Genomic DNA, 56,473 nt, shown 5'->3' with positions numbered 1-56,473 from the left:
TTTCGGCGCGGCCGACACGCCCTCCTCGCTGAAGATGCGCAAGGCGCTGAAGCTGATCCGCGAGCGGGCACCGCATCTCGAATGCGACGGCGAGATGGAGGCCGACACCGCCCTCGTCCCGCTGATCCGCGAGCGCGTCCTGCCCTCCTCGACGCTGAAGGAGATGGCGAACGTCCTGATCTTCCCGAATCTCGACGCAGCCAACATCTCCTACCAGTTCGCCAAGGTGATGGCCGATGCGCTGCCCGTCGGCCCGATCCTGATCGGCACGGCCAAGCCGGCGCATATCCTCACCGGCTCGGTGACGGCACGCGGCGTGGTCAACATGACCGCCGTCGCGGTGGTCGAGGCGCAGGAAAGCGCCGCGGCTGCGGCCACGCTGTGAACCTGTAGCCAACTCCTGACAGCCGGGTGGCGAAAACCGCGGCCACGCCGTCGTTTTCCCGCTTGGCAGACTCAACGTCACGCGGTCTAATTCCCTTAGTCGGGCATCGCTCGCAGCGACGCCCGACTGAGGGAGGTTGCCATGCTCGACGTCACGCGCCGCCATGCCCCTTTGGCCTTCGCCGCCATCCTGGCCGGGACCCGCGCTGCCGCCGCCCAGGGCCGCATCGTCTTCCACCGCGGCAATGACGGCGACCCCGAGACGCTCGATCCGCACAAGACCTCGACCATCGCGGAAGCGCATCTGCTGCGCGACCTGCGCGAGGGGCTCGTCATCCACGACATGAAGGGCGAGGTCGTGCCCGGCGTCGCCGAAAGCTGGACTATGAGCCCGGACGGCAAAAGCTGGCGCTTCAAGCTTCGCAGCAATGCCAAATGGTCCAATGGCGACCCGGTCAAGGCCTCGGATTTCGTCCATTCCTTCCGGCGCATCGTCAATCCGGAAACCGGCGCCAAATACGCCAACCTGCTCTTCCCGATCCGCAATGCCCAGGCGATTCACAAGGCCGCCAACGGTTCCTCGCTTGAAACGCTCGGTGTCAGCGCTCCCGACGAGGGCACGCTGGAGATCGCGCTGGAGCAGCCGACGCCTTATCTGCTGGAATTGCTGACCCATCAAAGCGCCCTGCCCGTGCACCCGGCCAGCGTGGCCAGGGCCGCGCAGGAGCCCGGCCGGCCGGAAAACTGGATCACCAACGGCCCCTATATGCTCAAGGAGCTGGCGCCGAATTCGCATATCCGGCTCGACCGCAACCCGCATTTCCATGCGGCGACCGATGTGAAGATCGATACCGTGATCTTCTACCCGGCCTCGGACCTAGCGGCGGCCGCGCGGCGCTTCCAGGCCGGCGAATTGCACCTGACGACTGACATCCCGGCCGACCAGTTCAAGTCTCTCAAGGACAAGCTCGGCGATCAGGTCCGGATCGGCCCCTATCTCGCGACCTATTTCCTGATCATCAACAGCGCCAAGGCCCCCTTCGACGACGAGCGCGTCAGGCGGGCGCTCTCGCTGCAGATCGACCGCGAATTCATCGCCGACCGGGTCTGGGGCGGCACGATGCTGCCGGCCTATGGCGTGATTCCCCCGCATATCGGCAATTACGGCGAGCGAGCCGAGCTCGATTTCCGCCACGCTTCGGTGCTGGAGCGCGAGGACGAGGCCAAGCGCCTGCTCGCCTCGGCCGGCTTCGGCAGCGTACCGCTTCAGGTCGAGTTCCGCTTCAACACCACCGACAACAACCGCCACACGGCGGAAGCGATCGCCGAGCAGTGGCGCGCCATCGGCGTCGAGACCCGCTTCGTTGAGACCGATTTCCGCACGCATTTCGCCTATCTGCGCGATGGCGGCGATTTCGACGTCGCCCGCTATGGCTGGGTCGGCGATTATTCCGATCCGCAGAACTTCCTGTTCCTGTTCGAGAGCGACAATGCCGGCTTCAACATCGGCAAGTACAGGAACCCGCAATTCGACGCGCTGATGAAGCTGGCGACCGAAGAGCTCGACCTCGCCCGGCGCGCCGCGATCCTGCGCGAGGCCGACAGCATCGTGATCCGCGAGGAGCCCTGGATTCCGGTGCTGCATTACTCGACCAAGAACCTGGTCTCGCCGAAGCTCACCGGCTTCGAGCAGAACCTGCGCGGCGCGATCCCGACGCGTTTCCTGAGCCTGAAGGCCTGAAAGGCCATTGATTTCGAAGCCCTCATCCTGAGGAGGCCCGCAGGGCCGTCTCGAAGGATGCTTCAGGAGGCTCCCGAACCATCTGGAACATCCTTCGAGACGCGCCTTCGGCGCTCCTCAGGATGAGGGCTCTGGAAATTGACTATGCCCTGCACCAGACGCCGGGCCGTTTCCCCGCCGTGAGGCTCGCAACCGGCGCGAAGCTTCGCTAGGAAGGTCCGGCGTTCCCTTCCAATCAGCGAGTCCGCATCGATGAGCCGCATCGTCTACGTCAATGGCGCCTATCTTCCCGAGGAAGAGGCCAAGATCTCCGTTTTCGACCGCGGCTTCATCTTCGGCGACGGCATCTACGAGGTTTCGGCGGTGATCGGCGGCAAGCTCGTCGATTGCGAGGCACATCTGGCCCGGCTCGAGCGCTCCTGCGGCGAAATCCGTCTTGCCCTGCCCTGGTCGAAGGCCGAGCTCGTCGCTGTTCATGAAGAGCTGATCAAGCGCAATAACCTCGACGAGGGCGGCATCTACCTGCAGGTCTCGCGCGGCGCTGCCGATCGCGACTTCCCCTTCCCGAAGGATGTCCAGCCGACGCTGGTAATGTTCACCCAGGCCCGCAATTTCGTGAACGCGCCGGGCGCCAAGACCGGCATCAAGGTCGTCTCGACGCCGGACCTGCGCTGGGCGCGCCGCGACATCAAGAGCGTCAACCTGCTCGCCCCGGTGCTCGCCAAGCAGTTCGCGCTGGAAAGCGGCGCGCAGGAGGCCTGGCTCACCGAGGACGGCGTGGTGACCGAGGGCGCCTCCTCCACCGCCTGGATCGTCAAGGGCAAGACGCTGATCTCGCGCCCGCTCTCCAACAAGGTGCTGCCGGGCATCACCCGCAAGGCGGTGCTGGCCTATCTGGCCGAATCCGGCTTCACCTTCGAGGAGCGCGAATTCACGCTGGAAGAGGCGCTCGACGCCGAGGAGGCCTTCATCACCTCCGCGACCAGCCTCGTCATGCCGGTGACCACGATCGACGGCCACACGATCCATAACGGCGCGCCCGGCCCGACTGCGCTGCGCCTGCGCGAGATCTATATCGACTACGCCCGCAAGGGCGGCGTTCTGGGCTGAACCGCCCCCCTCATTCCGGGGCAAGCCCGCAGCGCTTGAGCCCGGAACCCAGAACCGATGCGGCTGCTTGGAAGGGCGCGTCGGTGTCGAGATAGACCACCGAACGCCTCGGCTCTGGATTCCGGGCTCGCAGCTTCGCTGCGCCCCGGAATGACGGCAGAGCTTATGCCGCGCCGGCGGCCAACTCACCCATCACATAGGTCGCAGTGACATTGCGCTCGTCGCCCAGCGTGACGAGCACGAACAGCTCCTCCGCCAGATCGCGCACCGTTTCCATGCGATGCGCCATCGCCCGCGTCGCGCCCGTATCGAGCACGACGACATCCGCCTCGCGGCCGGGCTCGAAGCTGCCGATCCAGTGATCGAGGCCCAGCGCCACGGCGTTGCCGCGCGTTATCGCATGCAGCGCCGCGAAGGCCGAGAGCGACTGCCCTTGAAGCTGCAGCACCTTGTAGGCCTCGGCCATGGTCCTGAGCATCGAATAGGACGTGCCGCCGCCGATATCGGTGGCGACCGCGACCTTCACGCCGCGTTGGCGCGCATGGGCCCAGTCGAACAGGCCTGACCCCAGGAACAGGTTGGAGGTCGGGCAGAACACGGCGACCGCCCCGGTCTCGGCGAAGGCCTGCCATTCATTGTGGGTCATGTGGATGCAATGGCCCATCAGGCTCTTCGGTCCGAGCAGACCGTAGCCGCGATAGATATCGGCGTAATCGGCTGCGGCCGGGAAAAGCTCGCGAGCGAAGGCGATCTCCGCGCGGTTCTCGTCGATATGGGTCTGGACATGGCAATCAGGGTGCTCGGCCGCCAGCTTCCCCGCCGCCGCCAGTTGCTCCGGCGTCGAGGTGATCGCGAAGCGCGGCGTGATCGCATAGAGCTGCCGGCCCTTGCCGTGCCAGCGCGCGATCAGCGCCTTCGAATCGCGATAGCTGCTTTCGGCCGTATCGGTCAGCGCTTCCGGCGCGTTGCGGTCCATCATCACCTTGCCGGCGATCATGCGGGTGTTGCGGCGCTGCGACTCAGCGAAGAAGGCCTCAGCCGATTGCGGATGCACCGAGCAATAGACCGCCGCCGTGGTCGTGCCGTTGGCGAGCAATTCGTCGAGGAAGAAGCGCGAAAGCTTCTCGGCATGGCCCTGCTCGCTAAGCTTCTGCTCCTCGACGAAGGTGTATTTGTTCAGCCACTCCATGAGCTGGGCGCCATAGGAGGCGACGACCTGCGTCTGCGGCATGTGGATATGGGCGTCGATGAAGCCGGGCATGATCAGATGCGGGCGGTGGTCGACGATTTCGGCCTCGGCCGGCAGCGCCCGCAGCAAATCCTGCGCCTCGCCCGCCGCCATGATCAGCCCGCTCTCGATGACGAGCAAACCATCCTCGACATAACGATGCGCCGCATCGCCTGCGGCCTGTGGATCATCCACGAACCAGAACAGGCGGCCACGCAGGGCGCGCAGGACGGTGGATGCAGTCACGTCGGGCAGCTCCGGCACAATTCCACATCACATCTGCACCAAATCGAAGCTTCCGGCCAAGCGCGGATCGTGCCTAATCTGCGGGCATGATTTGGCTTTGCGAAGGAAGCGGGCAAATGCGTGAGAGCTTGCGCTTCCTGCTCGGCGACAGGCTGGTCGAGATCGACCGCTGCGACCCGACCCTGACGGTGCTCGACTGGCTGCGCCTGGACCAGCGCATGACCGGCACCAAGGAAGGCTGCGCCGAGGGCGATTGCGGCGCCTGCACCGTCGTGGTCGGCCGGCTGGATCGCGGGACGGTGCGCTACGAGGCGATCAATGCCTGCATCCGCTTCCTGCCGACACTGGACGGCTGCCAGATCCTCACTGTCGAGCATCTGAAGGGCGCGGATGGCAGCTTGCATCCGGTGCAGCAGGTGATGGTGGAATGCCACGGCTCGCAATGCGGCTTCTGTACGCCGGGCTTCGTGATGTCGCTCATGGCGCTCAGGCTCAACGAGGCGGAGCCAAGCGTCGGCCGCATCGAGGATGCGCTCGCCGGCAACCTCTGCCGCTGCACCGGCTACGAGCCGATCATCGCCGCCGGACGGCGCATGGACGAGATTGCGCCGCGCGAGGCGGATCGCTTTCTGGGGGAGCGCGAGGCTATCGCAGCGCGCCTTGCAGAGCTGAATGATCCCGAGACGCTGGTCCTGCGAGGCGAAGCCGGGAGTTTCTACGCGCCCGCTACCATCGAAGCGCTGGCAGACCTGTTCGCTGCCCATCCGCAAGCGACGCTGGTCGCCGGCGCGACCGATGTCGGGCTCTGGGTCACCAAGGCGATGAAGCGGCTCGATCCGGTGATCTATCTCGGGCGGATCGAGACATTGCGGACGATCAGCGACGGGGGCGATCATCTGCGCTTCGGCGCGATGGCCAGCCATATCGACGTCAGAACGGCGCTGGCCGCCCTCTCGCCACAGCTCGACGAATTGATGCGCCGGTTCGGCGGCGAACAGGTGCGCAATGCCGGCACGATCGGCGGCAACATCGCCAATGGCTCGCCGATCGGCGACCTGCCGCCCGCGCTGATCGCGCTCGATGCGACGCTGGTGCTCGCACGGCGCCCGGAGGCCGGAATCGAACGGCGCATCATCCCGCTCGAGAGCTTCTTCATCGAGTATCGCAAGCAGGATCGGCACCCCGGCGAATTCGTCGAGGCTGTGCTCATACCGAAGTTGGCCGATGGCGTCCTGTTCCACGCGTCCAAGGTCTCGAAGCGTTTCGACGAGGATATCTCCGCCGTCTGCGGCGCCTTCCGGCTGACGCTCGGCAGCGATGGCCGCATCACCGACGCCCGCCTCGCCTATGGCGGCATGGCCGGCATTCCGAAGCGGGCCGCGGCGGCCGAAGCCGCGCTGATCGGACGACCGTGGGATGACTCCGCCGTCGCCGCCGCCATCGCCGCCCTCCCGCAGGATTTCACCCCGCTCGACGACATGCGCGCCTCGGCGCAATATCGGCTCAAGATCGCAGGCAACCTGCTGCGGCGTTTCCTGATCGAGACGACGCAAGCTGAAACACAGACGCGGGTCGCCGGCCTGCTGGCGGAGGCCGCCCATGGCTGACGCGCGCCGCAAGCTCGATATCGGACTGGAGAGCGGGCCGGTCGGCAGCTCCCGCATCCATGATTCCGCGCCCAAGCATGTCGCGGGCGAGGCACTCTATATCGACGACATCGCCGCGCCCGAAGGCCTGCTGCATGCCTATCTCGGCACGAGCAGCATCGCCCATGGCCGGCTGCTCTCGCTCGATCTCGATGCCGTCCGCGCCGCACCGGGCGTCGTCGCCGTGCTGACGGCGGCGGATATCCCCGGCGCCAACGACATCTCCTCGACGCATCTGCATGACGAGCCGGTCTTCGCAACCGATGCCATTCTATTCCACGGCCAGCCGCTATTCGCAGTGGTCGCCGAAACGCGCGAACAGGCCCGCCATGCCGCGACGCTGGCAAAGGCTGAGTATGCCGAGGAAGCGCCGCTCATCGATATCGCCGCCGCCCGCGAAGCCGGTGGCAAGCTCGTGACCGCACCGCTCAAGCTCGAACGCGGCGATCTCGCGGCGGCACTCGCATCGAGCCCGCGCCGGCTGAAAGGCACGATGACGATCGGCGGGCAGGAGCATTTCTATCTCGAAAGCCAGATCGCACTCGCCATCCCCGGCGAGGACGAGGACATGGCCGTGCTGGTCTCGACCCAGCATCCGAGCGAGGTCCAGCACATGGTCGCGGCCGTGCTCGGCGTCGGCTCGCATGCGGTCACCGTCGAAGTGCGGCGCATGGGCGGCGGTTTCGGCGGCAAGGAGACGCAGGCCAATCTCTTCGCCTGCATCGCCGCGATCTGCGCCCGCAAGCTGAGGCGCCCGGTCAAGCTCAGGCCCGACCGCGACGACGACATGGCGATCACCGGCAAGCGCCATGATTTCGTCTGCGACTACGAGATCGGCTTCGACGATGACGGCCGCATCCATGCGCTCGACGCCGTCTATGCGGCGCGCTGCGGCTGGAACGCCGATCTGTCGGGACCAGTGACCGACCGCGCCCTGTTCCACATGGATAATTGCTATTTCTACCCGGCGGTGCGCGCCCGCTCCGAGCCGCTCTTCACCAATACCTGCTCGAACACCGCCTTCCGCGGCTTCGGCGGGCCGCAGGGCATGGTGGGTGCGGAGCGCTTCATCGAGGAAGTCGCCTACGCCACCGGGCTCGACCCGCTGGAGGTGCGCCGCCGCAATCTCTATGGCGGCGAAGCTTCCGGTGAAGGTCTTCGCAGCGACGTCACGCCCTATCACCAGACGGTCGAGGAAAATATCGCCGCCGATGTGATTGCCGAGTTGGAACGGCGGTCAGACTATCAGGCGCGTAGGGCCGCGATCCGGGAGGCGAATGCGAAAAGCCCCATCGTCAAGCGCGGCATCGCATTGACGCCGGTAAAGTTCGGCATTTCCTTCACCGCGACCTGGTTCAACCAGGCTGGAGCGCTGGTGCATGTCTATACCGACGGCACGGTCGCGCTGAATCATGGTGGCACCGAGATGGGGCAAGGGCTCTACGTCAAGGTGGCGCAGGTGGTGGCCCAAGCCTTCGGCATCGGGCTCGACCAAATCAAGATCACCGCGACGACGACCGGCAAGGTGCCGAACACCTCCGCCACCGCCGCCTCCTCCGGCTCCGACCTCAACGGTATGGCGGCGCTCGATGCCTGCGAGACGATCAAGAAGCGGCTGACGGAATTCGCCGGGAAACATTGGCAGGAACGGCCGGAGGACATCGCCTTCCTGCCGGGCCGCGTGAAGGTCGGCCCCCGCGAGATCGCCTTCAAGGACCTGATCGCGGCCGCCTATATGGCCCGCGTCCAGCTCTCCGCAACAGGCTTTTACGCGACGCCGAAAATCCACTGGGACCGCAAGGCCGGCCGCGGCCACCCGTTCTACTATTTCGCCTATGGCGCAGCGGCGGCCGAGGTCGCGATCGACACGCTGACCGGCGAATACAAGGTCGAGCGCGTCGATATCCTGCATGATTGCGGGCAGTCGCTGAACCCAGCGATCGACAAGGGCCAGATCGAAGGCGGCTTCGTGCAGGGCATGGGCTGGCTGACCACCGAGGAACTGGTCTGGGATAAGAAGGGCCGGCTCTGGACCCATGCGCCCTCGACCTACAAGATCCCCGTCGCCTCGGACCGGCCGCGTATCTTCAACGTGCACCTGCTGGAGAACGCGCCCAATCGCGAGCCGACGATCCATCGTTCCAAGGCCGTCGGCGAGCCGCCGCTGATGCTGGCGATCTCGGTGCTTCACGCGCTGTCGGACGCGGTGGCAAGCGTCGGCGAATATCGCATCTGCCCCCGCCTCGATGCACCCGCGACGCCGGAGCGGGTTCTGGACGCAGTCGAGCGGGTCAGATCGGAGGCGGGGCGATGACCCTCGCGGCCTTCCTCACCTCCCATCAGCGCGACGGCATCATCCTCGTCAGGATCGAGGCGGCGGAAGGCTCGACCCCGCGCGAAGCCGGCGCCTGCATGGCGGTCAGCCCAAACGCCATCGCGGGAACGATCGGCGGCGGGCAGCTCGAATTCCATTGCATCGATATCGCCCGCCACATGCTGAGCGAGGTCGCCGAGGATCAGTTGCTCGACATCCCGCTCGGCCCGCAGATGGGGCAGTGCTGCGGCGGGCGCGTGCGCGTATCGCTGCGCCACGCCGGCGCGGCCGAGATTGCCCTGTTCAGCGCCCGCAAGAAGGCAGAAGCCGCGGCGCGGCCGCCGGTGCTGATCTTCGGCGCAGGCCATACCGGCCGGGCTCTCGCGCAGGCGCTGGCGCCCCTGCCGTTCACCGTCTCGCTGATCGACGACCGCGACGATGTCATGAGCGGGCTGCCGGCGGCGGTCACCTGCATCCGCATGGCCGATCCGGTCGATGCGATCGCGAGCGCGCCTGCGAATGCCGCTTTCGTCGTGCTCACGCACAGCCATGCGCTCGACTACCGGCTCGCGGAGGCGGCGCTGGCGCGCGGCGATGCCGCTTATGTCGGCATGATCGGCTCGGCCACGAAGCGCGCCCGTTTCGAGTCGAGCTTCCTGCGCAGCGGCGGGCGGCGCGAGGCGCTGACCCGGTTGACCTGTCCGATTGGCGGTTCGGATGTGGACGACAAGCGGCCGGAGGTGATCGCGGCCTTGACGGCAGCCGAGCTGGTGCGTTGCTTGCTTGGCCGCCGGGAGCCGGCGAAAGGGAGACGGTCGCGACATGAATCAGCCGCGTGAGCAGGATGTGCCGCCGCGGCTGGCGCTCGCCCATATCTCGAAGAGCTTTCCCGGCGTCAAAGCCAACGAGGACATAAGCCTGAGCGTCGCGCCGGGCGAAATCCACGCCCTGCTCGGCGAGAACGGCGCCGGCAAGTCGACGCTGGTCAAGATCATCTACGGCGTACAGCAGGCCGACGAAGGCACGATCTCCTGGAACGGCTCGCCCGTTTCGATCCCCTCGCCCAAGGCCGCGCGCAAGCTCGGCATCGGCATGGTCTTCCAGCACTTCTCGCTGTTCGACGCGATGACGGTGATCGAGAACATCGCGCTCGGCCTCGACGAAGCTGTCGACCGCGACGAGCTGAAGAGCCAAGTCGCCGCGATCCTGCAATCCTATTCGCTGCCGCTCGATCCGGAGCGCGAGGTGCATACGCTCTCGGTCGGCGAGTGCCAGCGCATCGAGATTGTGCGCTGCCTGCTGCAGAAGCCGAAGCTGCTGATCATGGACGAGCCGACCTCGGTTCTGACGCCGCAGGAGGTCGAGCGCCTGTTCGCGACGCTCAGGCAGATCGCGACTGAGGGCTGCTCGATCCTCTACATCTCGCACAAGCTGCACGAGATCAAAGCGCTCTGCGACAGCGCCACGATCCTGCGCGGCGGGCGCGTCGTCGCGACCTGCGACCCCAAGGTCGAGACGACCAAGCGCATGGCCGAGCTGATGATCGGCGCGGAGCTGCGCAAGATCGAGCACAGCAAGGCGGCGACCTCGGGCGCCGTCCGGCTGGAGATCAAGGGTCTTTCGCTCCCCGGTGAGCCGCCCTTCGGGACCGACCTCGAGAATGTTTCCTTCGAAGCGCGGGCCGGCGAAATTCTCGGCATTGCCGGCGTTGCCGGCAACGGGCAGGCCGAACTCCTGACCGCGCTCTCGGGCGAACAGCTCCCAGCCCATGCCGAAGCGATAAAACTCGACGGGAAAGCTGTCGGCCTGGAAGGCGCAGGCGCGCGCCGGGGGCTCGGCCTCGCCTGCGTGCCCGAAGAGCGCAACGGCCATGCCGCGGTGCCGGATTTCTCGCTCGCCGATAACGGCATCCTGACGGCGCGCCATCGCCTGCCGCTGGCGCCGCACGGCTTCATCAATCGCGGCAGCGTCAAGCGCTTCGCCGATGGCGTCATCAAGCTCTTCGACGTGCGCACCACGGGAAATGGTGCCCTCGCCCGCTCGCTTTCGGGCGGCAACCTGCAGAAATTCATCATGGGCCGCGAGATCGGCCAGCAGCCGGCCGTGCTCGTCGTCTCGCAACCGACCTGGGGCGTCGATGCCGGTGCCGCCGCCGCGATCCGGCAGGAACTCGTCGACCTCGCGGCCAAGGGCTCGGCCGTGGTGGTGATCTCGCAGGACCTCGACGAATTGCTGGAGCTGGCGGACCGGCTCTGCGTCATCAACGAGGGGCGTTTGTCGGCGCCGCGCCCGGTCGCGAGCCTCGGCATCGACGAGATCGGCCTGATGATGGGCGGCGTCCATGGCGCGGAGGCGGCCCATGCTTGAATGGCGCCGCCGCCGCGAGCCGAGCACGTTGATGCTGCTCGCAAGCCCGTTGATCGCGATCGGGCTCACCATGCTGATCGGCATGATCGTCTTCACCGCCATGGGCTATGACGGCTTCCATGCGGTCGAGAGCATCTTCCTGACGCCGTTCCTGGAGCCGCAGCGCTGGGGCGATATCGGGGTCAAGGGCGCGCCGTTGGTGATGATCGCGCTCGGGCTCGCCATCGGCTTCCGCGCCAATGTCTGGAATATCGGCGCCGAGGGGCAATACGTCATGGGCGCCATCGCCGGCACCGGCGTCGCCCTGCTCACCTATGACATGACAGGGTGGTGGATCCTGCCCGCCATGGTGCTGGCCGGCATTCTCGGCGGCATGGCCTGGGCGGCGATCCCGGCCTTCCTGCGCGTCAAACTGCAGGTCAGCGAAATCCTGACCAGCCTGATGCTGACCTATGTCGCCGTGCAGTTCCTGTACTTCCTGGTGCGCGGCCCGTGGAAGGACCCCGGCGGCTTCAATTTTCCTCAGACGCGGATGTTCACGGCGGACCAGACGCTACCGACCGTGCTGGAGGGGACACTCGTCCATCTCGGCATCCCCGCCGCGCTCGTGCTTGCGATCATCGCGTGGCTGCTGATGGAAAAGACCACCGCGGGCTATGCGATCAAGGTCGTCGGCCTCGCGCCGGCCGCGGCGCGCCATGGCGGCTTTAGCGCGGCACGCACGACCTGGGCGACGATGCTGATCAGCGGCGCGCTTGCCGGCCTTGCCGGGTTGTTCGAGGCGGCCGGGCCGTTCGGCCAGCTCACGCCGCAATTCCCGGTGGGCTATGGCTTCACCGCGATCATCGTCGCCTTTCTCGGACGGCTGAACCCGCTCGGCATCGTCTTCGGCGGCATCGTGCTGGCAGGAACCTATGTCGGCGGCGAGATCGCGCAATCGACGGTCCGGCTGCCGCAGGCCGCAACCGGCCTGTTCCAGGCCATGCTGCTGTTCATGCTGCTGGCTACCGACGTGCTGGTGCGCTGGCGGATCGTATTCAAGCGGAGAGCCGCATGACCTCTGCCATGCTCGTCTCCATCCTGATGACGCTGATCGCGGCTTCGACGCCGCTGCTGCTGGCCTCGCTCGGCGAACTCGTCGCCGAGAAGGCCGGCGTGCTCAATCTCGGCGTCGAAGGCATGATGCTCTGCGGCGCGGTTGCGGGTTTCGCGGTCGCCTTCTCGACCGGCAGCACCGGCATCGGCCTCGTCGCGGCGGCGTTCGCCGGCGTCGCTGCCTCGATGGTCTTCGCCGTGCTTGCGCTCTCGCTGACAGCCAATCAGGTCGCGACGGGGCTCGCACTGACGATCTTCGGCATCGGCGCGTCGTCGCTGATCGGCGCCGGCTTCGTCGGACGCACCATCTCGCGGCTCCAGCCAATCTTTCCCGCGGGGCTGTCGGAGCATCCGATCCTGCGCGTGATCTTCGGCTACGACATCCTCGTCTATCTCTCGCTCGCGCTCGTCGCGGGCGTGAGCTGGTTCCTGCGCCGGACGCGGCCTGGACTGATCCTGCGAGCCGTCGGCGAGAACGACGCCTCGGCCCATGCCATCGGCTATCCGGTGGTCGCCATCCGCTATGCGGCGGTCGCCTTCGGCGGCGCGCTGGCCGGGCTCGGCGGCGCCTATTTCTCGCTGGCGCTGACGCCGATGTGGGCCGACCGGCTGACCGCCGGGCGCGGCTGGATCGCGCTCGCGCTCGTCGTGTTCTCGGCCTGGAAGCCGGGGCGCCTGCTGCTCGGGGCCTATCTCTTCGGTGCCGTGATGACGCTCGAATTGCAGCTCAAGGCGGCCGGCGTCACCTGGCTCGCGCCGGAGGTTCTGGCAATGGCCCCCTACCTTGCGACGATTGCAGTTCTGACCATGATGTCGCTAGGACGGAAGACCGGCCGGCTCGACGCGCCCGCCTGCCTCGGCAAACCTTTCTCGGCGTCCTGACGCCGCAACCCACAATGGGGAGTTCTCGGACATGACCAGCATAATCACCCGCCGCAAGCTGACCTTCGGCGCGGCCGCCGCCTCCACCTTGCCGATCCTCGGCCGGGGCGCCTCGGCCCAGGCCCCGCTCGGCGTCGGCTTCGTCTATGTCGGCCCGATCGGCGACCACGGCTACACCTGGACGCATAACCAGGGCCGGCTCGCGCTGGAGAAGGAATACGGCGCCAAGATCAAGACGAGCTTCATCGAGAACGTCGCAGAGGGCCCGGACGCGGCGCGCGCCATCCGCCAGCTCGCCCAGGCCGGCAACCAGCTGATCTTCACGACCTCCTTCGGCTTCATGAACCCGACCATCCAGGTCGCCAAGCAGTTCCCGAAGATCCATTTCGAGCACGCCACCGGCTATATGCGGGCCGAGAACGTCGCGACCTACGATGCGCGCTTCTACGAGGGCCGCGCCGTGATCGGCACCATCGCCGGCCATATGTCGAAAACCGGCCAGGCGGGCTATGTCGCCTCCTTCCCGATCCCCGAAGTCGTGATGGGCATCAACGCCTTCCACCTCGCCGCCCGCAAGGTGAACCCGAACTTCAAGACCAAGGTCGTCTGGTGCTCGACCTGGTACGACCCCGCGAAGGAGGCCGACGCGGCCAAGGCGCTGATCGACCAGGGCGCCGACATGATCACCCAGCACACCGATTCCGCCGCCCCGCTCCAGGCGGCCGAGCAGCGCGGCGTCTTCGCCTTCGGCCAGGCCTCGGACATGAAGTCCTTCGCGCCGAAGGCCCATCTCTCGGCCATCGTCGACGACTGGTCGGGCTACTACATCAAGCGCGTCAAGGATGTGATGGACGGCAACTGGAAGAGCGGCGCCGTCTGGCACGGGCTCAAGGACGGCATGGTCAAGATCGCGCCCTATAACGACGCCGTCACCCCGGCCGCCCGCGCTGCTGCCGACGAGGTGACCAAGGGCATCATCGCCGGCACGCTCCACCCCTTCACCGGCGAACTCAAGGACCAGAAGGGCGAAGTCCGCCTGAAGGCCGGCGAGAAGGCCAGCGACGAGATGCTCTCGAAGATGGACTGGTACGTCGACGGCATCCAGGCCTGATCCTCATACCTTCGCTGCTGCGGCTGCACGACGCCGCCGCAGCAGCGATTCGCCGGCCCAGGGACCTGACGATTGGTCAATTCGGCCGCAAAAGCCTGTCATGGCTCTAAATTGGGCTCGTTCCCGCCTGAATCCGATGGAACGAAGCCGTTTCCTGTGCGTATCTACCGCCGCGGGCATCGTCTTTCCGCGTTAGCCGTGGCAACTGCGTGAGTTGCGCGCCGCGAATGGCACCCATGTGCCGCGGCCGCTCATGCCGGAAACGAGCATGATCGGCCGTCATCCAGCACGCGACGCCTGAACAACCTTCTCAAGGAGGATTTCATGACCAAGAACGAACTGATCGCCGCCATCGCCGAAGAGACCGGCAAGACCAAGGCCGACGTCTCCGCCATCCTGACGTCTCTCGGCGCGACCGTCGCCAAGACCCTGAAGAGCGGCGACGACGTCACCCTCGGCGGCATCGGCAAGCTCTCTGCTGCCAAGCGCGAAGCCCGCGAGGCCCGCAACCCCTCGACCGGCGCGACCATCAAGGTTCCTGCCAAGACCGTCGTTAAGTTCAAGGTCACCAAGGACCTCGCCGACGCGGTGGCGTAAGGCCATCATCGGGATCGAGCGGCGTTCGCGCATGAAACGCGGACGCTGCTTGACCCGGCGCCCCATGCCCTCACATTAGCGGCATGTTCCTTCGCCTCTTCACCGATCTGCGCGCCGCCAAGGTCCCGGTGACCTTGCGCGAATATCTGACGCTGCTCGAAGGGGTCGAGGCCGATCTCGCCGAACATCGGGTCGACGAGTTCTACTATCTCGCCCGCGCCACGCTGGTGAAGGACGAGCGCCATCTCGACAAGTTCGATCGCGTCTTCGCCCAGGTGTTCAAGGGCATGGAGACGCTGCAACAGGCGATCGAGGAAGCCGGCATTCCCGAGGAATGGCTGCGCAAGCTCGCCGAGAAATTCCTGACCGATGAAGAGAAAGCCCAGATCGACGCGATGGGCTGGGAAAAGCTCTGGGAGACGCTGAAGCAGCGGCTCGAAGAGCAGAAGGGCCGCCATCAGGGCGGCAACAAGTGGATCGGCACGGCCGGCACCTCGCCTTACGGCGCCTACGGTTACAATCCCGAAGGTATCCGCATCGGCCAGGACAAGAACCGCAATTTCCGGGCGGTGAAGGTCTGGGACAAGCGCGAGTTCAAGGATTTCGACGACACGCGCGAGCTCGGCGTGCGCAACATGCGGATCGCGCTCCGGCGCCTGCGCCGCTTCGCCCGCACCGGCGCGGCCGAGGAACTCGATCTCGACAACACCATTTCCGAGACCGCCCGGCACGGCTATCTGGACGTCAAGCTTCGCCCCGAGCGCCGCAATGCCGTGAAGGTGCTGCTCTTCCTCGATGTCGGCGGCTCGATGGACTGGCATATCGAGCTGGCCGAGGAGCTGTTCTCGGCGGCGCGGGCCGAGTTCAAGCATTTCGAGCATTTCTACTTCCACAACTGCCCCTATGAGCGGGTCTGGAAGGAGAACCGCCGCCGCCACGACCAGCAGATCGCGACCTGGGACGTGCTCAGGACTTATCCGTCCGACTACCGTCTCGTCTTTGTCGGCGATGCCTCGATGAGCCCCTACGAGATCGCCATGCCCGGCGGCTCGGTCGAGCATTGGAACGAGGAAGCCGGCGAAGTCTGGATGGAGCGCCTGGCGACGAAATTCCCGAAATCGGTCTGGCTCAACCCGGTGCAGCAAAACTTGTGGAACTACACCCAGTCGATCCGCCAGATCGGCGGGCTGATGGGCGGGCGCATGTTCCCGCTGACGCTCGACGGGCTCGATGGCGCGATGAAGGTTCTGGCGCGGTGACGAATACCATCATGACCGAAGACGACGATGGCCCTGCCCCGAGCTGGCGCCAGCGGCCGAAGCCCGTCGGGTTCGAGATCGCCTACAAGCTCGACGGCGAGACGCTGGAGGTCGACCGGACGCGCCGGGTCGACAGCATCCGCCTCAGCGCGGTCGAGCAGGTGCGCTTCGTCTACGCGCCCGGCAACATCTCGTCGAAGGGCTACAAGACGCAGCTCAGGCTCAGCGACGGCCGGACCGTGACCTTCGGCAACCTGTCCTGGCGCTCACTCACCGATCTCGACCGCGACGATCCGCGCTATCACCGCTTCGTCACGGCGCTCTCGGCCGCGATCGCGCGGGCCAATCCGCGCGCGCGCTTCGTCGCCGGGCGGCCGAAGCCGATCTGGCTCGGCGTCGCCGTGGTCGGCGCGCTCTCGCTCCTGATGCTCGCGGCCTTCACGCTGCGCGCCTTCCAGCAGGGCGCGACCAATGCCGGGCTGCTCGGCGTCCTGCTGATCGCAGCCTCGTTCTGGCAGGTCTGGCCATTGGTCAAGCTCAACCGGCCGCGCGAACTCGCGACCGGCGAGGTGCCTGAAAGCCTCGTCCCGGGCGGGACGGGCTGAGGCTCAGCGGACGACCAGCACCGAGCATTTCGCCCGGCGCACGATGGCCGATGCGTTCGATCCGATGACATAGGCGAGCATGCCCGGCTCATGCGAGCCGATGACGATGAGGTCGATCCCGCCGGCATCGGCCTCGGCCAGGACCTCGCCATGGACCGAGCCGATCAGGACCTTGGCAGAAACCCGCTCGGCCGGCAGGTCGACCTTGGCCGCGATCTCGGCGAGCTTGGCCTCGGCATCCTCCTGCTGCTCGGAATCGAAATCGGCCGGCACGAATTCCATATAGGTGACCGGGATCAGCGAGCGGACATAGACCAGCCGCACCCTTCCGCCCGAAATCTTGGCGAAGGATACGGCTGCCGCGATCGCCGGCTGGGCGAGCTCGGCTTCGGCGAGATCTACGGGGACCATGATCGATCTGTACATCGCATCCTCCTAGGCTGGTTGTGCAACCATCATGGAGTGTGCCAGCACCCGCGCCATGATCCAGCGCAAAATGCAGGATGCGGCGCAGCGCCGCGCGGCGGAGCCTGAAGCTAGCCGGTTTCTGGTAGAAGCACGCCGTCATCCCGGACAAGCTGCGCAGCAGCGCCGATCCGGGATGACGAAGCGGTTCCGGGGGAAGTCAGTATGGCTTCAGCCCTGACGCGCAGGCGTGCGGACGATCAGTCCGTCGAGATCGTCGCGGATGCGGATCTGGCAGGACAGGCGCGAATTCGGGCGGACGTCGAAGGCGAAGTCGAGCATATCCTCCTCCATATGCTCGGCAGGGCCGACAGCGGCAGTCCAGGCGTCGTCGACATAGACATGGCAGGTGGCGCAGGCACAGGCCCCACCGCATTCCGCCTCGATGCCGGGGATCGCGTTGCGGATGGCCGTCTCCATCACGGTCGACCCGGCTTCGGCCTCGACGGTGCGGCTCTCGCCCTGAGCGTCGATGAAGGTGATGTTCGGCATGAGGAACTCCGGCGGCGCGATGACGGCCCCCCGCTTAGAGCATTTCAAAGCGGCACGGAACGGGATTTCGCGCCGCAGCCGCGTGCTCAGGCAGCGCAGTCGAAGAGGGCGATCACCGCCCTCGCCTCGGCTGCCGCCAGGGCGAGCGCATCGAGCGCGGTCTCACTCACCGCCTGCTCCGGTCCGGAAAGGCTCTCCTCGATGCGGTCGGCGGCCTCCGCGACGCGCCAGGCGCCGATGGCACGCGCCGCGCCCTTCAGGGTGTGGGCGGCATCCATCCGCGCCTGCCGGTCGGCGCTCCCGTGAATGGCGCGCAGATGGACGACGCATTGCTGGGCAAAGAGCGTCAGCAGTTCGCGCTCCAGCTCGTGGTCCCCGGCGGTCTGGCGGGAGAGATAGGCGAAATCGATGGCCTTCTCGGTCATGTCGGGAACTCTCGGCATCGGTCATCAAATGGCCGCATCGGCCGGTCTCATGCCGTTCAGGAAGCGCCCGGATGGTGAACGAGGCGTTAACGACGTTTGTGAATCGCGTGGTCAAATGGGTTTCCAAGGGTCCGGGGGTCCACTACCCTTCCAATTGGTAAATGATGGGCGCAGTGTTTCCGTTCACCCGGCCAGAGGCGGCATGGGGCGACGGATGTCACCGTACGCGCCCATCGTCAGTAGCGTGGCGAGGCGGCAACGATGAATCGACCCAAGAAGCTCCAGGACCCCACTGAAGCTGCGATGTCGGCGATCGAAGAGGCGCTTCGCCTTGACCAGCCCAAGGACGGTGTTGATACGCCGGTCGAGACCGAGCCCCGGCTGCCCACGACCAGCGAGAACGACCTGAAGCTCGAAATGCCGCGCGTCGAGCCGGCTCCGGCGTCGCCTCCGCCGGCCTCGGTTGCTCCGGCGCAGCCACCCGCACCCCCGCGCGCCGCGATCGCGCCCGATACCAGCCGCGTCGCCAATGACGACCGCCGGGATTCGAGCTCCCTCGTCCAGGCCTTCGCCGTGCGCCCGTCCAGCAGGCCCTACTGGTTCGCAGCGCTGGCCTCGCTCGCCTGGCTCGGCGGCGCCGCCTTCGTCCTGCTCGGCCGCTACGGCTCGTTCAGCAACGGCCTGCCCGAGCCCGTCGCCAGCTTCGGCATCGGCGAATGGACCCTGCTCGCGCTCTCGATCGGCGCGCCGGTCGTGTTCTTCTTCGTCCTGGCGGCGCTCTATCGCCGCACCCAGGAAATGCGCCTGATCTCGCGCGCCATGACCGAGGTCGCGCTGCGTCTCGCCGAGCCCGAGGTTGCCGGCGCCGATTCCGTGCTGTCGCTGAGCCAGACAATCCGCCGCGAAGTCGCCGCAATGGGCGACGGCATCGAGCGCGCCGTGGCGCGTGCCGGCGAGCTGGAGACCATCGTGCGCGGCGAGATCTCGACGCTCGAGCGCGCCTATGCCGATAACGAGATCCGCCTGCGCTCGCTGATCGACGAGTTGGTCACGCAGCGCGAGGCCGTGGTCGGCAATGCCGAGCGCGTCAAGCTCGCCATCAGCGGTGCTCATGACGGGCTCGCTAAGGACCTCGACAGCGCCAGCCGCGCCATCGCCGAGGCCGTCTCGCAGGCCGGCGATCGCGTCACCGGCTCGCTCGGCGCCAAGGGCGACCAGATCACGCAGGCGCTCGGCCGCGCCGGCGAGAAGATGATCGAGGAGATCAGCGGCCGCAGCCACGACCTCGTCGAGCGCCTGCAGATCACCTCCGGCGAAGTTTCCGAGCGCCTGGCCGGCGCCAGCGGCAACCTGTCGGACATGCTCGACGGCCGCGCCAAGGAGATCGCGAGTTCGCTGGAGCGCACCGGCGCGGTCCTCACCGAGGGCCTGACCACCGGCGCCCAGGACGTCACCCGCGCCATCAGCGAGACCGGCAACCAGGTCGCCGAGACGCTGACCGGCCGCGTCGAGACCGTCAACGAACTGCTCAAGAACACCGGCGAGACCCTCGCACGCGACATCTCGGCGCGCGGCACGGAAGCGGCCGAACGCTTCGAAGCCAGCAGCCGCAACATGGTCGCGCTGATCGAGAGCCAGAGCGAGGCCCTGCAGGCCCGTCTGGCGGAATCCGGCGAAGCGCTGCGCAGCGCCCTCTCCGACGAAGGCGAGAGCGTCACGACGCGCCTCGCCGAGGTCGGTCGCGGCGTCAACAGCCTGCTCAACCGCCAGAACGAAGCCATCGCCAGCCGCCTCACCGAAGTCGGCGAGAGCGTTCACGGCCTGATCGGCACGCATGGCGATACGCTGGTCAGCCGCCTCAACGAGACCGCCCGCACCGTCGACGACGTGCTGCGCGAGCGCAGCGAGGCGATCATCCTGCGCGTCAACGACGCCAGCCAGTCCCTCAGCGAGTCGGTCGCACAGCACGGCGACACCCTCACTGGCCGCATCACGGATGTCGCGGGCCAGGTGAACGGGCTCTTCACCGAGCACGGCAGCCAACTCGTCGACCGCCTCAACGAAACCGGCCAGACCGTCCACACCCTGCTCGACCAGCAGGCCGAGAAGCTGGTCAGCCGCGTCTCAAGCGCCGGCAACGAGCTCGCAGATCTGGTCGGCCAGCAGAGCGACGGCGTCGTCAACCGCGTCTCGCAGGCCGGCAGCGAACTCGCGCGCGTGCTGTCGGAGCACAGCGAAGCCGCAGTCGCCAGCGTTTCCGATGCCGGGCGCAACCTCGCCAGCCTGATGGGCGAACAGGGCGACGCCACGGTCGCGCGCGTTTCGAACGCCGGCGCCGATGTCGCAAAGCTCCTGTCGGAGCGCAGCGAGGCGCTGGTCGCCAGCGTCTCGGGCGCCGTCAACACCGTCGAGACCCGCCTGCGCGACGAAAGCGAACTGCTCGTCAGCCGCCTGACCCAGGCCGGCCAGGAGGTCGGCGTCATCGTCGGCAACGAGAGCGAACGCCTGATCACCGGCCTCTCCGAGACCGGGATGCGCGTCAGCGCCCTGCTCGAGGAGCAGGCCGGCGCGATGACCGTGAAGGTTTCGCAGGCCGGGCTCGAGATCAAGGACCTGCTCGGCAACGAGAGCCAGGCGCTGGCGAGCCGCGTCGCCGATGTCGGCCGCTCGGTGCACGGCATCCTGGCGGAGCGCTCGAACGCGCTGATCACCCGCCTCGCCGAGACCGGCGCCAATATCGACCAGCAGCTCGACGAGCGCGGCGCGACGCTTGCCGCCCACGTCACCGGCAGCATCGAGGCGGCGAAGAACGCTCTCGAACAGCAGCAGACCGGCTTCCTCGCCAGCGTCAGCGACACGGCCGAGAAGGTCGGCGCCCTGCTCGGCGAACAGCGCGAGACCATGGTGCGCGACCTCGTCAGCACCGGCCGCGAGGTCCATACCCTGCTCGGCGAGCAGAGCGAGGATCTGGCGCGCCGCATGACCGAGGCAACCCGGACCCTCACCGAGACGATCAATGTCGACGGCCGCCATGTCGCCGACCGCGTCTCCGAAGCGACGCAAGGCCTGCGCGACACCTTCACCGTCCATGCCGAGGAGGCGCGCACCATGCTCGCCGGCACCGGCCGCGAGATCGTGCTGGCGCTGACCCAGCAGGGCGGGCGCGTGAACGAGGCGCTCTCGGCCAATGCCGAGTCGATGCTGCGCTCGGTCGAAGGCCGCGCACAGGCGCTGAACGAGGCGCTGGCGCTGCGCCACGACGCGCTGACCAAGCTCTTCGACGAGCGCGGGCACGAGATCGAGGCCGCGCTCGGCGGACGTCTCGCGGCGTTCTCGACGCTGTTCGATACCCAGGGCCGCGATGTCGAGAACGCGCTCGCCGCGCGTCTCGGCGCATTCGAGGACTTGATCGTCAACCAGGGCGGCGTCCTGACCGCCAAGATCTCCGGCGACGCGCAGCAGCTCACGGCCGCGCTCCACTCCGGTATCGCGCAGGTCGAGAAGCTGATCTCCGAGGATAGCGTCATGCTGGCCGACAAGGCCGGCTCCCGCGCGCTGGAGGCGGCCGAGCTCCTCGCCAGCCGCACCCGCGAGGCGGCGGACGCGATGGAAAGCCAGATCAAGCTGTTCGAGGATCGCTCGGGCGCCAAGAGCGCCGAGATCGCCGGCACGCTCGACAGCCTGATCGCGCGCATCGACGGCAGCCTCGGCTCGCGCGCCACCGCCCTCAACGAGGCGCTGGTCGAGCGCACGGTGGATATCGCCCGCGTGCTCGCCGAAGGTGGGCGCGAGGTCACCAAGGCGCTCGCGGCCAAGGCCGACGAGATCGGCGAGGTCGTCACCTCCAAGAGCGAATCGCTCACCCGGACGCTCAGCGACAAGGCCGACACGATCAACGCGACGCTGGGCGGCCGCGCCCTCCAGATCGCCGACACGCTCGACCAGAGCGTGGCGCGCTTCGAGGAGCGCGTCGTCGGCCGGCTCGACACCGTCTCGCACACGCTGGACACGCGCGGCGACGAGATCGCCGCCACGCTGCAAGGCCGTTCCGAAGCCATCGCCTCGGTGCTCGCCGAGCGGGCGCAGGAGCTGCGCGCCCTGTTCGACAATGAGGGCGGCGGCATGATCTCGGCGCTCGCCGGCCAGAGCGAAGCCATCGCGGCGGCGCTCACCGAGCGGGCCGAGCAGTTGCGCACCCTGTTCGACGATCGCGGGCTCGGCATCGTCGCCGCGCTCGGCCGTCGCGGCGACGCCATCTCGGGCGCGCTCGACCAGCGCGCCGAGCAGCTGCGCGCGATCTTCGAGGGCCAGGGCGCCGGCATCGTCACGGCGCTGGAACGCCAGGGCACGGCGATCACCAATTCGCTGGACGAGCGGACCGACGCCATGCGCGCCGCCTTCGACGCCAAGGGCCACGGCCTCGTCGAATTGCTCGGCCGCCAGGGCGAGACGATCACCCAGTCGCTCGATGAGCGCGTGGAGACTTTGCGCGGCGTCTTCGAGGCCAAGGGCAGCGGCCTCGTCGCGGCTCTCGGCGAGCAGGGCGCGACCTTCACCCAGGCGGTCGACGAGCGTGTCGAGGCCCTGCGTGCCGTGTTCGACGCCAAGGGCAACGGTGCCGTCGAGGCCCTGAACGAACGCGGCGAAGCGCTCGCCAACGAGTTCGCCTCGGTCGGCGAGACCGTGGTGCGGGCGCTCGAAAGCCGCGGCAACGCCATCGTCGCCGGCCTGCGCGACCGCGGCGCGGCCATCGCCAACGCGGTCGAGGCCTCGTCCAATGCGCTCCGCGAGACGCTCGAATCCGGCTCGCGCCAGTCGATCGACGCGCTGGTCGGCACCAACGAGCAGCTCCGCGAAGAGCTCGGCGGCATGCTGGGACGCCTCGGCGAAGCCAACAAGCTGATGCAGCAGATCGTCAACGGCGCGAACAAGAACCTCGCCGCCGTCGAGAACAGCCTGTCGACCCGCGTCGGCGAATTGCAGACCGTGATCGGCACCGTGATGGCAGAGGCCGGCTCGGCCTCGCAGCAGGTCACGGCGCAGATCGCCGAGCTGAAGAGCTTCTCGGAAGGCACGCTGCGCGAGACCGCGGCACTGATCGGCCAGCTCGACGATCGCGGCACCTCGCTCAATGAGGCGACCCAGGCCAGCAGCGCGGCGCTCAGCGCCGTCGCCGGTCGGCTGGAGCAGATCGAGAATCGCGTCGGCAAGGCTTTGATCGAGCGTCGCGAGGCGCTGGAGCAATTGCACGGCCTCATCACCAATCGCACCGACGACGTCGAAGCGATCACCCGCTCCTTCGCCTCGCTGATCGACGACTCGCTCAGCACGGCCGAGTCGCGGGCCCGCCAGATCGGCACCGTCCTGTCCGACTCGGCGGAATCGACGACCAATGCGATCGCCCAGCAGTTCGAGGCGATCCGCTCGGCCACCGGCCAGGAGCGCGAGCGCACGGCGGAAGCCCTGCGCGCGGCCTATGCCCAGGTGTCCACGGAGATCGGCGGCGAGATCACCAAGGTGACCGAGCGCTTCCAGAAGGCGGCGCAGGACATGCGCGGCATCACCGGCGACATCCAGCGCGAGCTGGAAGCGACTCGCGCCGAGCTGAAGCGCGGCGTGCTCGAACTGCCGGCGGAAGCGCAGGAATCGACCTCGGCCATGCGCCGGGTCGTGGCAGAGCAGATCAAGGCGCTGAACGACCTCACCGAGATCGTGACGCGGGCGGGCCGCCGCGGTGACGTCTCGCTGCCGATCGATCATGCCGCCAGCAGGCGCCCGGTCGCGGCTGCGGCTGTGGCCGCCGCCGTCGCCGCCCCCGCCCCGGTAGCCCCAGTGCGCCCCGCCCAGGCCTTTACGCCTGCGCCGCAGCCCACGCCTGCCGCGGAAGAGCCGCTGCTGCGGCCGTCCATCGACGCTGCGGCAAGCGAGCCCGAGCAGCCTGCCGCGCCGCGCCCGGCCGTCCGGATCGAAACCGCGACCACGCCGACCCGCCCGGCTTCCGTGCAGGAAGCGCCGCGCCGCCAGCCGGAGCCTGCTCCGCAGCCGGCCAAGGCCGGCTGGCTCTCTGACCTGCTGACCCGCGCCTCGCGCGAGGACAAGCAGCCGGAGCCGAGCAAGCCGACGACGCATTCGATCGAGAAGCTCGATTCGCTCTCCGTCGACATCGCGCGGATGATCGACCATGACGCCGCCGTCGAATTGTGGGACCGCTACAAGCGCGGCGAGCGCAACGTCTTCACCCGCCGGCTCTACACGCTGCAGGGCCAGCAGACCTTCGACGAGATGCGCCGCAAGTACCGCCGCGACGCCGAGTTCAAGGATACGGTCGACCGCTATATCGACGAGTTCGAGCGCCTGCTCGGCGAAGCCGCCAAGGACGACCGCGACTCGATGGTGGCCAAGACCTACCTGACCTCGGAGACCGGCAAGGTCTACACGATGCTGGCCCATGCCAGCGGGCGCTTCGAGTAAGCTCTGCACTCAATCGAAACGAGAAAGGCCGCCCAAGAGGGCGGCCTTTTGCTTTTCAGGCGGCCGTGGAGGGGTCTTACGCCCCGCTTAAGCCGCCGCCCGGAAGCGCGCCTCGCCCCGATTCACGAAACAGGTCTTGTCGAACAGGGAGAGGTCGAGCGGATTGGGCAAGCGCACATCCGCGATCTCGGGGAACGGCCTGCTCGCCCCTTCATAGGAACGGTCGACCTGCGAGAGGAAGACGAGGATCAGCCCCCTCTCCCGCGCGAACGCCTTCAACATGCTCACCTGAAGCGCCAGTTCCGGCGTGTCGCGGCGCTGGTCGAGCAGTTGCAGATAATCGATGACCGCGACGGTGCCGCGCGGGGCGTCCGCCAGCCGTGCCACGATGTAGTCGGCGCTGATCGCATCGGAGCAGTCGCAGTCGAACAGGCCGGCGAACGCGGCCGGCTCGATATTGATCGCATGCAGCCGGGAGAGCACGTCAGCCGGCGTGTATTCGAGCGTGAGGAAGACGCCCTGGCGCCCGGCCCGCATGGCTTCGGCCAGCAGGGCGAGGCTCGCCAGCGTCTTGCCCTGCCCCGGCCGCCCGGCCATCAACACGAGATCACCCGGTTCCAGCAGCGGCCAGAGCGCACGCACCGATGCCATTCCCGGCTGCTTCGCGACGAGCAGGCTCCAGCTGCGATAGCCCTCCTCAGTCGCGATGCGGTCGAGGGCGGTGTGGAGCGGGATGCGCTCCGCCCGGCTCAAGAGCCGCGCTTTACGCTTCAGTCGATGGATCGGGGCCGACAAAGTCATGACGTGAACCTCCTATCGCGGGCAGCTGGCGCAATCCCTCCTCATGCGTGATGCCCGGACAGTCGGTCGGTTCGTCGGAAATGCCCTGCACGATCATGCTTCCCCGGCTGGAGGGGGGAGGCTCGGGCCGAGCCGGAATCAGATTTTAGCGCAGCTGCAGGCGGAAGGGAATCGTCCGCTTTCGATAGACGCGTTCAGCGCGCCCAGCGCACGATATCGACCAGCACCTGCGACAGCGCCCGGTCGAGCGCCTGGGCCGCACCCGGTCCGTCGACTGCGCCGGCCGGCACGCGGGCCGCGAACAAGCGCGCCCTCTGGATCTGGCCGGTCCGGTCGCCGACGATCCGCGCGGTGATCTCGACCACGGCCGTCCCCGCCGCGGCATCGATGTTGAAGCTGCGGATATTGGTGTTGAGCTGAACGTCAGGAGAGATGCGCTGGCCGGGCCCCGAGACCGAGCCGACCCGGCCGGCGTTCTCGAAGGTCTGAATCAGGCGGGCCTGCACCAGCGCCGGAACCCGGTCCGCCCATTGCGCGCCGCCGACGAAGGAGAGCGCGCCGCTCGAATCCCGGACGATGACGCGGTCGGAATCGAGCGCCTGGACCGCCGTCGGCTCGGCCACGACCATGATGGCACGCGAGCCGCCAACCTTGCCGAACCCGCCCGGTGCCGAGAGATCGAAAGTGGTCGGCGTCGCCCCGCCGCCGCAGCCGGCGAGCAGCGCGGCTACAGCCAGAACCGGAAGGAAGCGGCGAGCCCGGCGGGCCGGAGGAAGCAGAACCTCGGTCGTCATGGGGCTAGCGGGATCCGTTGTACTGGGGAAGCGGCGGCTTGCCGCCGAAAATGAACTGCTGCGGGTTGCGTTCGAAATTCCGCAAGGTGCGGTTAAGTTCCGTCAGGGTCCTCTTGCCGTCCGAGGCGAGCGACTCGACATCGCGCAACCCCGGTCCGGTGAAGCGGCTGATCCCGGCGGTGATCTCGGCCGTGCGCTTGTCGAGATTGTCGGCGAGCGTGCGGATCGACTTGGCAGCGTCGGCGACCTCCTGGAAAGCGCTGCGGCCATCGGGGCCCGAGCCGGATTCGAGGAAGCCCTTTGCTGCCGTCAGCACGCCCTCGATCTGGTCGGCCGCCTTGTCGAGCTTGGCTGAGATCGAGGCTGCGTCCTTGACCACCTTGGCAACTTCCGTGCTGGAGCCGCCAAGCGCGCCGGTGAACTTGTCGACATTGTCGACGATGCTGGCGATCCGGTTGCGATCGACCGAGCGCACCACGGCCGTCAACTCCTCGCTGAGCGATTGCAGCTTCTGCGAGAGCGGCTGGATTGTCTCGGCAATGCTGCCGAAGCTGGCCATCAGCTTGTCGACGCCGTCGGCGTTGTTGCCGAGCGCCTGCGAGAACTTCTCGACATTCCGGACGGTGTTGTTGATCGGCGTGGCGTTCTGCTTGATCAGCCCGTCGAGCGACGTAAGCATGCCATCGGCCTTCTGCGCGACGTTGCGCACGGTCTCGATGATATCCTGCAATTCAGAACGCTCGGCGATGATCGTCGGCATCGGCTCGCCGGGCTTGGCTCTGAGCATCGGGGCGGCGGGGTCACCGCCGATGAGCTGCAGCGCGACCACGCCGGCCAGCCCCTGCGCCTCGATGCGTGCCCGCGTGTCGTCGCGCACAGGCGTGGTGTTGGCGACCTGGATCACGGCGTAGATGCGGCGCGGATCGTCCGGCTGGAGCTCGATACTGGTGACCTCGCCGACGCGCAGGCCGTTGAACAGGACGCTCGATCCCCGCCCAAGCCCGGTCACCGTGCCGGTGAAGATGACGCGGATGCTTTCCTTGCTCCCGGACCCACCGCTGTTGAACCAGTAGACAAAGCCGAAGGCCGCCGCGAGGACTGCGAGCGTGAAAAGACCGACGAGTGCGTAATTGGCGCGCGATTCCATCGTCTAGCTGCTTTGTCCCTGCTCTCCCGCCGGCAGCCTGGCCATGGCGCGCTCCCCGCCGAAATAGGCCTTCAACCATGGATGGTCGGACGCCAGCATCGTCGCCAGCGGGCCGACCGCGATCACCTTCTTGTCCGCCAGAGCGGCGATTCGGTCACAGGCATGATACAGGCTGTCGAGATCGTGGGTTACCATGAAGACGGTCAGACCCAGAGTCTGCTTCAGGGTGATGATCAGATCGTCGAATTCGGCGGCGCCGATCGGGTCCAGGCCCGATGTCGGCTCGTCCAGGAAGACGATCTCGGGATCGAGCGCGAGCGCCCGCGCCAGGGCCGCACGCTTGATCATGCCGCCAGAGAGCTCGGACGGCGCCTTGTCGGCGGCATCGCGCGGCAGGCCGACGAGATCGAGCTTCACCATCGCCAGTTCGTCGAGCAGGTCGGGCGAGAGTTGGAGATACTCGCGCATCGGCACCTGGATGTTCTGCTTGACGGTCAGCGCCGAGAACAGCGCGCCCTGCTGGAACATCACGCCGAAGCGCCGCTCGAGCACGCGGCGCTGCTGCTGGTTGAGGTCATCGACATCCTCGCCGAAGACCTCGATCGTCCCGCGCCGTTTGCGGACGAGGCCTAGGATCGTGCGGGTCAGCACCGACTTGCCCTGGCCGGAGCCGCCGACGAAGCCGAGGATCTCGCCGCGCAGCACGTCGAGATCGAGCCCGTCCATGATCACCTTGTCGCCGAAGGCGACCTTCAGGTCGCGGACGCGGATGACGGCTTCGGGCTCGCCGGGCGCTTGCGTGTGGTGAGGGGGGGACGTGTCCTGCCGCGTCATCGTCAGAACTCGATCGAGGCGAAGAACATGGCGAAGAGCCCGTCGACGACGATGACCATGAAGATCGCCTTCACCACCGATGCCGTGACCTGCCGGCCGAGCGATTCCGCCGAGCCCTTGACCGCGAGCCCCTCGATCGAGGCGATCAGGCCGATGACGAAGGCCATGAACGGCGCCTTGATCAGGCCCACCGCGAAATGCTTCCAGGTGATGACCGATTGCAGCCGGGCGAGGAAGGTGTCGACGCCGATGCCGCCATAGAGCCAGGAGACGAGCCCGGCGCCGACAAGGCCTGCCATGGCCGAGATGAAGGTCAGGATCGGCAGCGAGATGATCAGCGCAAGGATGCGCGGCACGATCAGTACCTCGATCGGATCGAGGCCCATGACGCGCAGCGCATCGATCTCCTCGCGCATCTTCATCGAGCCGATCTCGGCAGTGAAGGCCGAGCCCGAGCGGCCGGCGATCATGATCGAGGTCAGCAGCACCGCGAGCTCGCGCAGGATCAGGATGCCGGTCAGGTTCACCACGAAGGCGGAGGCGCCGAACTGCTGCAACTGGAAGATGCCCTGCTGCGCGACGATGCAGCCGACCAGGAATGAGATCAGCATGATGATCGGCGCGCCGTTGAAGGCGATCAGCTCGATCTGGTTGACCAGCGACGGCCCCCGGAATCTGCGCGGGCCGAGCACGACACTGATCGAGCCGACCACGACCTCGCCGAGGAACATGGCGCCGCCGACCATGTCGCGGCCGAAGCGCACGACGCCCTCGCCGATATCGACGAGGATGTCGACTGCACCGACATGCCGGTGCGGCTTCGGGGAATCGTCGTCATGGACCCGGACCTCGGCAAGAAGAATGCCGTGCTCGGGCCTGCTGCTGACAAGCTCGACCGCCGCGCCGTCCCTCTCCTGCCGTGCCTTCAGGCGGTTGAGAACATAGGCGCCAAGAGTATCGAGCCGCGTCACCTCCGACAGGTCGATGCGTGCTTCGGGTGTCTCGTTCAGGCGTTCGGCGATCTCGCCGATCAGTTCTTCGATACGCGGGGCGCAGTCGGCGCTCCACGAGCCCGCCAGCGCCACCGCGAGCGTGCCCGCATCATCGCGGAATGTCGCCTGCGGTTCGGCGGTATCGAGACTCGCCATATCGCCGTGAGGTCCTCATCCCCTGGCCGGAACGGCCTTAAGCCTTGCGTACGACCGCGCATTGCCGGTCGCACCAGCTTCCACCCCCGGCCCTGTATTGCCGTCGCGCGCGAGCTTGGCAAGCTTGGGGCAATCCCTTGCTCTCCACCGCGTCGCCAACCCCGCGAAAGGCCCGAGAACGACGGCCTCCCGGGCCATCTGTTCCAATTCGGGGCGAAGACAGCAATTCCTTAAGAAATCGCGAGGCAGGCTCGAAACGTAACGTAACGACCGCCCTGCTGATTCGGCCGGTCCTTCGAAGGCAGATTCGTCATGGGCGACGCACGCTCGCTGACACCATTGAGCCAGGCCGATTACGAGGCGATCGAAGCCGCGGTCATGGAGACGGCACGCGGCCGCTGGTTCATGGTCGAGTATGCCAAGCGCAACCGCCAGGCGGACACGCTGCAACTGCTCGGCGCCATCCAGCGGATCGAGCGGGTCGTCGGGCTTGGCGTGCAGGAGACCAGCCGTGAAACCAACCTGATCGAGGCCGCCGCGCTGATCAGCGACCTGCGCACCGATCTCGAACGCATCAGCGGCAAGGCCGAAGCCCGCTCGTCCGGGCTTGCCGCCCAGATCGAGAAGGCCGCCGGCTCCGTGCTCGCGGCGACCGAGAGTATCCAGGAGGCCGCCTGGGGCCTGCGCGAGACCGGCGCGGATACCGAAGCCTGCGATACGCTCGACCGCCGCGCCGCCGAAATCTCGACGGCGATCGGCGTTGTCGACAGCGTGGTCCAGCGCATCGACAAGATCGCCGACACCATCGCGATGCTGGATTCGAGCCTGCGGGCCTTCGGCGAGGTTTCGCGCGAGAGCAGCGTGAGCTTCGCTGCCATGGCGGCGGACAGCGAGGCGATGGTCGTGCCGGCTCCCTCGGCAGCGCCGCGCCTCTACGACGATCTCGACATCGCGACCGACGGTCACGAACCGGTCCCGCTGGAGCGACAGGACCCCGCGGTTTCCGAAGCGCGCTTCGCCACCGTCCATTTGCTCGACGACGACATCATGTTCAGCGAGTCCGACAGCGCACACCCCGCACCTGCCCGCCAGGCCGTCAGTTCCTCGGAACTGGCGCTGCGCGAGATCGACGCGCTGCCTGCCGAGCGCAAGCTCGCCTATTTCGTCTAGGCTCCCCGCCCCGACCGCTCAGTTCTCGCGGCGGATGGCGCTTTCGTGCCAGCGGTGCAGCAGCAGGTACGAGATCAGGCTCGTCGCCAGGAAGATCGCTATCCCCGACAGCGAGATCATTACCAGCGCCGCGAAGACGCGCGGGATCTTGAGCTGGTAGCCCGCTTCCAGAATGCGATAGGCCAGCCCCGAGGCGCTGCCGCCGGTGCCCGCGACGAATTCGGCCACCACCGCGCCGATCAGGGCGAGCCCGCCCGAAATCTTCAAGCCCGCCAGGAAATAGGGCAAGGCCGCCGGCAGCTTGAGATAGCGCATCGTCTGCCAGCGCGAGGCGCCGTAGAGCTCGAACAGGTTGACGAGGTTATGGTCGGCCGAGTTCAGCCCGAGGATCGTGTTCGACAGGATCGGGAAGAAGGCGACGATCCAGGCGCAGATCAGCAGCGACAGGTCGATATCGTTGGCCCAGATGATGATCAGCGGCGCGATGGCGACGATCGGCGTGACCTGCAGGATGACCGCATAGGGCAGCAGCGCCATCTCCAGCCATTTCGACTGGCTGAACAGCACGGCAAGCGTGACGCCGACGACGACAGCAGCCGCCAGCGCCATGAAGGTGATTTTCAGCGTCACCCAGAGCGAGCCCGAGAGCGTGCCCCAGTCCGCAACCAGCGTCTGCGCGACGAGGATCGGCCCCGGCAGTACGTAATGCGGGATCTCGTTCCAGCGGACAGCAAATTCCCAGAGTGCCAGCACGGCCACTCCGATCACCAGCGGCGCAAGGATGCGCGGCCAGATGCTGGCCGGCAGGCCGAGGATGCGGGCCTCCGCCATCGCGACGGGCAGCGCCTGCGCATCGGTGCCATCGGAGCGAAGCGTTTCGACGGGCGCGCTCATCGGCCGATCGCCTCCTTCAGCGTGGTGGAGGCGACGCGGCAGAGATGGGCGTATTCGCCGGAGGTCCGGAACAGCTCGTCGCGGGGATAGGCGGCATCGACCGAGAGATCGGCCATGACACGGCCGGGCCGGGCCGCCATCACCACGATGCGCTGCGAGAGATAGACCGACTCGAAGACCGAATGGGTGACGAAGACCGCGGTGAAGCGCTCGCGCTCCCACAGCGCCAGGAGGTCGTCGTTGAGGCGGTGCCGGGTGATCTCGTCGAGCGCCGCGAAGGGCTCGTCCATCAGCAGGATCTTCGGCCGCATCACCAGCGCGCGGGCGATCGAGACGCGCATCTTCATGCCGCCGGAAAGCTCGCGCGGATAGGATGTCTCGAAGCCCTTGAGGCCGACCAGCGCCAGCATCTCGGCGGCACGCGCCTCTGCCTCGGCCCGCGCCACGCCCTTGAGCTTCAGCGGCAGCATGACGTTGGCGAGCGCATTGGCCCAGGGCATCAGCGTCGGGTCCTGGAAGACGAAGCCGAGATCGCGCGCGCCATGGCCGGCGCTGCCCTGCGCGGCGCCGGTCTCGCCCGGCCAGGTGATCGTGCCGGAGCTCGGCGCGCCGAGCCCAGCGATCATCCGCAGCAAGGTCGATTTCCCGCAGCCGGAGGGGCCGAGCAGGCTGATGAACTGCCCTGCCCCCAGTTCGAGATCGACGTCGCGCACGGCGAGCGTGCCGTTGGCGAAGCGCTTCGAGACCTGCCGGATCGCCACCAGCGGGGTGCCGGCGCTTTGGTTGCCCGGGGGTGTGCTTAGAGAGGCCGTGTCCAAAGCCTGATGATCCGATCTCGATACCAATACCACCGCGTCATCCCGGGCGACCGAAGGGAGACCCGGGATCCATGCCGGAGCGGTTCAGGCATGGATCCCGGATCGGCGCCGCTGACGCGGCTTGTCCGGGATGACCTGCTGTTTCGCAGGAGCCTGAATCAGCCCTTGCCGATGCCCTTGTTGACGAAGTCGAGGCTGTAGGCCTTCTTCACGTCGACGCCGGCCGGAACGACGCCCGCCTCGCTCATCGTCTTGTAGAAGCTCGCCCAGCGCGCGTCGGTCATCGCGCCGATGCCGAGCGTCTTGGCGTCGCCGGAGACGACGATGCCGCGCTCGTTCATCACCTTGAGCGCGTAGTCGATCTTCTCCTGATCCATGTCGGGATTGTCCTTCAGGATCTGGGCATTGGCGGCAGCATTCCCGGGGCCGCCCTTCATGTATTCTGCCCAGCCTTCCAGCGTCGCGTCGGTGAAGCGCTGCACGACGTCCTTCTTCTCCTGCGCCATCTTCCGGGAGAGCGTGATCGTGGTGTTGTAGTTCTCGAAGCCGGCATCGGCGAGGAGATGCACCACCGGGTCGACGCCGGCCTTGCGAATGACGAAGGGCTCGGAAGACAGGAAACCCTGCTGCGTCAGCTTCTTGTCGGCCAGGAACGGCGCCATGTTGAAGGTATAGGGGCGGATCTGCTCGTCCTGGTAGCCGAACTTGAGCTTCAGGAAGGGCCAGAAGCCGACGCGGGCCTGCGCCGCGATCAGGATCGGCTTGCCCTTGAGATCGGCGAGCGTGTCGTTGCCCTGGCCGGGATGCGAGATCAGGACCTGCGGATCCTTCTGGAAGATCGAGGCGATGCAGAGGAAGGGCAGGTTCTCATGCGCAAAGCTGAGCGCCTCCAGCGAGTTGCCCATGATCATGTCGACGCGGCCGCCGAGCAGGAGCTGCGTCGGGTTCTGCTGCGGGCCGCCGGGGCGGATCTCCACGTCGAGGCCGTATTTCTTGTAGATGCCGTTGGTCGCGGCGAGATAGAAGCCGCCATGCTCGGTCTGGGCGCGCCAGTTCGTCTGGTAGCTGACCTTGTCGAGCGTCTGCGCGTTGACGCGCACGCCCGGCACCGGGATCAGCAAGGAGGCTGTGGAGCCGCCGATCAGCCCGAGCGCGGCACGCCGGTTCACGCGATATTTCATCGTCGTCATCTCGCTCTCTCCCCTCATCCTGCAGCCGGGCAGCCACTGGCCCGTCTCCTTATCCCATGCGATAGGACGGCGGGACAATGCAACGCCGCATCGCCGGGTTTCTGCACAGAAACAAGGCGATGACATCGGCTCCTGACAGGCCTGATCATGACCGCACGTTTCTGGGGCGACCTGAAGAGCTCCGACTTCGCCGGGCTTTCGCCCGATCGCACCGTGGCGGTGCTGCCGCTGGCGGCGATCGAACAGCACGGCCCGCATCTGCCGGTCTCTGTCGACACCACCGTGATGAACGGGATGCTGGCCGAGGCGATGCCGCTGGTACCGTCCGATCTCGACGTGCTCGTCCTGCCGACGCAGGCCGTCTGCAAGTCGAACGAGCACCTGCATTCGCCGGGCACCGTCACGATCGGCTGGGAGAGCGCCATCCGCTCCTGGCTGGAGATCGGCGAGAGCGTGAAACGGGCCGGCCTGCGCAAGCTCGTGCTGGTCACCTCGCATGGCGGCAATGTCGACCCGATGAAGATCGTCGCGCGGGAGCTGCGCGTCGGCCATGGCATGCTCGCCGTCTGCACGGCGTGGTCGTCCTTCGGCCTGCCTGAGGGGCTTTATGGCGAGCTGGATGTTCGTCACGGCATTCATGCCGGCGATGCCGAGACCTCGCTGATGCTGCATTTCCGGCCCGATCTCGTCGACATGAGCAAGGCCGCGCTGTTCAAGCCGCACACGGTGACGATGGCCGAGGAAGGCTACACCCATCTGCGTCCGACCGGTCCGCATGCCTTCGCCTGGATGGCGCAGGACGTGAACCGTGCCGGTGCGGCCGGCGATGCCACTCTCGCCACGGCGGCGAAGGGCAAGGCGACGGCCGCATTGCAGGTGAAGGGCTTCGTCGCCCTCATGGCCGATGTCGCGCGGATGCCGCTCGATACGCTCTACAAGGCGGGTTGAGCCTCACTCGGGATCGAGGAGGCGCGGCCCCGGCCCCTCCTCGGCCAAGCGGTCGAGCGGATTGTGCAGCGGGCAATCCCGCACCGAGAGACAGCCGCAGCCGATGCAGCCGTTGAGGTGATCGCGCAATCGCGTCAGCCGGTCGATGCGACGCTCCAGCTCCTGCTTCCAGCCGGATGACAGCCGCGCCCAGTCCGCGACGGTCGGCGTGCGCTCCTGCGGCAAAGCCTTGAAGGCTTCGCGGATGGTCTTCAGCGGGATGCCGGCGCGCTGCGCCACCTTGATGATCGCGACCCGGCGCAGCACCTCGCGGGCATAGCGGCGCTGGTTGCCGGCCGTGCGATGGCTGCGGATCAGCCCTTCCGCCTCGTAGAAGTGCAGCGCGGAGACGGCGAGCCCGCTGCGGCGGGCGACATCGCCGACGCTCAGTTCAATCGGCAAATGCGTCTGACGGGCCACCGGAAACACTCTTGACCTTAACCTTGCTTGAGGTTCTATAAGCCCCGCTCCCGTGATGCAAACCGGAGCGTTTCCATGCACCAGAAGGTCGATACGCGGATCAGGCTGGCCCTGATCTATGGCAGCAGCCGCGAGGGCCGCTTCTGCGACAAGGTTGCCGGCTGGGCGATTTCGCAGATCGCCGGTGACGGCCCCTTCGATCTCGCGGTCGTCGACCCCGGCGAGATCGACCTGCCGCCGCGCCATGTCAGCGGCAAGCACCCAGCGCTCGAAGAACTCAGGAGCATCATCGGCTGGGCCGACGGCTTCGTCGTGGTGACGCCCGAGTACAATCGCGGCTATCCGGCGATCCTGAAATTCCTGATCGACGCGGTCGGGCCCGAATGGCGCGGCAAGCCGGTCGGTTTCGTTTCCTATGGCGGCATCTCGGGCGGCCTGCGCGCCGTCGAGCAGTTGCGCCTCGTCTTCGGGGAGCTGCATGCGGCGCCGATCCGCGACGGCGTCGCCTTCGCCGATGTCTGGAGCCGCTTCGATGCGGAGGGCGCCCTGCTCAACGCCGACCGCGCCGAACAGGCGATGGCGACGATGCTGGCGCAGCTCCATTGGTGGGCAAGCGCCCTGCGCAAGGCGCGCGCGGAGGTGCCCTACGGCCAGTTTGCGGCGGCGTGATACGTCACGCGAACGTGGAAAGAGCTTCACAAATCCGAACTGGTCTCCTCGTGGCGGGATGCGGAACAATGCCCGACCCTGATGAGGAGCCGACGGATATGAAGCTCAAACTTCTCCGCAACGCGACGCTGAAGCTCACCTATGGCGGCAGGACATTCCTGATCGACCCGGATTTCGGCCCGCGCCATAGCCGCCGCTCCTTTACCGGGCGTTCGGAGAACCCGATGGTCGATCTACCGGAGCCGATCGAGGACATCGTCGCCGGCGTCGATACCGTGATCGTCTCGCATCTCCACGCCGATCATTTCGACGAGGTCGCCAAGGAGCGCCTGCCGAAGGATCTGCCGATCATCTGCCGGCCGGGCGACGAGGCCGCGATCGCGCAGGCCGGCTTCTCCTCGATCACCCCGATCGACTGTTATGTCAGGCTGGGACCGATCATCCTGAAGCGGCATCCGGCCCAGCACGGCACCGGCGCCGTCGTCGAGAAGATGGGGCCGGTGATGGGCCTGAGCTTCGAGGCGCCGGGCGAGCCGACGCTCTACTGGTGCGGCGACAGCGTGCTCTATCCGCCGCTGCGCGATGCCGCGACGGCGACGGGACCCGACGTCATCGTCACGCATTCCTGCGGGGCGAAATGGACGACACGCTGATCGTGATGGATGACGAGCAGACGCTCGATCTCGCCGAGGCCTTCCCGCTGGCGACAGTGATCGCGACGCATATGGAAGCGCTCGACCACGCCACGGTCAGCCGGACCACTTTGCGCAAGGCGGCGAAGGAACGCGGCGTCGACACGCGGCGCCTGCGCATCCCCGCCGATGGCGAGACGATCGAGCTCGGCGTGCCGGCGCTGGTGTGAGCCGTTTCAGCCAGGCGTCATGCTCGGCCTTGAGCCGAGCATCTCTGGAAAGAGAGGCGCCTCATCCTGCATGAAATTCTCGGGTCGAAGCTGCGCTTCGCCCGAGAATGACGGTGCGGGCCGCTACTCCCCCGCCTTCAGCTGCTTGGCGTAGATGTCCTTGTACTGCTCGCGCAGCAGGTTCTTCTGGACCTTGCCCATGGTGTTGCGCGGCAGCTCGGGCACGACGAAGACCTGCTTGGGCTGCTTGAACTTGGCGAGGCGCTGCTCCAGCACTCTCGCGATGCTCTTCGCGGTGACATCGGCGCCGGGCTTGCAGACCACGACCGCGGTGACGCCCTCGCCGAAATCGGGATGCGGCACGCCGATGACGGCGCTCTCGATCACGCCCGGCATCTCGTCGATCTCGGTCTCGACTTCCTTGGGATAGACGTTGTAGCCGCCGGTGATGATCAGGTCCTTGCCGCGCCCGACGATATGGACATAGCCGGCGGGGTCGATCTTGCCGAGATCGCCGGTGATGAAGAAGCCGTCGGCCCTAAACTCCGCGGCTGTCTTCTCCGGATTGCGCCAGTAGCCCTTGAAGACATTGGGGCCCTTGACCTCGATCATGCCGATCTCGTCGCGGGCGAGCTCCTTGCCGGTCTCGGGATCGACGACCCGGGCCGACACGCCCGGCAGCGGGAAGCCGACCGTGCCCGCCACTCGATCGCCCTCATAGGGGTTCGAGGTGTTCATGTTGGTCTCGGTCATGCCGTAGCGCTCGAGGATGGCGTGGCCGGTGCGGGCGCTCCACTCGCGATGCGTCTCGGCCAGCAGCGGCGCCGAACCGGAAACGAAGAGGCGCATATGCCTGGTCGCCTCCTTCGTCAGGCGGGCATCCTGAAGCAGCCGGACGTAGAAGGTCGGCACGCCCATCATGCTGGTCGCCTGGGGCAGGTATTTGAAGACCTGCTCGGGATCGAACTTCGGCAGCAGGATCATCGAGGCGCCGGACAAGAGGATCACATTGGTCGCGACGAAGAGGCCGTGGGTGTGGAAGATCGGGAGCGCATGCAGCAACACGTCGCCCTTCGTGAAGCGCCAGTAATCGACCAGTGCCAGCGCATTCGACGACAGGTTGTCGTGGCTGAGCATCGCGCCCTTGGAGCGGCCCGTCGTGCCGGAGGTGTAGAGGATCGCGGCGAGATCGTCCGCCCCGCGCGCGACATCGGCGAAATCGCTCGAAGCCGCATTGGCCTTGTCGAGCAGGCTGCCGGTTCCGATGCCGAGCGTCTCCAACTTGGCGCCGGCTTTCTCGGCATGGGGACGCAGGGCTTCCGCCTTGGCGGGATCGCAGACGAAGACGGCAGGCTCGGCATCGCCGAGGAAATATTCGATCTCGGCCGGGGTATAGGCGGTGTTGAGCGGCAGGAAGATCGCGCCGGCCCGGACCGTGCCGAGATAGAGCATCAGCGCCTCGAAGCTCTTCTCGACCTGGACGGCGACGCGGTCGCCCGGCTTGACGCCGAGCCCCACGAGCGCAGCGGCGAAGCGGGCTGAGACCGCGACCATGTCGCCATAGGAGAGCTGCCGGCCGTCATCGAGCAGCGCGAAGGGCGCGTCCGGCGCCGGCATGCGCGAGCGGATCAGATCGAAGAGATGATTGCCCATGATTTCGGGTCCTTTCAGGCGTTTCCGTCTTAGAGCATCGGCTTTGTCCGAAAACCGCGTCACACTTTTCGGGCCGATGCTTTAGCTCGTAGCAGGGCGCAGCAGCTTGCGCACGCCGGAGGAGGCCACCACCGTGTTGCGGGTGGCGAAGGCCTCGTGATTGGTCTCGATATCGTCGAGGTCATAGCGGTAGTTGACCATCACGCCATGCGACTCGCGCAGGCCTCGCGCGGAGAGGTTGCCGCCGACATTGATGCGCTCCAACCGCGCGCCATTGCCGAGATGGAAGCGCGCCACCGGATCGATGACGCGGCCGGACGCCGTGCGTGCGCGCAGCATGTACTGCGCCGTCATCTGGCCGAGCAGCTTGTCGCGGCGCGCCTTCGTGGCGTCGTCGAGCGAGATGGTCTCGCCGGCGGGGCGTGCCAATTCGGTGCGCTCCTCGTTGGTAAGGGCGAGATCGCCGGGCTCTTCCGCGATGCCTGCCAGCCAGCGCGCGAAGCCCGGCACCGGCGAGAGCGTGACGAAGGTGTCGAGCCCCGGCAATTCGCGCTTCAGGTCCTCGGCCACCTGCTTGATCAGGAAATTGCCGAAGGAGATGCCACGCAGCCCCTCCTGGCAATTCGAGATCGAATAGAACACCGCCGTCGTCGCAGCTTGAGCCGGCAGGATCGTGCGCTCCGGTTCCAGTACCTCGCCGATGCTGCGGGGGATGTCGCCGGTCAGCGCGACCTCGACGAAGATCAGGGGATCGTCGACCAGCTGCGGGTGGAAGAAGGCGAAGCAGCGCCGATCCGCCGGCTCCAGCCGGCGTCTCAGATCGTCCCAGCCCTGGATCTCGTGCACCGCCTCGTAGCGGATGATCTTCTCCAGCACGTTGGCCGGGGTGCGCCAGTCGATGCGGCGCAGGACGAGGAAGCCGCGATTGAACCAGGAGCCGAAGAGATGGCGGAAATCCTCGTCGATCCCCTTTAGCTCCGGCTCGGCCGCGATCGCCTCGAATAGGGCCTCGCGCATCCGCACCAGCACATGCGTGCCCTCGGGCGCGAGGTTCAGGCGACGGAACAGTTCCTGCCGGCGGGGCTCGGACGCCTGATGCAGGGCCGCGACGGTCGCCGGATTGGGCTTGGCGCGATAGGCTTCGATAGCCTTGTCGAGCCGCTCGTGGTCGGGGCCAAAACGCTCCCGCAGCATGGTGAAGAAGGCGAGCCGGCCGGGCTTGTCGAGCCCCTGCCAGGCTTCCAGAACGGCCTGCGCCAGCGCCATCCCCGAGGCCTCGCCGCGACCCGAGAGCAGGTCCTCGCAGAGCTTGTCGATCGGGCGCGAGCGGCTGCCGAGGAAACGCTCGAAGCCGATCAGCGCGCGGCCACGATCCGCTACGTTGGTCAGAAGTTCGCCCAGAAATGCCATGTTCGCGCCGGCTCCCAGTTCGCAGCCTGATCCTATACGAGATTCAGCGCAGGCAAATCGGGCATCAGCGCAGCAGGCTCCAGGCCTTCAGGAAGAAATCCGGCGTGCCGAAATTGCCGGATTTCAGCGCGACGACCATTTCCGGCCCGTCGACGACGCGGGTCCAGGGCACGCCGGGATCGATCTCCGGACCGATTTCCAGCGTGCGGATGCCAAGTCCCAGCACGGTCGCGCCCGAGGTCTCGCCGCCCGCGACGAGAAGCCGCGTCACGCCACCCTCAGAGAGCCGTCGCGCGACCTCGGCAAAGGCATGCTCGACGATGCTGCCGGCCTTCTCGCGGCCGAGCTTGTCCTGCACGGCTGCGACCTCGGCCGGATCGTCGCTGGAATAGAGGAGGAAGGGCTTATCGGCCGGTTGTGCCAGAGCCCAGGCGGCGAGGCCCGCGGCGTCCTGACGGCCGTCTGCCAGGGCGAAGGGATCGACCTTGAGCGCGGGAAAGCCCGCTTCCAGCGCCGCCTTGATCTGGCCGCGCGTTGCTGTCGAGCAGCTGCCGGAGATGATGCCGCCGCGGCCGGCCGGCGCCTTCAGGTCCTGCGGACCGGGATGCTCCGGCAGGAGGCCGGCGCGGCGGAAATTCTGCGGCAGCCCCATCGCGATGCCCGAACCGCCGGTCAGCAGGACATGCTCGGACACGGCGTGGCCGAGCGTCATCAGGTCCTCGTTGGTCAGCGCGTCGGTGACGGCATAGCGGATGCCATCGGCCTCGAGCTTGGCGAGGCGCGCCTTCACCGCTGCGGGGCCGGCGAGCACGGTGGCATAGTCGACGAGGCCGGTCTCGGTCTTCGCCTGCGCCGACATCAGCCGCATCAGGCTTGAATCCCGCATCGGCGTCAGCGGGTGGTCCTTCATCGAGCTTTCATGCAGCGGCACCGCGCCGACGAAGAGATAGCCCTGATAGATCGAGCGGCCATTCGCCGGGAAAGCCGGGCAGACGATGGCGAGTTTCGAATTCAGGCGCTCCGCGAGCGCATTGGCCACCGGCCCGATATTGCCCTCCGCCGTCGAATCGAAGGTCGAGCAGTACTTGAACAGGATCTGGCGCGCGCCGCCCTTCAGCAATGCCTCGCAGGCGGCGAGCGAATCCGCGACGGCCTCGGTGACCGGGTTGGTCCGCGATTTCAGCGCGACGACGACCGCATCGGCCTCCGGCAGGGTAGAGCCGACCGGGGGCACGCCGATGACCTGGACGGTGCGCATGCCTGCCCGGTTCAGCATCAGCGCGACATCGGTCGCGCCCGTCATGTCGTCGGCGATCACGCCCAGCAGCATGCTCGATCTCCCCTGCCCACACGGGCCTTGCCTTATCGATCGCCGTTCTAGCGACTGCCAAAACGCGTGGCGACCATCATCCCCGCATCGTGCATGTCCGCCCCGAACATGGAACCCCGGCTTGGACCAAAGCAGTCTCTGCCCAAGCGGCAGGCAAGCCTGCCTGCGAATTGATGCGGCGCATCATCGACGGCGGCTGCGATCTGAGTCAGATTAGTGCCACAAGGAACGAATTGAGCAGGACGACCCGCTGATGACGCGGCGGGAACGTTCGCCGAAAACGTCCGAAACGAGGGGAAAAACATGAAGCTGTTGAAGGTTGCGATCTCGGCTGCCGCACTCGCGCTCGCGACGTTGCCGGCCCTGGCCCAAGCGCCATCCACCCTGCGGATCGGCCTGCAGGAAGACCCCGACATGCTCGACCCGCACAAGGCGCGCACCTTCGTCGGCCGCATCGTCTTCATGGGGCTGTGCGACCGGCTGGTCGACATCACGCCCGAGCTGAAGCTGGTGCCGCGGCTGGCGACGGAGTGGGACTTCTCCGCTGATGGGCTGACGCTGACGATGAAGCTGCGCAGCGATGCCAAGTTCCACGATGGCGAGGCCTTCAACGCCGAGGCCGCCAAGGCCAATCTGGAGCGGGCTCGCACCCTGCCCGACTCGCTGCGCAAGGCCGAGCTCGCCTCAGTCGACACCATCGAAGCGCCGGACGCCACAACGCTGGTGATCAAGCTGAAGCGCCCGGACGCCACGCTGCTCTCGCAACTCACAGACCGCGCCGGGATGATGCTCTCGCCCAAGACGCTTTCGGGCGATGTCGCGGCCAAGCCGGTCTGCTCCGGCCCCTATAAATTCGTCGAGCGCGTCCAGAACGACCGGATCGTGCTGGAGAAGTTCAAGGAGCACTGGGAGGCCGACAAATACAATTTCGACCGCGTGCTCTACCGCTCGATCCCCGACACGACGGTCCGCCTCGCCAATCTGCGCTCGGGCGAACTCGACATGCTCGAGCGGTTGGCGCCGACCGACGTGAAATCGGCCCAGTCGGACAAGTTGCTGAAGGTCGAGAGCATCGCCAATCTCGGCTACCAGGGCATCACCATCAACACCAACAATGGCGAAGCGGCCAACCAGCCGATGGCCAAGGATAAGCGCGTGCGCCAGGCACTCTCGCTGTCGATCGACCGCAAGGTGCTGAGCCAGGTCGTGTTCGAAGGGCTCTATGCGCCCTCGAACCAGCCGTTCAATCCCGGCAATTTCTACGTCAGCGCCGATCTTCCGGTGCCGGCCCGCGACCTCGCCAAGGCCAAGGCCCTGCTCAAGGAAGCCGGGCAATCAAAGGTCTCGGTCGAGCTCTTCGTCACCAACAACCCGGTCGACGCCCAACTCGGGCAGGTGATCCAGGCGATGGCGCAGGAAGCCGGCATCGATATCCAGATCCGCTCGACGGAGTTCGCCAGCCAGCTGCGCGACCAGCAGCAGGGCAAGTTCCAGATGAGCCGCGTCGGATGGTCCGGCCGCATCGACCCGGACGGCAACATCCATCCCTTCGCGCATTCGAAGGGCAACCAGAACGACGGCAAATACGCCAATGCGGAGGTCGACAAGCTGCTCGACGAAGCCCGCACGATCTACGAGCCGGCCGAGCGCAAGAAGCGCTACGACGCCGCGCAGAAGATTCTGCAGGACGAGCTGCCGATCGTCTATCTCTATAACCAGACGGTGTTCTTCGCGATGCGCTCCACGCTGCAGGGCTTCGCGATCAATCCCGACGGGATCATCCGGCTGGCCGGCATGAAGCGGTCGTGAGGGGAGCTTTCGGCTTCACAACCGCGCCGTCATCCCAGGCGGCCGAAGGTCGGCCCGGGATCCATCGTAGAGCGCAGTTCCCGACGATGGATCCCGGAGTTCCGCTTCGCTGCATCCGGGATGACGGAGCAGGTTCGAGCGCATCATGTTCACCTTGATCCTCCGCCGCATCCTGATCGCGATCCCGACGCTGTTCCTGGTATCGCTCTTCGTCTTCGCCCTGCAGCGCGCGCTGCCGGGCGACCCCTTCCTCGTGATCGCAGGCGAGGAACGCGACCCCGAGGTGATCGCGCGTTTGCGCGAGATCTACCGGATGGACGATCCGATCTTCGTCCAGTTCTTCGCCTGGCTCGGACAGGTCGTGCAGGGCGATTTCGGCCGCTCGCTGCGGACCGGCGAGCCGGTGCTGAACCTGATCCTGCAGAAGCTGCCGGTCACGATCCAGCTCGCCACCGCCTCGATCCTGGTCGCGATCTGTATCGGTATCCCGATCGGCATCCTGGCGGCGCGGCGCAAGGGCACGATCGTCGACTACTCCGCCAGCGCGGTCGCATTGTCGGGGCTGTCGATCCCGAATTTCTGGTTCGGGATCATGCTGATCCTGCTGGTCTCGGTGCACCTGAAATGGCTACCGGCCTCGGGCTATGAGTCGATCTTCGAGCACCCCTGGGAGGCAATCAAGCGGCTGATCATGCCGGCCTTCGTTCTGGGCAACGGCCTTGCCGCCTTCCTGATGCGCCATACGCGCTCGGCGATGCTGGAGGTGCTGCGCTCGGACTATGTCCGCACCGCCCGCGCCAAGGGGCTCGACGAGGATGCGGTCGTCAATCGTCATGCGCTGCGCAACGCACTGATGCCGATCATCACGCTGACAACACTGCTCTTCGGCGAATTGCTGGCCGGGGCGGTGCTGACCGAGCAGGTCTTCACCATCCCCGGCTTCGGCAAGCTCATCGTCGATGCCGTGTTCAACCGCGACTATGGCGTGGTGCAGGGCGTGGTGCTGTGCACGGCCATCGGCTTCATCCTGATGAACCTCATCGCCGATATCCTCTATGTCGTCGTCAATCCGCGCCTGAGGGCCGGCTGATGGCATCGCTCGATTCGATCTCCTCGACAGGCGCCGCGAGCGGGGTCAAGGCGCGCCCCGGCGTGCTGGCGCGGCTGATCCGCAACAAATCCGCGCTGATCGGCGGCAGCATCGTGCTGGTCTTCGTGCTGATGGCCATTCTGGCGCCGGTCCTGCCACTGGCCGACCCGTTCAAGTCCAACTTCCTCGCCATCCGCAAGCCGCCGTCCGAGCTCTACTGGTTCGGCACGGACGAGCTCGGCCGCGACCAGGTCTCGCGGCTGTTCTACGGGGCGCAGGCCTCGCTGCTTGCCGGCATCGTCTCGGTGCTGATCGCGGTGGCGATCGGCCTGCCCTTCGGCCTGCTGGCGGGATGGTATGGCGGCTGGATCGACATCGTGATCTCGCGCGTCACCGAGGCGCTGCTCGCCTGCCCCTTCCTGATCCTCGCCATCGCCTTCGCCGCCGTGCTCGGGCCGTCCCTGACCAACGCGATGATCGCGATCGGATTATCGGCGGTGCCGATCTTCATCCGGCTGATCCGCGGCCAGGTGATGAGCGTGAAGGCGGAGGATTTCGTCGAGGGCGCGCGGGCCGTCGGCGCGCGCGACCTTCGATTGATGTTCCGCCATGTGCTGCCCAACACCCTGTCCCCCATCGTGGTGCAGTCGACATTGTTCATGGCGCAGGCGATCATCCTCGAAGCCGCCCTCTCCTTCCTCGGCCTCGGCCAGCAGCCCCCGGCGCCGTCCTGGGGACAGATGCTAAACGTCGCCAAGAACTTCATGGAGCAGGCGCCGTGGATGTCGGTGGCGCCGGGCATCTGCATCTTCCTCGCCGTGCTCGGCTTCAACCTGCTCGGCGACGGCCTGCGCGACGCGCTCGACCCGAAAGAAAACTAGGCTTCAGGGATACGCCCATGTTCACCACCCGCCCCGAAATCCTCGGCACTTTCGGCGTCGTCACCTCGACGCACTGGCTCGCGACCGCATCGGGCATGGCGATGCTGGAAAAGGGCGGCAACGCCTTCGACGCCTGCGCCGCCGCCGCCTTCGTGCTGCAGGTGGTGGAGCCGCATCTCGTCGGCCCGGCCGGCGACATGCCCGCCGTGTTCTATTCGGCCGAGACCGGGAAGGTGGAGACGCTCTGCGCGCAGGGGCCTGCCCCACAGGCGGCGACCATAGCCGCCTACAAGGCGCTCGGCCTCGACCTGATCCCCGGCTCCGGCCTGCTCGCGACCGTCATCCCCGGCGCCTTCGGCGGCTGGATGACGCTGCTGCGCGACCATGGCCGGCTGAAGTTGCGCGATGTCCTCGAACCCGCGATCGGCTATTTCGAGAACGGCCATCCGATGCTGCCGCGCGTCTCGGATTCGATACGGGAATTGACCGATCTCTTCAGCAACGAGTGGTCGACCTCGGGCGACGTCTATCTGCCCAGCGGCAACGTGCCGGAGGCACGCAAGCTCTTCGCCAACAAGGCGGCGGCCGAGACCTACAAGCGCATCCTCGCCGAGGCGGAAGCCAAGGGCGGCGACCGCCAGGAGCAGATCCAGGGCGCCTATGACGCCTGGTACAAGGGCTTCGTGGCCGAGGCGATGGACCGCTTCTGCCGCACGCAGGAGGTGATGGATTCCTCCGGCCGCCGCAACAAGGGCCTGCTCACCGCGCAGGACATGGCGAACTACAAGCCGACCTACGAGACGCCGACCTCCGTGACCTATCACGACTGGGAGGTCTTCAAGATCGGCCCGTGGGGCCAGGGTCCGGCCTTCCTGCAAACGCTGAAGATCCTCGAAGGCATCGATCTCGCCGGGATGGGCCCGGCCAGCCCTGAATTCGTCCACCATGTCGTCGAGGCGATGAAGCTCGCCTTCGCGGATCGCGAGGCCTATTACGGCGACCCGGATTTCGTGAAGGTGCCGCTCGCGACGTTGCTCTCCGAGGACTACGCGGCCGGGCGGCGCGGGCTGATCGGCGAGCGCGCCTCGCTGGAGCTGCGGCCGGGCGTCGTCTCCGGCTACGAGGCGCAGGTCGCGCATGCGATGAAGGCGCTCGGCGCGATCGCCCAGCCGACCCAGGGCGGCGCCAGCGTCGGCGAGCCGACCATGGCTTCGATGGTTGCGGCCGGACGCAAGGGCGATACCGTCCATATCGACGTCATCGACAAATGGGGCAACATGATCGCGGCGACGCCCTCGGGCGGCTGGCTGCAATCTTCGCCGGTCATCCCGGAGCTCGGCTTCCCGCTCAATTCCCGCGCCCAGATGTTCTGGCTGGAAGAGGGCCTGCCCTCCTCGCTGGCGCCGGGCAAGCGGCCGCGCACGACGCTGACGCCCTCGATCGCGTTCGAGCACGGCAAACCCCGCCTCGCCTTCGGCACGCCGGGCGGAGACCAGCAGGAGCAGTGGCAGCTCGGCCTGTTCCTGCGCCGGGTCCATCACGGCCTCAACCTGCAGGAAGCGATCGACCTGCCGCTGTTCCACACGCAGCACTTCCCGTCCTCGTTCTACCCGCGCAGCTCACGGCCGGGCCATATGATGATCGAGGAGAGCATCGGCGCCGCCGCGCTGGCCGAGCTGGAACGCCGCGGCCATGCCGTCGAGAAGGCTCCGGCCTGGACTGTCGGGCGGCTCACTGCGGCAGAGCGCGGCGATGACGGCCTCTTGCGCGCCGCCGCGACGCCGCGTCTGATGCAGGCCTATGCCGCCGGCCGCTGAAGGATAACCGCATGACCTGGTCCATCGTCGCCCGCGACGCCGCGACCGGCGCCTATGGCGTCGCCGTCTCGACCTGCGCCTTCGCCGTCGGCGCCCGCGTGCCCTATGGCGGCGGGCGCATCGGCGCGATCGCAACGCAGGCTTTCGTCAATCCGCTCTACGGGATCGACGGCCTCAGGCTGCTGCAGGAAGGGCGCTCGGCGGTCGAGATCATCGCGACGCTGACCGCGGCCGACGAAGGCCGCGCCCATCGCCAGCTCCATGTCATCGACCGCGACGGCAAGATCGCCTCGCATACCGGCGCTGCCTGCATCGACTGGTGTGGCGCCGTCGACGGCCCCCAGGTCTCCGTCGCCGGCAATATGCTGAGCGGACCCGAGGTCGTGCAGGAGACGCTGAAGGCCTATATCGCCGCCTCCGCGCTCGATTTCGACGAACGTCTGCTGGTCGCGCTGGAGGCCGGCGAGAAGGCCGGCGGCGACAAGCGCGGCAAGCAATCCGCCGCGATCCGCATCTGGGCCGGCGAGCCGGTGCCGAGCATCGATATCCGCGTCGACGACCATGCCGACCCGCTCAAGGAGTTGCGCCGGCTCTGGCGCGTCGCGCATCAGCGCTCAGTGCCGTTCCAGCAGGCTTCGCCCTCGCGCGGACGCCCGGCCGGCGTCACCGACCGCGCCGAACTCGACCGGCTCTGCACGGAGTACGCCGCCGCCTGGAACGCCCGGCACCCGGAGACCTGACCGGCCAAATCCATTCTCGCCGCGCCCGGCGCATGATAGGCTGACGCTTCGTCACCTTGGCATACCGACGAGCGAGGAAATACGATGGCCGATCCGAACATCGAAGCCCTGCAGCAACGCATCGCCACGCTTGAGGCGCAGGTTGCAGCCCTGGTGCAAGCGATATCGGCGGATCGCAGCGGCAATGTCGTCATCAACGCACGCGGTTCGCTGACCGTTCTTTCCGGATCGGGCATGGAGCTGTACGCAGGCAGCGCCATGACGATGACATCTGGCAACGTGATGACGATGACGGCCGGGAACAATCTGAGCGTAAACGCTAGCAACCATGCCACCCTGGTCGTCGGCAACCGGCTGCGCGTCAGCGGTCACGAGGCCTCGTTCGAAACGCGCAGCTTGAGCATCAGCGCGGCAGTGGGCTGCGATATCGACAGCGGACAGAACTTCGCCATCACGGCCGGCAAGAGCATGGCGATGAGCGTCGGAGAGGACATGTCTGTCCGCGTCGGCAAGACACTTGCGGTCGAGAGCGCCGATGCGGCGACGCTCAAGAGCGGCGATGCCAGGCTGAACCTGAAGAAGGACGGCAGCGTTGAGCTGCAGGGGGCGCGACATCACGCTCAAAGCTTCCGGACGCCTAGAGGCCAAGGCGTCCGGCAATGTCACGATCAAGGGATCGAAGGTGCTGCAGAACTGAGCGTCAGGTCAGGCGCCCGCGCGCCGCTACCGGCAACTCCCCGATCAGCTTGTCGCCGCGCACGGTGATCAAACGATCCACCATGTTGACGACGACGCAGACATGGTTCGGCACCACGCGCACGACCTCGCCGACGAGGGGGCGCTTGTTCGACGCCGACAGGTCGAGGAACCCGTGCTCCTCGGCGAATTGCGCGATCCGCGCCGCCGGGTATTCGAGGATGTAGCCGTGGCCGTCGAGATTGCCCTTGTCGCTGGTCAGCGTCTTCGAGCCTGAATCGAGGATGCCGCGCTCCGGGCCCGCCCGGCTCACGACGGTCGCGTAGACCATGAGGGCGCAATCATCGAGCGTCGCGACGCCCGCCGCGATCTGCATGCGGTCGTTGAAGATCGAAGTGCCCGAGCGGTGCTCGGTCGAGCCCTTCAACTTGCCGATATGAGGCAGATTGGGCGAGCCGCCGGTCGAGACGATATCGGCCTTGAGGCCGGCATCGCGCAGCCCGGCATTGGCCGTGTCCAGAAAGACCTGCGTACGGTCCCAGCCATCCTCGGGCGGGTACATCAGGAAACCGGCGAAGCGCAGGCCGGGCGAGGCCGCGACCATCTTGGCCAGTTCGACCGCCTCGCCGGGCGTCTCGACGCCGGCGCGCTTGCGGCCGGTGTCGCATTCGATGACGACCTCAAGGTCGCGCCCGGCGATCTCGCCGGCGCGCGGCAGGCCGGAGATGGTGACGGGGTTGTCGGCGGCGACGATCATCCTGACGCGGCGCTGGAGCGCACCGAGACGGCCGAGCTTTTCCTCGCCGAGAATGTTGTAGCTGATCAGGATGTCGTCGATGCCGCCATCGGCCATGATCTCGGCCTCGCCGAGCTTCTGGCAGGTGATGCCGCGTGCGCCGGCCTCGATCTGGAGCCGGGCCAGCTCGGGCGACTTATGCGTCTTGATATGCGGGCGGTTGGCAAGGCCGGCGGCGTCGCAGGTGGCCTGCAGGCGGGCGATATTGGCATCGACCTTGTCGAGATCGATGACCACGGCGGGCGTGCCGTAGACGCGGGCGATTTCGGCGGCGAGCGGGGTCGCGGCCGGCTGGTCGACGGCCTTGGAGGTGGTCGCGGTCACGCTGGGCGAAGCGGCAGTCATGGGTGCACCTTGACGATGACTTCGATCTCGACGGTCATGCGGTTCGGCAGCGAGCCCATGCCGACGGCCGAGCGGGCATGGCAGCCGCGATCGCCGAGCACGGCGACGAACAGGTCCGAGCAGCCGTTGATGACCTTGGGATGATCGGAGAATTCGGGCACGGCATTGACCATGCCGAGCAGCTTGACGACCTCGACCTTGTCGAGCGAGCCGACCGCCTTCTTCATCGCCGCGAGCAGGCCGAGGCCGGTCTGCTTGGCATGCTCGTAGGCCTGCTCGACCGTGACGTCGGCGCCAACCTTGCCGGTCGGATAGGTGCCGTCGGCCCGCTTCGGACCCTGGCCCGAGAGATAGACCATGTCACCGACCTGCTTGAAGCTGACATAGGTCGCGACCGGCGTCGGCACATCCGGCAGGGTCAGCCCCAGCTCCTTCAGTCTGTCTTCGGCGCTCATGGCGTTATCTCCTCAAATCCCGCCGGCATCTGGCGCGCCGGCATGTCCCGTCAGTCGTTCAGTTCGCGGCGCATATAGCGGGCCGCATCGTCATAGCTCGCGAGCTTGCGATCAAGCGCGGGGTCATGCACCTCGCGAAATCCTTGCCGCCGCCAGAAGCCGGTCGAATCGTTGACCGCGACCAGCGCGAGGCTGGTATGGCCGGTTTCGGCGGCATGACGGGCGATCGCCGCGACGATCGTGCCCGCCGCCCCGCTGCCGCGCCCGGCCGGCAGCAAGGCGAGATCGTGAAGATACCAGTTCGCGACGCCTTGCGGCATGTCTCCGAGCAGGGAATTCAGGGCCGGTACCGTACCCGCCGGCCAGGGATGGCTGACGAGATAGCCGCGCAACGCGCCATCTTCGCCGGCCAGCACATGGCAGCCCTCGGGTGCCAGACGCAGGCGCTCGGCGAAGACCGCCTCGTCCTCGGGGTAGTCCGGATGCACGACGGCCGCGATCGCCATCACGGCCGGCAGATCGGCCGGCGTCATGCGGCGCCAGCCCGTTTCGCGTGACATGAAAACCTACGCCGCGACCTTCGGGAACTTGCCGGTCCGCTTCGGGTGCCACCACTTGCCCTTGAGCACGACACCCTCGGAGACGAATTTCCGGTCGCCAATCAGGTGCTCGCCGACGACGTCGACATAGTCGAACTTGCCTTCCTTGACGGTCAGGATCGTCGCGTCGCCGAGCGAGCCGACCTTGAGCGAGCCGTATTCCGGGCGCTTCAGCGCCATGGCGGCGTTCACGGTCGAGGCGGCTATGACGTTGTTCAGGCTCATGCCCATGCAGAGGAATTTCGACATCGTCGTGACCTGGTCATAGGCCGGGCCGTCGATGCAGAGCTTGTGCACGTCCGAGGAGATCACATCCGGCTCGAAGCCGTTGGCCAGCATGGCGCGCGTGGTCTTGAAGGAGAACGAGCCCTTGCCGTGGCCGATATCGAAGATGACGCCGCGCTTGCGGGCAGCGAGCACCTCCGGCTTCACCGTGCCCTGCGCCGTCGCGGGCGCGTTCGGGAACGGGCGGAACGCGTGGGTCAGCACGTCGCCCGGCCGGAGCATGGCGATGACTTCCTCATAGGACGGCGGCGGATGGTCGATATGGCACATCAGGGGCATGCCGACCTCTTCGGCGACCTGCAGCGCGATGTTCAGCGGCTTGGTGCCCTGGTCGCCCGAAGCGTGCAGGCCGACGCGGACCTTGATGCCGACGATGTAGTCGCGGTTCTCGTCCGCGACCCTGGCGCAGTCGATCGGGTTCATCAGGCGCAGGTCGCCGCTCTCGCCGACCATGACGCGATGGTCGAAGCCGTAGATGCCGGCATGCGAGACATGGAGATAGGCGAGGATGCGCGCCTGGCTCGGCTCGATGACGTGCTTGCGGAAGCCCGGCCAGTTGCCGGGGCCGGCCGAGCCGGTATCGACCGAGGTGGTGACGCCGGAAAGCCGGCAGAATTCGTCGGCGTCGATGCCGAGCGAGGTGCCGCCCCAGTAGACATGGGTGTGCAGGTCGATCAGGCCGGGCGAGACGATGTAGCCGGAGACGTCGCGGATTTCCTTGGCGCCCTTCAGGTCCTTGCCGAAGCCGGAGACCTTGCCGTCCGTAAAGGCGACATCGAGGATGCCGTCATGCTTCTGGGAGGGGTCGATGACGCGGCCGCCCTTCAGGATGAGATCGTGGGTCACTTTTTTGTCCTCTGGGGGCTGATCAAACGGGGGAAACCGCGCCCTTGCGCTCGACGAGCAGGCCATAGGCCTGGGGCTCGCGATGCCTGGCGAAATTGAAGGTCGAGGCCTTGTAGCTCTTGCCGAGATCCATGTCGCAGCGGGCGACGACGAGCTCGTCATCCTCGGTCACGGCCTGGGCCACGACCTCGCCGGTCGGCGCGATGATGCAGGAGCCGCCGATCTGGTCGACGCCGGCCTCCAGCCCCGCCTTGGCGACGCCGACGACCCAGGTGGCATTCTGATAGGCGCCGGCCTGCATCACGAGCTGGTTGTGGAAATTGCCGAGCCGGTCATGGTCCGGGGCGGGCGGATTGTGCTTGGGCGTGTTGTAGCCGAGCACGATCAGCTCCACGTCCTGCAGACCCATCGAGCGATAGCTTTCCGGCCAGCGGCGATCGTTGCAGATCATCATGCCGATATTGGCATCCATCGTCCGCCAGACCGGCCAGCCGAGTTCGCCAGTCTCGAAATAGCGCTTCTCCAGATTCTGGAAGGGCGCAGCGGGGCGATGCTCGGGATGCCCGGGCAGATGGATCTTGCGGTACTTGCCGACGATCGAGCCCGACTTGTCGACCAGGATCGCTGTGTTGAAGCGTCGCTTGCGGCCCTGTTCGAAGGCGAGTTCGCAATAGCCGAGGTGGAAGCCGATGCCGAGGCGCTTGCTCTCCTCGAAGAGCGGCGCGGTTTCGTTCGAGGGCATGGCGCTCTCGAACCAGCTATCGATCTCGGCTTCGTCGTCGATCCACCAATGTGGGAAGAAGGCGGTGAGCGCGGCTTCCGGATAGACCACGAGATCGGCGCCGTGGCTCTTCGCCTGCCGCATCAGGTCGATCAGCCGGGCGACGGCCGAAGCCCGACTTTCCTCGCGTTGGATGGGGCCGAGCTGGGCGGCGGCGACGGTCAGGATACGGGTCACGGCATAGGCTCCGGATGAGGATCACCCTGAGGGGAAGGCTTCGATGTGCCGAGCCGGCGCGTCAAGCGCCGGCAATGCGGGGCGTGGGTTGTCCCAGCTGCGGGGCGGGCCCTCAGAGGGTCTTGGCGAGACGCGGATCGAGGGAGTTCTCTGAGGCCGTCGCCGAGCAGGTTCACTGCGAGGACGGTGATCGAGAGGAAGACCGCCGGGAACAGGATGATGTGCGGCCGGACCTGCCAGAGCGCCCTGCCCTCGGCCATGATGTTGCCCCAGGATGGCGTCGCCGGCGGCACGCCCGCGCCGATGAAGGACAGGATCGCCTCGACGATCATGGCGCTGGCGCAGATATAGGTCGCCTGCACGCTCATCGGCGCGAAGGTGTTGGGCAGGATATGCCTGAGGATGATGCGCGGGACGCGCGCGCCGTTGGCGACGGCAGCCTCGACATAGGGTTGCTCGCGCAGGGACAGCACGACGCCGCGCACGAGCCGCGCCACGCGCGGGATCTCGGCGATGGTGATGGCGATGATGACGTTCTGGATCGAGCCGCGCGTCAGCGCCATCAGGGCGATGGCGAGCAGGATCGGCGGGATCGACATCATGCCGTCGATGATGCGCATAATGATGCCGTCGGCCCAGCGCACGAAGCCGGCGAAGAGGCCGATGGTGAGGCCGACGATCGAGGACAGGACCGCCACGCTGAAGCCGACCAGCAGCGAGACGCGGGCGCCGTACATCACCCGCGAATAGACGTCGCGGCCGAGCATATCGGTGCCGAACCAGTACAGCTCGGAGGGCACGCGGGTGCGCCTGGACGGCGCGATCGCGGTCGGGTCGGTGGTCCCGAGCAGCGGCGCGAAGATGCCGATCAGCGCCATCAGGATGAGGAGCCCGCCGCCGACGGCAACGGAGGGATGCCGGCGCAGATAGCGGCGGAAGCGGGCGGCGCGGCTCAGTTCGGCCTTCACCGGTTCAACGGCGGGAGCTGCGATGGTCGCGGGGGTCGATGAAGCGGTCAATAGCGGATCCTCGGGTCGACGAGGGTATAGGTCAGGTCGATCAGCAGGTTCACCAGCACATAGACCAGGCTGAACATCAGCACGACGCCCTGGATGACGGGGTAGTCGCGGCGCAGGATGGCATCGACGGTGAGCCGGCCGAGGCCGGGAATGGCGAAGACGCTCTCGGTGACGACGGCGCCGCCGATCAGCAGCGCGATGCCGATGCCGATGATGGTGACGATCGGCACCGCGGCGTTCTTCAGCGAATGCAGGAAGAGCACGTCCTTCTGCGCCACGCCCTTGGCCTGGGCGGTGCGGACATAATCCTGCTGCAGCACCTCGAGCATGGTCGCGCGGGTGATGCGGGCGATCAGCGCGATATAGACGAGGCCGAGCGTGACGGCCGGCAGGATCAGGTTCCTGAGCCAGGGCCAGACGCCCTGCGAGAACGGCGTGTAGCCCTGCACCGGCAGCCAGTCGAGCTTGAGCGCGAAGAGATAGGCGAGCAGGTAGCCAACGACGAAGACCGGCACCGAGAAGCCGAGCACGGCGAAGCCCATCGCCGCCTTGTCGACCCAGCTGCCGGCTTTCCAGGCGGCAAGCACGCCCATCGGCACGGCGATCACGACGGCGAAGATCAGCGTCAGCACCATCAGCGACAGCGTCGGCTCGATGCGTTGCGCGATGAGCTGCGTCACCGGCAGGTTGGTGAAGATCGAGGTGCCGAGATCGCCCTGGACCACGCGGAAGGACCATTCGGCGAAGCGCACGAGATAGGGCCGGTCCAGGCCGAGGCTGGCGCGGATGCGCTCGACATCGGCCGGCGAGGCCTGGTCACCGGCGATGATCGCGGCGGGGTCGCCCGGGGCGATGTAGAGCAACGAAAAGACGAACAGCGCCACGAAGGCCATCACGGGGATGGTCGTTATGATGCGCCTGACGACGAAAGCGAGCATAGGGCAGTCGGACCTCGATCACGGCTAATCCGGGAGCCGCGGCCCGGAGTTCTTCCGGGTCGCGACGAAGCGAGGCAGCGGAGCTCGGGCGGCTCCGGAAAGGCGGAGCGGCGTTGCGCTCCGCGAGAGGGCGATCAGCCCTTCTTGACGTCCCAGAAGAACGGCAGCGGCCCGCTGACCACGCCGGTGACGTTCTTCCGCCAGGCCTGGTAGCCCAGATAGAAGCCGGTCGGAGCGAAGACAACATTCTCGACGGCGGCCTTGTTGAGGCGCCCCATCGCCGCCTTTTCCTCGGCGAGGTCCTTGGCGTTGAACCAGTTGGTGACCTCGGTCTCGACCGCGGGGACGTCGGGCCAGCCGAACCAGGCCTTGTCGCCATTGGCGCGGATCGCGGTATAGGCGGCCGGATTGATGCAGTCGGCGCCGGCATGCCAGGTGTGGAACATGCTCCAGCCGCCCTGCCCCGGAGGCGTCTTCTGGGCCCGGCGGGAGCCGACCGTGCCCCAGTCGGTGGCGACGAAATCGACATTCATGCCGATGCTCTTCAGCAGCGAGGCGGTGACATCGCCCATCGACTTGGTCGCGGCCATGTCCTGCGCGACGACGCAGACCACCGGCTCGCCCTTGTAGCCGGCCTCGGCAAGGAGCTTCTTGGCCTCGGCGACATTGCGCTTCTTGAGGATGTCGCCGCCTTCCTCAGTGTAGAGCGGCGTGCCCGGGGTGAAGAAGCCCGGCAGCGGCTTCCAGAGCTTGTCGTCGTCGCCGACGACGGCGCGCATGTAGTCTTCCTGGTTCAGCGCCGTCAGCACCGCCTGCCGCACCTTCACGTTGTTGAAGGGCGGGAACAGGTGGTTCATGCGGAAGGCGCCGACATTGCCCAGGGGATCGCCGATATCGACATTGATGTCCTTATGGCCCTTCAGCACCGGCACGAGATCGGCGAGCGGGGTCTCCCACCAGTCGACCTCGCCGTTCTGGAGCGCGGCGGCGGCCGTCGCGGCGTCCGGCATGATCACCCACTCGATCCGGTCGACGAGGATGTTCTTGCCGCCGGCGAGCCAGTCCGCCTTCTCGGAGCGCGGCTTGTAATCGGCGAATTTCTCGAACACCGCCTTGGCGCCCGGCACCCAGTCGCTGCGCAGGAACTTCATCGGGCCTGAGCCGATATATTCGGTGATCTGCGTGAACGGGTCGGTCTTGGCGATGCGCTCCGGCATCACGAAGGAACAGGGCGCGTTGTTCTTGGCCAGCGCCAGCAGCATTTTCGGGAAGGGCTGCTTCAGCGACCATTTCCAGGTCAGTTCGTCGACGGGGGCCAGCTCGACCTGAATCGCGCGCAGCATCAGGCCCATCGGATCGCGCGCCGACCAGCGCACGAGGCTGGCGACCACGTCCTTGGAGGTGACCGGCGTGCCGTCATGGAACTTGAGGCCGGAGCGCAGCTTGAAAGTCCAGGTCAGGCCGTCGGAGGAGACCTCCTCGGCCTCGACCATCTGGCGCTGTGGCTGGAACTTCGAATCGATACCGTAGAGCGTGTCCCAGACCAGCGCCGCGGCGTTGCGGACGACGTATTGCGTTCCCCAGATCGGGTCGAAATTGGCGAGATTGGCCTGCGGTACGAAGCGCAGGGTCTTGGCTGGACTTTGCGCCAGGGCCGGCATCGCCAGCCCCCCGGTCGCGGCAGCCATGCCGGCGCCCGTCGCGGATTTCAGAAACGTCCTGCGATCCATCTTGCTCTCCCCTGAAGCGGCGCCTCTAAGCGGGCTGCCTTGGCGCGAGTTTGGGCAGAAAAATCCCGCCTGACAACACGCCGCAGCACCCGATCGAGGCTGCCGGACCGCCTGCACGGTTCGTGCCAGACGGAACTTTCGGGCGGGGAGCCCACCGTTTCGGCTCTCGGACGGTCCTTTTCGGCCCGTTCCGGGAAAAGCGAAAATAATCGCGATTAAATCGGTTTGACCGGTTCATCCACGCGGGCGAAGGGCCGAGCCTGCTCGAAGGCTGCAGCCGCCCGCAGCACGAGCGCATCCTTGCCGAAGGCTCCGACGATCTGGAGCCCTGCGGGCAGGCCCGCTTTGGTCAACCCACAGGGGACGGAGACCGCCGGCTGCTCGGTGATGTTGAAGGGGTAGGTGAAGGGCGTCCAGCGCGTCCAGTCCTCGCCATAGGCGCCGTGCTCTGGCGTATCGCGCCCGACCGCGAAGGCCGGCAGCGGCAGGGTCGGCGTCAGCAGCAGGTCATATTGCTGGTGGAACTGCGCCATCTTGTAGGCCAGCGCGTTGCGCTGGTTCAGGAGCGCATCGACATAGGCCGAGGCGGGGATGCGCTCGCCCTGCTCCGCTACCGCGACGAGGCCGGGGTCCATCTGCTTGCGGCCGGCCGCATCGATACTCTTCAGCGCCAGCGCCGCGCCGGACGACCAGAGCGTCATCAGGATATCGATGGGATCATCGAAGCCGGGATCGACCTCCTCCACCGTCGCGCCAAGCTCGGCGAAGGCCTGCGCGGCGGCAGCCGTCAGGGCGGCGATCTCGGGATCAACAGTCACGGACCGGCCGAGGCGCGGCGACCAGGCGACGCGCAGGCCCCTCATGCTGCCCTTGAGGCCATCGACATAATCCGGCGGGCGATCGA

At 66.9% G+C, this 56,473-nt stretch carries 49 protein-coding genes and 1 pseudogene (2 of these 50 running past the window's edge); 25 read left to right on the top strand and 25 right to left on the bottom strand.

The features are described 5' to 3' along the window. The 3 genes from ACFJGT_RS05550 to ACFJGT_RS05540 all read left to right on the top strand — a co-directional run. On the top strand, positions 1-385 hold the 3' portion of the coding sequence (locus ACFJGT_RS05550) for an NADP-dependent malic enzyme (protein ID WP_377846693.1). The gene continues 1,916 nt to the left of window position 1, outside the view; the window shows 385 of its 2,301 coding nt (coding positions 1,917-2,301); the start codon falls outside the window, past its left edge; it ends in the stop codon at positions 383-385. Positions 386-526: 141 nt separating this feature from the next. Beyond that, the gene (locus ACFJGT_RS05545; protein WP_377846692.1) at positions 527-2,125 is read left to right on the top strand and encodes a peptide ABC transporter substrate-binding protein; all 1,599 of its coding nucleotides are present in this window, start codon (positions 527-529) and stop codon (positions 2,123-2,125) included. Positions 2,126-2,377: 252 nt separating this feature from the next. Next, a complete protein-coding gene (locus ACFJGT_RS05540; protein WP_377846690.1) occupies positions 2,378-3,235 on the top strand; it encodes a D-amino-acid transaminase in 858 nt (285 codons plus the stop codon). 163 nt (positions 3,236-3,398) lie between these two features. On the opposite strand, the gene guaD is transcribed toward ACFJGT_RS05540, so the two are convergent. Further along, the gene (gene guaD, locus ACFJGT_RS05535) at positions 3,399-4,709 is read right to left on the bottom strand and encodes a guanine deaminase (protein ID WP_377846688.1); all 1,311 of its coding nucleotides are present in this window, start codon (positions 4,707-4,709) and stop codon (positions 3,399-3,401) included. Positions 4,710-4,825: 116 nt separating this feature from the next. Between guaD and xdhA the strand changes: the two genes are divergently transcribed. The 10 genes from xdhA (at position 4,826) to ACFJGT_RS05485 (ending at position 16,585) form a co-directional block, all read left to right on the top strand. Then, positions 4,826-6,316, top strand: a complete 1,491-nt coding sequence (gene xdhA / locus ACFJGT_RS05530) for a xanthine dehydrogenase small subunit (RefSeq protein ID WP_377846686.1) — start codon at positions 4,826-4,828, stop codon at positions 6,314-6,316. Continuing rightward, positions 6,309-8,669: a xanthine dehydrogenase molybdopterin binding subunit gene (gene xdhB / locus ACFJGT_RS05525; RefSeq protein ID WP_377846684.1), complete on the top strand. Its 2,361-nt coding sequence runs from the start codon at positions 6,309-6,311 to the stop codon at positions 8,667-8,669. Before xdhA ends, xdhB begins: the two co-directional genes overlap by 8 nt. Next, a complete protein-coding gene (gene xdhC, locus ACFJGT_RS05520; protein ID WP_377846682.1) occupies positions 8,666-9,508 on the top strand; it encodes a xanthine dehydrogenase accessory protein XdhC in 843 nt (280 codons plus the stop codon). The genes xdhB and xdhC overlap by 4 nt, the downstream gene beginning before the upstream one ends. Continuing rightward, positions 9,492-11,036 carry an ABC transporter ATP-binding protein gene (locus tag ACFJGT_RS05515; RefSeq protein ID WP_377846680.1) on the top strand — a complete coding sequence of 515 codons (1,545 nt, stop codon included), beginning with the start codon at positions 9,492-9,494 and terminating at the stop codon, positions 11,034-11,036. Before xdhC ends, ACFJGT_RS05515 begins: the two co-directional genes overlap by 17 nt. Continuing rightward, positions 11,029-12,093 carry an ABC transporter permease gene (locus ACFJGT_RS05510; protein ID WP_377846677.1) on the top strand — a complete coding sequence of 355 codons (1,065 nt, stop codon included), beginning with the start codon at positions 11,029-11,031 and terminating at the stop codon, positions 12,091-12,093. The genes ACFJGT_RS05515 and ACFJGT_RS05510 overlap by 8 nt, the downstream gene beginning before the upstream one ends. Then, positions 12,090-13,013: an ABC transporter permease gene (locus ACFJGT_RS05505; RefSeq protein WP_377846675.1), complete on the top strand. Its 924-nt coding sequence runs from the start codon at positions 12,090-12,092 to the stop codon at positions 13,011-13,013. The genes ACFJGT_RS05510 and ACFJGT_RS05505 overlap by 4 nt, the downstream gene beginning before the upstream one ends. A 31-nt stretch (positions 13,014-13,044) precedes the next feature. Next, positions 13,045-14,124, top strand: a complete 1,080-nt coding sequence (locus tag ACFJGT_RS05500) for a BMP family ABC transporter substrate-binding protein (RefSeq protein ID WP_377846673.1) — start codon at positions 13,045-13,047, stop codon at positions 14,122-14,124. 297 nt (positions 14,125-14,421) lie between these two features. Further along, positions 14,422-14,721: an HU family DNA-binding protein gene (locus ACFJGT_RS05495; RefSeq protein ID WP_377848930.1), complete on the top strand. Its 300-nt coding sequence runs from the start codon at positions 14,422-14,424 to the stop codon at positions 14,719-14,721. Between the two features lie 83 nt (positions 14,722-14,804). After that, positions 14,805-15,980: a VWA domain-containing protein gene (locus ACFJGT_RS05490; protein WP_377846671.1), complete on the top strand. Its 1,176-nt coding sequence runs from the start codon at positions 14,805-14,807 to the stop codon at positions 15,978-15,980. A gap of 11 nt (positions 15,981-15,991) precedes the next feature. Next, positions 15,992-16,585 carry a hypothetical protein gene (locus ACFJGT_RS05485; protein WP_377846669.1) on the top strand — a complete coding sequence of 198 codons (594 nt, stop codon included), beginning with the start codon at positions 15,992-15,994 and terminating at the stop codon, positions 16,583-16,585. Between the two features lie 3 nt (positions 16,586-16,588). On the opposite strand, the gene ACFJGT_RS05480 is transcribed toward ACFJGT_RS05485, so the two are convergent. From ACFJGT_RS05480 to ACFJGT_RS05470, 3 genes are all read right to left on the bottom strand, one after another. Continuing rightward, positions 16,589-17,011: a universal stress protein gene (locus ACFJGT_RS05480; protein WP_377846666.1), complete on the bottom strand. Its 423-nt coding sequence runs from the start codon at positions 17,009-17,011 to the stop codon at positions 16,589-16,591. A 210-nt stretch (positions 17,012-17,221) separates the two neighbouring features. Further along, positions 17,222-17,542: a 2Fe-2S iron-sulfur cluster-binding protein gene (locus ACFJGT_RS05475; protein WP_377846664.1), complete on the bottom strand. Its 321-nt coding sequence runs from the start codon at positions 17,540-17,542 to the stop codon at positions 17,222-17,224. Between the two features lie 86 nt (positions 17,543-17,628). Beyond that, positions 17,629-17,967 (bottom strand): Hpt domain-containing protein, encoded by a 339-nt coding sequence (locus ACFJGT_RS05470; RefSeq protein ID WP_377846662.1) that lies wholly within the window; start codon positions 17,965-17,967, stop codon positions 17,629-17,631. 261 nt (positions 17,968-18,228) lie between these two features. On the opposite strand from ACFJGT_RS05470, the gene ACFJGT_RS05465 reads away from it, so the two are divergent. Beyond that, the gene (locus tag ACFJGT_RS05465) at positions 18,229-24,438 is read left to right on the top strand and encodes a hypothetical protein (protein ID WP_377846660.1); all 6,210 of its coding nucleotides are present in this window, start codon (positions 18,229-18,231) and stop codon (positions 24,436-24,438) included. An 87-nt stretch (positions 24,439-24,525) separates the two neighbouring features. Here the strand turns inward: ACFJGT_RS05465 and ACFJGT_RS05460 are convergent, their stop codons facing one another. The 5 genes from ACFJGT_RS05460 to ACFJGT_RS05440 all read right to left on the bottom strand — a co-directional run bounded on the left by ACFJGT_RS05460 (position 24,526) and on the right by ACFJGT_RS05440 (position 29,162). Continuing rightward, the gene (locus tag ACFJGT_RS05460) at positions 24,526-25,239 is read right to left on the bottom strand and encodes a DNA helicase (RefSeq protein WP_377846658.1); all 714 of its coding nucleotides are present in this window, start codon (positions 25,237-25,239) and stop codon (positions 24,526-24,528) included. Positions 25,240-25,433: 194 nt separating this feature from the next. Next, positions 25,434-26,033: an ABC-type transport auxiliary lipoprotein family protein gene (locus tag ACFJGT_RS05455; RefSeq protein ID WP_377846656.1), complete on the bottom strand. Its 600-nt coding sequence runs from the start codon at positions 26,031-26,033 to the stop codon at positions 25,434-25,436. Between the two features lie 4 nt (positions 26,034-26,037). Next, positions 26,038-27,180 carry an MlaD family protein gene (locus ACFJGT_RS05450; protein WP_377846653.1) on the bottom strand — a complete coding sequence of 381 codons (1,143 nt, stop codon included), beginning with the start codon at positions 27,178-27,180 and terminating at the stop codon, positions 26,038-26,040. A gap of 3 nt (positions 27,181-27,183) precedes the next feature. Further along, positions 27,184-28,014: an ABC transporter ATP-binding protein gene (locus tag ACFJGT_RS05445; protein ID WP_377846651.1), complete on the bottom strand. Its 831-nt coding sequence runs from the start codon at positions 28,012-28,014 to the stop codon at positions 27,184-27,186. Between the two features lie 2 nt (positions 28,015-28,016). Continuing rightward, entirely contained in the window at positions 28,017-29,162 is a 1,146-nt protein-coding gene (locus ACFJGT_RS05440) for an ABC transporter permease (RefSeq protein WP_377846649.1), read from the bottom strand. A 312-nt stretch (positions 29,163-29,474) separates the two neighbouring features. On the opposite strand from ACFJGT_RS05440, the gene ACFJGT_RS05435 reads away from it, so the two are divergent. Next, positions 29,475-30,332: a hypothetical protein gene (locus ACFJGT_RS05435; RefSeq protein ID WP_377846647.1), complete on the top strand. Its 858-nt coding sequence runs from the start codon at positions 29,475-29,477 to the stop codon at positions 30,330-30,332. 18 nt (positions 30,333-30,350) lie between these two features. Here ACFJGT_RS05435 and ACFJGT_RS05430 read toward each other — a convergent pair whose 3' ends face one another. From ACFJGT_RS05430 to ACFJGT_RS05420, 3 genes are all read right to left on the bottom strand, one after another. Next, a complete protein-coding gene (locus tag ACFJGT_RS05430; protein WP_377848929.1) occupies positions 30,351-31,163 on the bottom strand; it encodes an ABC transporter permease in 813 nt (270 codons plus the stop codon). A gap of 59 nt (positions 31,164-31,222) precedes the next feature. After that, positions 31,223-31,990 (bottom strand): ABC transporter ATP-binding protein, encoded by a 768-nt coding sequence (locus ACFJGT_RS05425; protein ID WP_377848928.1) that lies wholly within the window; start codon positions 31,988-31,990, stop codon positions 31,223-31,225. Between the two features lie 212 nt (positions 31,991-32,202). After that, positions 32,203-33,234 (bottom strand): ABC transporter substrate-binding protein, encoded by a 1,032-nt coding sequence (locus ACFJGT_RS05420; RefSeq protein WP_377846645.1) that lies wholly within the window; start codon positions 33,232-33,234, stop codon positions 32,203-32,205. 147 nt (positions 33,235-33,381) lie between these two features. Between ACFJGT_RS05420 and ACFJGT_RS05415 the strand changes: the two genes are divergently transcribed. Beyond that, entirely contained in the window at positions 33,382-34,182 is an 801-nt protein-coding gene (locus ACFJGT_RS05415; RefSeq protein WP_377846643.1) for a creatininase family protein, read from the top strand. A 3-nt stretch (positions 34,183-34,185) separates the two neighbouring features. Here the strand turns inward: ACFJGT_RS05415 and soxR are convergent, their stop codons facing one another. After that, the gene (gene soxR / locus ACFJGT_RS05410) at positions 34,186-34,641 is read right to left on the bottom strand and encodes a redox-sensitive transcriptional activator SoxR (protein ID WP_377846641.1); all 456 of its coding nucleotides are present in this window, start codon (positions 34,639-34,641) and stop codon (positions 34,186-34,188) included. Between the two features lie 75 nt (positions 34,642-34,716). On the opposite strand from soxR, the gene ACFJGT_RS05405 reads away from it, so the two are divergent. The 3 genes from ACFJGT_RS05405 to ACFJGT_RS05395 all read left to right on the top strand — a co-directional run bounded on the left by ACFJGT_RS05405 (position 34,717) and on the right by ACFJGT_RS05395 (position 36,172). Further along, a complete protein-coding gene (locus ACFJGT_RS05405) occupies positions 34,717-35,310 on the top strand; it encodes an NADPH-dependent FMN reductase (RefSeq protein WP_377846639.1) in 594 nt (197 codons plus the stop codon). 98 nt (positions 35,311-35,408) lie between these two features. Next, positions 35,409-35,963: an MBL fold metallo-hydrolase gene (locus ACFJGT_RS05400; RefSeq protein WP_377846637.1), complete on the top strand. Its 555-nt coding sequence runs from the start codon at positions 35,409-35,411 to the stop codon at positions 35,961-35,963. Continuing rightward, on the top strand, positions 35,948-36,172 hold the full coding sequence (locus tag ACFJGT_RS05395) for a hypothetical protein (protein WP_377846635.1): 225 nt from the start codon (positions 35,948-35,950) through the stop codon (positions 36,170-36,172). Before ACFJGT_RS05400 ends, ACFJGT_RS05395 begins: the two co-directional genes overlap by 16 nt. Positions 36,173-36,295: 123 nt before the next feature. Here the strand turns inward: ACFJGT_RS05395 and ACFJGT_RS05390 are convergent, their stop codons facing one another. The 3 genes from ACFJGT_RS05390 to otnK all read right to left on the bottom strand — a co-directional run bounded on the left by ACFJGT_RS05390 (position 36,296) and on the right by otnK (position 40,565). Next, positions 36,296-37,825 carry a malonyl-CoA synthase gene (locus tag ACFJGT_RS05390; RefSeq protein WP_377846633.1) on the bottom strand — a complete coding sequence of 510 codons (1,530 nt, stop codon included), beginning with the start codon at positions 37,823-37,825 and terminating at the stop codon, positions 36,296-36,298. Positions 37,826-37,906: 81 nt separating this feature from the next. Beyond that, positions 37,907-39,235: a malonyl-CoA decarboxylase gene (locus ACFJGT_RS05385; protein ID WP_377846631.1), complete on the bottom strand. Its 1,329-nt coding sequence runs from the start codon at positions 39,233-39,235 to the stop codon at positions 37,907-37,909. Between the two features lie 64 nt (positions 39,236-39,299). Beyond that, positions 39,300-40,565 (bottom strand): 3-oxo-tetronate kinase, encoded by a 1,266-nt coding sequence (gene otnK / locus ACFJGT_RS05380; RefSeq protein ID WP_377846629.1) that lies wholly within the window; start codon positions 40,563-40,565, stop codon positions 39,300-39,302. A 303-nt stretch (positions 40,566-40,868) separates the two neighbouring features. Between otnK and ACFJGT_RS05375 the strand changes: the two genes are divergently transcribed. The 6 genes from ACFJGT_RS05375 to ACFJGT_RS05350 all read left to right on the top strand — a co-directional run bounded on the left by ACFJGT_RS05375 (position 40,869) and on the right by ACFJGT_RS05350 (position 47,667). Further along, complete coding sequence (locus ACFJGT_RS05375) at positions 40,869-42,374, top strand: ABC transporter substrate-binding protein (RefSeq protein WP_377846626.1); 1,506 nt, start codon at positions 40,869-40,871, stop codon at positions 42,372-42,374. Between the two features lie 145 nt (positions 42,375-42,519). Beyond that, complete coding sequence (locus ACFJGT_RS05370; RefSeq protein WP_377846624.1) at positions 42,520-43,464, top strand: ABC transporter permease; 945 nt, start codon at positions 42,520-42,522, stop codon at positions 43,462-43,464. Then, positions 43,464-44,345, top strand: coding sequence for an ABC transporter permease (locus tag ACFJGT_RS05365; protein ID WP_377846621.1), 882 nt, complete (start codon positions 43,464-43,466; stop codon positions 44,343-44,345). Before ACFJGT_RS05370 ends, ACFJGT_RS05365 begins: the two co-directional genes overlap by 1 nt. Before the next feature lie 17 nt (positions 44,346-44,362). After that, positions 44,363-46,162 carry a gamma-glutamyltransferase family protein gene (locus tag ACFJGT_RS05360; RefSeq protein ID WP_377846619.1) on the top strand — a complete coding sequence of 600 codons (1,800 nt, stop codon included), beginning with the start codon at positions 44,363-44,365 and terminating at the stop codon, positions 46,160-46,162. Between the two features lie 11 nt (positions 46,163-46,173). Continuing rightward, positions 46,174-46,902 carry a DUF1028 domain-containing protein gene (locus ACFJGT_RS05355; RefSeq protein WP_377846616.1) on the top strand — a complete coding sequence of 243 codons (729 nt, stop codon included), beginning with the start codon at positions 46,174-46,176 and terminating at the stop codon, positions 46,900-46,902. An 84-nt stretch (positions 46,903-46,986) separates the two neighbouring features. Further along, positions 46,987-47,667 carry a hypothetical protein gene (locus ACFJGT_RS05350; RefSeq protein WP_377846614.1) on the top strand — a complete coding sequence of 227 codons (681 nt, stop codon included), beginning with the start codon at positions 46,987-46,989 and terminating at the stop codon, positions 47,665-47,667. On the opposite strand, the gene ACFJGT_RS05345 is transcribed toward ACFJGT_RS05350, so the two are convergent. The 9 genes and pseudogenes from ACFJGT_RS05345 to ACFJGT_RS05305 all read right to left on the bottom strand — a co-directional run. Next, positions 47,603-48,739, bottom strand: a complete 1,137-nt coding sequence (locus tag ACFJGT_RS05345) for an alanine racemase (RefSeq protein ID WP_377846612.1) — start codon at positions 48,737-48,739, stop codon at positions 47,603-47,605. The two genes, ACFJGT_RS05350 and ACFJGT_RS05345, sit on opposite strands and share 65 nt — an antisense overlap. Beyond that, positions 48,736-49,194 (bottom strand): RidA family protein, encoded by a 459-nt coding sequence (locus ACFJGT_RS05340; protein WP_377846610.1) that lies wholly within the window; start codon positions 49,192-49,194, stop codon positions 48,736-48,738. Before ACFJGT_RS05340 ends, ACFJGT_RS05345 begins: the two co-directional genes overlap by 4 nt. Positions 49,195-49,244: 50 nt before the next feature. Further along, positions 49,245-49,754: a GNAT family N-acetyltransferase gene (locus ACFJGT_RS05335; protein ID WP_377846606.1), complete on the bottom strand. Its 510-nt coding sequence runs from the start codon at positions 49,752-49,754 to the stop codon at positions 49,245-49,247. A 6-nt stretch (positions 49,755-49,760) separates the two neighbouring features. Further along, positions 49,761-50,924, bottom strand: a complete 1,164-nt coding sequence (locus tag ACFJGT_RS05330; RefSeq protein ID WP_377846604.1) for an amidohydrolase/deacetylase family metallohydrolase — start codon at positions 50,922-50,924, stop codon at positions 49,761-49,763. Positions 50,925-50,946: 22 nt separating this feature from the next. Continuing rightward, entirely contained in the window at positions 50,947-51,882 is a 936-nt protein-coding gene (locus tag ACFJGT_RS05325) for an N-carbamoyl-D-amino-acid hydrolase (RefSeq protein WP_377846602.1), read from the bottom strand. Positions 51,883-51,994: 112 nt separating this feature from the next. Continuing rightward, positions 51,995-52,850 (bottom strand): annotated as a pseudogene (locus ACFJGT_RS05320) (ABC transporter permease). 47 nt (positions 52,851-52,897) lie between these two features. After that, positions 52,898-53,839: an ABC transporter permease gene (locus tag ACFJGT_RS05315; RefSeq protein ID WP_377846600.1), complete on the bottom strand. Its 942-nt coding sequence runs from the start codon at positions 53,837-53,839 to the stop codon at positions 52,898-52,900. A gap of 134 nt (positions 53,840-53,973) precedes the next feature. Next, a complete protein-coding gene (locus tag ACFJGT_RS05310; RefSeq protein ID WP_377846598.1) occupies positions 53,974-55,569 on the bottom strand; it encodes an ABC transporter substrate-binding protein in 1,596 nt (531 codons plus the stop codon). Between the two features lie 215 nt (positions 55,570-55,784). Further along, positions 55,785-56,473, bottom strand: partial view of an amidase gene (locus ACFJGT_RS05305; RefSeq protein ID WP_377846596.1) — the 3' portion only. Its footprint extends 724 nt past the window's final position; 689 of the gene's 1,413 nt are visible here — the last part of the coding sequence; its start codon lies beyond the right edge, outside the window — the gene reads right to left on this strand; the stop codon is at positions 55,785-55,787.

Source organism: Allobosea sp. UC22_33 (assembly GCF_042700715.1).
Classification (GTDB): domain Bacteria; phylum Pseudomonadota; class Alphaproteobacteria; order Rhizobiales; family Beijerinckiaceae; genus Allobosea.
Note: the sequence above shows the minus strand (reverse complement) of the source record. Positions and strands in the feature narration are given on the sequence as shown.

What these genes read in the sequence shown, in the direction of transcription:
- ACFJGT_RS05545 (WP_377846692.1), top strand. Translation starts at nt 527, where the DNA reads ATGCTCGACGTCACGCGCCGCCATGCCCCTTTGGCCTTCGCCGCCATC.
- ACFJGT_RS05540 (WP_377846690.1), top strand. Translation starts at nt 2,378, where the DNA reads ATGAGCCGCATCGTCTACGTCAATGGCGCCTATCTTCCCGAGGAAGAG.
- xdhA (WP_377846686.1), top strand. Translation starts at nt 4,826, where the DNA reads ATGCGTGAGAGCTTGCGCTTCCTGCTCGGCGACAGGCTGGTCGAGATC.
- xdhB (WP_377846684.1), top strand. Translation starts at nt 6,309, where the DNA reads ATGGCTGACGCGCGCCGCAAGCTCGATATCGGACTGGAGAGCGGGCCG.
- xdhC (WP_377846682.1), top strand. Translation starts at nt 8,666, where the DNA reads ATGACCCTCGCGGCCTTCCTCACCTCCCATCAGCGCGACGGCATCATC.
- ACFJGT_RS05515 (WP_377846680.1), top strand. Translation starts at nt 9,492, where the DNA reads ATGAATCAGCCGCGTGAGCAGGATGTGCCGCCGCGGCTGGCGCTCGCC.
- ACFJGT_RS05510 (WP_377846677.1), top strand. Translation starts at nt 11,029, where the DNA reads ATGCTTGAATGGCGCCGCCGCCGCGAGCCGAGCACGTTGATGCTGCTC.
- ACFJGT_RS05505 (WP_377846675.1), top strand. Translation starts at nt 12,090, where the DNA reads ATGACCTCTGCCATGCTCGTCTCCATCCTGATGACGCTGATCGCGGCT.
- ACFJGT_RS05500 (WP_377846673.1), top strand. Translation starts at nt 13,045, where the DNA reads ATGACCAGCATAATCACCCGCCGCAAGCTGACCTTCGGCGCGGCCGCC.
- ACFJGT_RS05490 (WP_377846671.1), top strand. Translation starts at nt 14,805, where the DNA reads ATGTTCCTTCGCCTCTTCACCGATCTGCGCGCCGCCAAGGTCCCGGTG.
- ACFJGT_RS05485 (WP_377846669.1), top strand. Translation starts at nt 15,992, where the DNA reads ATGACCGAAGACGACGATGGCCCTGCCCCGAGCTGGCGCCAGCGGCCG.
- ACFJGT_RS05480 (WP_377846666.1), bottom strand. Translation starts at nt 17,011, where the DNA reads ATGTACAGATCGATCATGGTCCCCGTAGATCTCGCCGAAGCCGAGCTC.
- ACFJGT_RS05475 (WP_377846664.1), bottom strand. Translation starts at nt 17,542, where the DNA reads ATGCCGAACATCACCTTCATCGACGCTCAGGGCGAGAGCCGCACCGTC.
- ACFJGT_RS05470 (WP_377846662.1), bottom strand. Translation starts at nt 17,967, where the DNA reads ATGACCGAGAAGGCCATCGATTTCGCCTATCTCTCCCGCCAGACCGCC.
- ACFJGT_RS05465 (WP_377846660.1), top strand. Translation starts at nt 18,229, where the DNA reads ATGAATCGACCCAAGAAGCTCCAGGACCCCACTGAAGCTGCGATGTCG.
- ACFJGT_RS05460 (WP_377846658.1), bottom strand. Translation starts at nt 25,239, where the DNA reads ATGACTTTGTCGGCCCCGATCCATCGACTGAAGCGTAAAGCGCGGCTC.
- ACFJGT_RS05455 (WP_377846656.1), bottom strand. Translation starts at nt 26,033, where the DNA reads ATGACGACCGAGGTTCTGCTTCCTCCGGCCCGCCGGGCTCGCCGCTTC.
- ACFJGT_RS05450 (WP_377846653.1), bottom strand. Translation starts at nt 27,180, where the DNA reads ATGGAATCGCGCGCCAATTACGCACTCGTCGGTCTTTTCACGCTCGCA.
- ACFJGT_RS05445 (WP_377846651.1), bottom strand. Translation starts at nt 28,014, where the DNA reads ATGACGCGGCAGGACACGTCCCCCCCTCACCACACGCAAGCGCCCGGC.
- ACFJGT_RS05440 (WP_377846649.1), bottom strand. Translation starts at nt 29,162, where the DNA reads ATGGCGAGTCTCGATACCGCCGAACCGCAGGCGACATTCCGCGATGAT.
- ACFJGT_RS05435 (WP_377846647.1), top strand. Translation starts at nt 29,475, where the DNA reads ATGGGCGACGCACGCTCGCTGACACCATTGAGCCAGGCCGATTACGAG.
- ACFJGT_RS05430 (WP_377848929.1), bottom strand. Translation starts at nt 31,163, where the DNA reads ATGGCGGAGGCCCGCATCCTCGGCCTGCCGGCCAGCATCTGGCCGCGC.
- ACFJGT_RS05420 (WP_377846645.1), bottom strand. Translation starts at nt 33,234, where the DNA reads ATGACGACGATGAAATATCGCGTGAACCGGCGTGCCGCGCTCGGGCTG.
- ACFJGT_RS05415 (WP_377846643.1), top strand. Translation starts at nt 33,382, where the DNA reads ATGACCGCACGTTTCTGGGGCGACCTGAAGAGCTCCGACTTCGCCGGG.
- ACFJGT_RS05405 (WP_377846639.1), top strand. Translation starts at nt 34,717, where the DNA reads ATGCACCAGAAGGTCGATACGCGGATCAGGCTGGCCCTGATCTATGGC.
- ACFJGT_RS05400 (WP_377846637.1), top strand. Translation starts at nt 35,409, where the DNA reads ATGAAGCTCAAACTTCTCCGCAACGCGACGCTGAAGCTCACCTATGGC.
- ACFJGT_RS05395 (WP_377846635.1), top strand. Translation starts at nt 35,948, where the DNA reads ATGGACGACACGCTGATCGTGATGGATGACGAGCAGACGCTCGATCTC.
- ACFJGT_RS05390 (WP_377846633.1), bottom strand. Translation starts at nt 37,825, where the DNA reads ATGGGCAATCATCTCTTCGATCTGATCCGCTCGCGCATGCCGGCGCCG.
- ACFJGT_RS05385 (WP_377846631.1), bottom strand. Translation starts at nt 39,235, where the DNA reads ATGGCATTTCTGGGCGAACTTCTGACCAACGTAGCGGATCGTGGCCGC.
- otnK (WP_377846629.1), bottom strand. Translation starts at nt 40,565, where the DNA reads ATGCTGCTGGGCGTGATCGCCGACGACATGACGGGCGCGACCGATGTC.
- ACFJGT_RS05375 (WP_377846626.1), top strand. Translation starts at nt 40,869, where the DNA reads ATGAAGCTGTTGAAGGTTGCGATCTCGGCTGCCGCACTCGCGCTCGCG.
- ACFJGT_RS05370 (WP_377846624.1), top strand. Translation starts at nt 42,520, where the DNA reads ATGTTCACCTTGATCCTCCGCCGCATCCTGATCGCGATCCCGACGCTG.
- ACFJGT_RS05365 (WP_377846621.1), top strand. Translation starts at nt 43,464, where the DNA reads ATGGCATCGCTCGATTCGATCTCCTCGACAGGCGCCGCGAGCGGGGTC.
- ACFJGT_RS05360 (WP_377846619.1), top strand. Translation starts at nt 44,363, where the DNA reads ATGTTCACCACCCGCCCCGAAATCCTCGGCACTTTCGGCGTCGTCACC.
- ACFJGT_RS05355 (WP_377846616.1), top strand. Translation starts at nt 46,174, where the DNA reads ATGACCTGGTCCATCGTCGCCCGCGACGCCGCGACCGGCGCCTATGGC.
- ACFJGT_RS05350 (WP_377846614.1), top strand. Translation starts at nt 46,987, where the DNA reads ATGGCCGATCCGAACATCGAAGCCCTGCAGCAACGCATCGCCACGCTT.
- ACFJGT_RS05345 (WP_377846612.1), bottom strand. Translation starts at nt 48,739, where the DNA reads ATGACTGCCGCTTCGCCCAGCGTGACCGCGACCACCTCCAAGGCCGTC.
- ACFJGT_RS05340 (WP_377846610.1), bottom strand. Translation starts at nt 49,194, where the DNA reads ATGAGCGCCGAAGACAGACTGAAGGAGCTGGGGCTGACCCTGCCGGAT.
- ACFJGT_RS05335 (WP_377846606.1), bottom strand. Translation starts at nt 49,754, where the DNA reads ATGTCACGCGAAACGGGCTGGCGCCGCATGACGCCGGCCGATCTGCCG.
- ACFJGT_RS05315 (WP_377846600.1), bottom strand. Translation starts at nt 53,839, where the DNA reads ATGCTCGCTTTCGTCGTCAGGCGCATCATAACGACCATCCCCGTGATG.
- ACFJGT_RS05310 (WP_377846598.1), bottom strand. Translation starts at nt 55,569, where the DNA reads ATGGATCGCAGGACGTTTCTGAAATCCGCGACGGGCGCCGGCATGGCT.